At 71.7% G+C, this 57,671-nt stretch carries 43 protein-coding genes and 1 riboswitch (1 of these 44 running past the window's edge); of the genes, 10 read left to right on the plus strand and 33 right to left on the minus strand.

The window, feature by feature from the left end; translation table 11 throughout:
- A partial coding sequence (locus AB0E14_RS24815; RefSeq protein ID WP_362422059.1) for a GNAT family N-acetyltransferase occupies positions 1-1,639 on the minus strand: 1,639 nt, incomplete at its 3' end.
- Between the two features lie 176 nt (positions 1,640-1,815).
- Here AB0E14_RS24815 and AB0E14_RS24820 point away from each other — a divergent pair.
- The gene (locus AB0E14_RS24820) at positions 1,816-2,097 is read left to right on the plus strand and encodes an HPr family phosphocarrier protein (protein WP_030118648.1); all 282 of its coding nucleotides are present in this window, start codon (positions 1,816-1,818) and stop codon (positions 2,095-2,097) included.
- 200 nt (positions 2,098-2,297) lie between these two features.
- Here the strand turns inward: AB0E14_RS24820 and AB0E14_RS24825 are convergent, their stop codons facing one another.
- The 4 genes from AB0E14_RS24825 to AB0E14_RS24840 form a co-directional block, all read right to left on the minus strand.
- Positions 2,298-2,990, minus strand: a complete 693-nt coding sequence (locus AB0E14_RS24825) for a GntR family transcriptional regulator (protein ID WP_362422063.1) — start codon at positions 2,988-2,990, stop codon at positions 2,298-2,300.
- Between the two features lie 175 nt (positions 2,991-3,165).
- Positions 3,166-3,951: a M23 family metallopeptidase gene (locus AB0E14_RS24830; RefSeq protein WP_362422066.1), complete on the minus strand. Its 786-nt coding sequence runs from the start codon at positions 3,949-3,951 to the stop codon at positions 3,166-3,168.
- Between the two features lie 12 nt (positions 3,952-3,963).
- A riboswitch (cyclic di-AMP (ydaO/yuaA leader) is annotated at positions 3,964-4,130 on the minus strand.
- Positions 4,131-4,379: 249 nt separating this feature from the next.
- Positions 4,380-5,747, minus strand: coding sequence for a pitrilysin family protein (locus AB0E14_RS24835; protein ID WP_362422191.1), 1,368 nt, complete (start codon positions 5,745-5,747; stop codon positions 4,380-4,382).
- A gap of 26 nt (positions 5,748-5,773) precedes the next feature.
- Positions 5,774-7,135, minus strand: a complete 1,362-nt coding sequence (locus tag AB0E14_RS24840; protein WP_362422069.1) for a pitrilysin family protein — start codon at positions 7,133-7,135, stop codon at positions 5,774-5,776.
- A gap of 294 nt (positions 7,136-7,429) precedes the next feature.
- Here AB0E14_RS24840 and AB0E14_RS24845 point away from each other — a divergent pair, with 294 nt between their 5' ends.
- Positions 7,430-9,889: a DNA topoisomerase IV subunit A gene (locus AB0E14_RS24845; RefSeq protein ID WP_362422071.1), complete on the plus strand. Its 2,460-nt coding sequence runs from the start codon at positions 7,430-7,432 to the stop codon at positions 9,887-9,889.
- Here AB0E14_RS24845 and AB0E14_RS24850 read toward each other — a convergent pair.
- Positions 9,886-10,950, minus strand: a complete 1,065-nt coding sequence (locus AB0E14_RS24850) for a GTP-binding protein (RefSeq protein ID WP_362422074.1) — start codon at positions 10,948-10,950, stop codon at positions 9,886-9,888. The two genes, AB0E14_RS24845 and AB0E14_RS24850, sit on opposite strands and share 4 nt — an antisense overlap.
- Positions 10,951-11,299: 349 nt before the next feature.
- Here AB0E14_RS24850 and AB0E14_RS24855 point away from each other — a divergent pair, with 349 nt between their 5' ends.
- Both AB0E14_RS24855 and AB0E14_RS24860 read left to right on the plus strand, forming a co-directional pair.
- A complete protein-coding gene (locus tag AB0E14_RS24855) occupies positions 11,300-13,030 on the plus strand; it encodes a sensor histidine kinase (protein WP_362422076.1) in 1,731 nt (576 codons plus the stop codon).
- Positions 13,027-13,710: a response regulator gene (locus AB0E14_RS24860; RefSeq protein WP_362422080.1), complete on the plus strand. Its 684-nt coding sequence runs from the start codon at positions 13,027-13,029 to the stop codon at positions 13,708-13,710. The genes AB0E14_RS24855 and AB0E14_RS24860 overlap by 4 nt, the downstream gene beginning before the upstream one ends.
- Positions 13,711-13,734: 24 nt before the next feature.
- On the opposite strand, the gene AB0E14_RS24865 is transcribed toward AB0E14_RS24860, so the two are convergent.
- From AB0E14_RS24865 to AB0E14_RS24885, 5 genes are all read right to left on the minus strand, one after another.
- On the minus strand, positions 13,735-15,333 hold the full coding sequence (locus AB0E14_RS24865) for a cation acetate symporter (RefSeq protein WP_362422083.1): 1,599 nt from the start codon (positions 15,331-15,333) through the stop codon (positions 13,735-13,737).
- On the minus strand, positions 15,330-15,992 hold the full coding sequence (locus AB0E14_RS24870) for a DUF485 domain-containing protein (RefSeq protein ID WP_362422086.1): 663 nt from the start codon (positions 15,990-15,992) through the stop codon (positions 15,330-15,332). The genes AB0E14_RS24865 and AB0E14_RS24870 overlap by 4 nt, the downstream gene beginning before the upstream one ends.
- 98 nt (positions 15,993-16,090) lie before the next feature.
- A complete protein-coding gene (locus AB0E14_RS24875; protein ID WP_362422089.1) occupies positions 16,091-16,834 on the minus strand; it encodes a response regulator transcription factor in 744 nt (247 codons plus the stop codon).
- Positions 16,831-17,940: a histidine kinase gene (locus AB0E14_RS24880; protein ID WP_362422092.1), complete on the minus strand. Its 1,110-nt coding sequence runs from the start codon at positions 17,938-17,940 to the stop codon at positions 16,831-16,833. The genes AB0E14_RS24875 and AB0E14_RS24880 overlap by 4 nt, the downstream gene beginning before the upstream one ends.
- 202 nt (positions 17,941-18,142) lie before the next feature.
- On the minus strand, positions 18,143-20,260 hold the full coding sequence (locus tag AB0E14_RS24885) for a DNA topoisomerase IV subunit B (protein WP_362422095.1): 2,118 nt from the start codon (positions 20,258-20,260) through the stop codon (positions 18,143-18,145).
- A 433-nt stretch (positions 20,261-20,693) separates the two neighbouring features.
- On the opposite strand from AB0E14_RS24885, the gene AB0E14_RS24890 reads away from it, so the two are divergent.
- Positions 20,694-20,924, plus strand: coding sequence for a hypothetical protein (locus tag AB0E14_RS24890; protein WP_137992866.1), 231 nt, complete (start codon positions 20,694-20,696; stop codon positions 20,922-20,924).
- A gap of 115 nt (positions 20,925-21,039) precedes the next feature.
- Here the strand turns inward: AB0E14_RS24890 and AB0E14_RS24895 are convergent, their stop codons facing one another.
- The 8 genes from AB0E14_RS24895 to AB0E14_RS24930 all read right to left on the minus strand — a co-directional run bounded on the left by AB0E14_RS24895 (position 21,040) and on the right by AB0E14_RS24930 (position 33,582).
- Positions 21,040-21,858: a serine protease gene (locus tag AB0E14_RS24895; protein ID WP_362422099.1), complete on the minus strand. Its 819-nt coding sequence runs from the start codon at positions 21,856-21,858 to the stop codon at positions 21,040-21,042.
- A gap of 152 nt (positions 21,859-22,010) precedes the next feature.
- The gene (locus AB0E14_RS24900) at positions 22,011-23,558 is read right to left on the minus strand and encodes an RNA polymerase sigma factor (RefSeq protein ID WP_362422102.1); all 1,548 of its coding nucleotides are present in this window, start codon (positions 23,556-23,558) and stop codon (positions 22,011-22,013) included.
- A gap of 374 nt (positions 23,559-23,932) precedes the next feature.
- Positions 23,933-24,820 carry a FadR/GntR family transcriptional regulator gene (locus tag AB0E14_RS24905; RefSeq protein ID WP_362422105.1) on the minus strand — a complete coding sequence of 296 codons (888 nt, stop codon included), beginning with the start codon at positions 24,818-24,820 and terminating at the stop codon, positions 23,933-23,935.
- A gap of 160 nt (positions 24,821-24,980) precedes the next feature.
- Entirely contained in the window at positions 24,981-26,732 is a 1,752-nt protein-coding gene (locus AB0E14_RS24910; RefSeq protein ID WP_362422108.1) for an ATP-binding cassette domain-containing protein, read from the minus strand.
- 119 nt (positions 26,733-26,851) lie between these two features.
- Complete coding sequence (locus tag AB0E14_RS24915; protein WP_362422111.1) at positions 26,852-27,616, minus strand: NUDIX domain-containing protein; 765 nt, start codon at positions 27,614-27,616, stop codon at positions 26,852-26,854.
- A 109-nt stretch (positions 27,617-27,725) separates the two neighbouring features.
- Entirely contained in the window at positions 27,726-29,780 is a 2,055-nt protein-coding gene (locus AB0E14_RS24920; protein WP_362422114.1) for a glycogen debranching N-terminal domain-containing protein, read from the minus strand.
- Between the two features lie 115 nt (positions 29,781-29,895).
- A complete protein-coding gene (locus tag AB0E14_RS24925; protein WP_362422117.1) occupies positions 29,896-31,263 on the minus strand; it encodes a DUF4192 domain-containing protein in 1,368 nt (455 codons plus the stop codon).
- Between the two features lie 159 nt (positions 31,264-31,422).
- Entirely contained in the window at positions 31,423-33,582 is a 2,160-nt protein-coding gene (locus tag AB0E14_RS24930) for a RecQ family ATP-dependent DNA helicase (protein WP_362422120.1), read from the minus strand.
- Positions 33,583-33,935: 353 nt separating this feature from the next.
- Between AB0E14_RS24930 and AB0E14_RS24935 the strand changes: the two genes are divergently transcribed.
- On the plus strand, positions 33,936-34,565 hold the full coding sequence (locus AB0E14_RS24935; RefSeq protein ID WP_362422123.1) for a hypothetical protein: 630 nt from the start codon (positions 33,936-33,938) through the stop codon (positions 34,563-34,565).
- Positions 34,566-34,709: 144 nt separating this feature from the next.
- On the opposite strand, the gene AB0E14_RS24940 is transcribed toward AB0E14_RS24935, so the two are convergent.
- From AB0E14_RS24940 to AB0E14_RS24965, 6 genes are all read right to left on the minus strand, one after another.
- Entirely contained in the window at positions 34,710-35,339 is a 630-nt protein-coding gene (locus AB0E14_RS24940; protein ID WP_362422125.1) for a hypothetical protein, read from the minus strand.
- A 91-nt stretch (positions 35,340-35,430) separates the two neighbouring features.
- Positions 35,431-36,141 carry a ribonuclease HII gene (locus AB0E14_RS24945; RefSeq protein WP_362422128.1) on the minus strand — a complete coding sequence of 237 codons (711 nt, stop codon included), beginning with the start codon at positions 36,139-36,141 and terminating at the stop codon, positions 35,431-35,433.
- Positions 36,142-36,366: 225 nt separating this feature from the next.
- Positions 36,367-38,007: a DUF4173 domain-containing protein gene (locus AB0E14_RS24950; RefSeq protein ID WP_362422131.1), complete on the minus strand. Its 1,641-nt coding sequence runs from the start codon at positions 38,005-38,007 to the stop codon at positions 36,367-36,369.
- A 559-nt stretch (positions 38,008-38,566) separates the two neighbouring features.
- On the minus strand, positions 38,567-39,478 hold the full coding sequence (locus AB0E14_RS24955) for an ADP-ribosylglycohydrolase family protein (RefSeq protein ID WP_362422134.1): 912 nt from the start codon (positions 39,476-39,478) through the stop codon (positions 38,567-38,569).
- A 12-nt stretch (positions 39,479-39,490) separates the two neighbouring features.
- Positions 39,491-40,150 carry a histidine phosphatase family protein gene (locus tag AB0E14_RS24960; RefSeq protein WP_362422137.1) on the minus strand — a complete coding sequence of 220 codons (660 nt, stop codon included), beginning with the start codon at positions 40,148-40,150 and terminating at the stop codon, positions 39,491-39,493.
- A gap of 33 nt (positions 40,151-40,183) precedes the next feature.
- On the minus strand, positions 40,184-41,794 hold the full coding sequence (locus AB0E14_RS24965) for an ABC-F family ATP-binding cassette domain-containing protein (protein ID WP_362422140.1): 1,611 nt from the start codon (positions 41,792-41,794) through the stop codon (positions 40,184-40,186).
- 120 nt (positions 41,795-41,914) lie between these two features.
- Here AB0E14_RS24965 and AB0E14_RS24970 point away from each other — a divergent pair, with 120 nt between their 5' ends.
- A complete protein-coding gene (locus AB0E14_RS24970; RefSeq protein ID WP_362422194.1) occupies positions 41,915-42,571 on the plus strand; it encodes a TetR/AcrR family transcriptional regulator in 657 nt (218 codons plus the stop codon).
- Here AB0E14_RS24970 and AB0E14_RS24975 read toward each other — a convergent pair whose 3' ends face one another.
- Positions 42,572-43,177, minus strand: coding sequence for a YdbC family protein (locus AB0E14_RS24975; RefSeq protein ID WP_362422143.1), 606 nt, complete (start codon positions 43,175-43,177; stop codon positions 42,572-42,574).
- 139 nt (positions 43,178-43,316) lie between these two features.
- Here AB0E14_RS24975 and AB0E14_RS24980 point away from each other — a divergent pair, with 139 nt between their 5' ends.
- Positions 43,317-43,847, plus strand: a complete 531-nt coding sequence (locus tag AB0E14_RS24980; protein ID WP_362422146.1) for a TerD family protein — start codon at positions 43,317-43,319, stop codon at positions 43,845-43,847.
- Between the two features lie 59 nt (positions 43,848-43,906).
- Here AB0E14_RS24980 and AB0E14_RS24985 read toward each other — a convergent pair whose 3' ends face one another.
- Both AB0E14_RS24985 and nrdR read right to left on the minus strand, forming a co-directional pair.
- Positions 43,907-46,795, minus strand: a complete 2,889-nt coding sequence (locus AB0E14_RS24985) for a vitamin B12-dependent ribonucleotide reductase (protein ID WP_362422149.1) — start codon at positions 46,793-46,795, stop codon at positions 43,907-43,909.
- A gap of 161 nt (positions 46,796-46,956) precedes the next feature.
- Positions 46,957-47,469, minus strand: a complete 513-nt coding sequence (gene nrdR / locus AB0E14_RS24990; protein WP_362422198.1) for a transcriptional regulator NrdR — start codon at positions 47,467-47,469, stop codon at positions 46,957-46,959.
- 478 nt (positions 47,470-47,947) lie between these two features.
- On the opposite strand from nrdR, the gene lexA reads away from it, so the two are divergent.
- A complete protein-coding gene (lexA, locus tag AB0E14_RS24995; RefSeq protein WP_362422152.1) occupies positions 47,948-48,739 on the plus strand; it encodes a transcriptional repressor LexA in 792 nt (263 codons plus the stop codon).
- 132 nt (positions 48,740-48,871) lie between these two features.
- Here lexA and AB0E14_RS25000 read toward each other — a convergent pair whose 3' ends face one another.
- From AB0E14_RS25000 to AB0E14_RS25020, 5 genes are all read right to left on the minus strand, one after another.
- Positions 48,872-50,845, minus strand: a complete 1,974-nt coding sequence (locus tag AB0E14_RS25000; RefSeq protein WP_362422155.1) for an ATP-dependent DNA helicase — start codon at positions 50,843-50,845, stop codon at positions 48,872-48,874.
- A gap of 37 nt (positions 50,846-50,882) precedes the next feature.
- Complete coding sequence (locus AB0E14_RS25005) at positions 50,883-52,781, minus strand: IucA/IucC family siderophore biosynthesis protein (protein ID WP_362422201.1); 1,899 nt, start codon at positions 52,779-52,781, stop codon at positions 50,883-50,885.
- Between the two features lie 67 nt (positions 52,782-52,848).
- On the minus strand, positions 52,849-53,541 hold the full coding sequence (locus AB0E14_RS25010; RefSeq protein WP_362422158.1) for a GNAT family N-acetyltransferase: 693 nt from the start codon (positions 53,539-53,541) through the stop codon (positions 52,849-52,851).
- A gap of 76 nt (positions 53,542-53,617) precedes the next feature.
- On the minus strand, positions 53,618-55,501 hold the full coding sequence (locus AB0E14_RS25015) for an IucA/IucC family protein (RefSeq protein ID WP_362422161.1): 1,884 nt from the start codon (positions 55,499-55,501) through the stop codon (positions 53,618-53,620).
- Between the two features lie 63 nt (positions 55,502-55,564).
- Positions 55,565-56,917 carry a diaminobutyrate--2-oxoglutarate transaminase family protein gene (locus tag AB0E14_RS25020; RefSeq protein WP_362422204.1) on the minus strand — a complete coding sequence of 451 codons (1,353 nt, stop codon included), beginning with the start codon at positions 56,915-56,917 and terminating at the stop codon, positions 55,565-55,567.
- A 413-nt stretch (positions 56,918-57,330) separates the two neighbouring features.
- On the opposite strand from AB0E14_RS25020, the gene AB0E14_RS25025 reads away from it, so the two are divergent.
- On the plus strand, positions 57,331-57,671 hold the start of the coding sequence (locus tag AB0E14_RS25025; RefSeq protein ID WP_362422164.1) for a hypothetical protein. It continues 835 nt past the right edge of the window; only the first 341 of its 1,176 coding nucleotides appear in the window; it begins with the start codon at positions 57,331-57,333; its stop codon lies beyond the right edge, outside the window.

Raw genomic sequence — 57,671 nt, forward strand, 5'->3', positions numbered from 1 at the left:
CGTACGCCGAGCTGAAGCGGCTCATGGTCGAGGGCGGCATACCCGCCGACAAGATCGCCTTCGTCCAGGACGCCAAGAAGTCCGGCAAGCCCGAGGCGACGCGCGGCCCGGCCGGCAGCGGCTGGCCCGCCAGGAGCAGCCCCGCGTCGACGAGCTCGGTGACCGTGTCGACGCGGATGACGCCGGCCTGCCGGAGCAGTTCGGAGACGGTGGCGTACGGGATCCGGGTGACCGGCACCCGGTGTCCCGGTGGGGCGCTCCCGCTGTGCCGCGCGCCCCTGACCACGACGACGGGCTTGACCGCGGCCGTGCGCCGGGCCAGCCGGGTGAACTTCCGCGGGTTCCCGATCGACTCCAGGTAGAGGAGGACGACGTCCGTCTCCGGGTCGTCGTACCAGTACTGAAGGAAGTCGTTTCCTGAGACGTCCGCGCGGTTGCCCGCCGAGATGAAGCTGGAGATCCCCGCGCCGTGCCGGTGCAGTCCGGCGAGGAGGGCGATCCCGATCGCGCCCGACTGAGTGAAGAGCCCGATCCGTCCGGCGGCCGGGAGCTGCGGTGCCAGCGAGGCGTTCAGCCGGACGTCGGCCGAGGTGGTGATGATCCCGAAGGCGTTGGGGCCGATGATCCGCATGCCGTACGAGCGGGCCTGCCGTACCAGTTCCCGCTGCCGGTCCCGGCCCTCGCCCGACCCGGTCTCCGCGTACCCGGCCGAGAGGACGACGAGGCCCCGCACCCCGTGCTCTCCGCAGTCGGCGACCGCTTCCGGCACCCGCTCGGCGGGGACGGCCAGGATCGCGAGGTCCACCGGTTCGCCGATGTCCCCGAGGGAACGGAAGGCCGGCACTCCGTCGATCGTGCCGGGCTCCTCGGTGAGCGCGCGGTTCACCGCGTACGTCCGTCCGGTGAAGCCGCCGTCGAGGAGGTTGCGCAGGACCGTCCGGCCGACCCCGCCGGGGGTGCGGCCGGCTCCGACGACGGCGACCGAGCCGGGGGTGAGGAGGCGCTGCACCGAGCGGGCCTCCGCCCGCTGTTCCCGCGCGCGCTGCACGGCGAGCGAGCGGTCGGTGGGTTCCAGGTCGAGGTGGAGCCGTACGGAACCGTCCTCGAAGCTCCGCTTCTGGGTGTAGCCGGCGTCCGTGAAGACTTTGATCATCTTGGTGTTGGCGGGCAGCACCTCGGCGGCGAACCGCCGGATGTCCCGCTCGCGCGCCACGGCCGCGATGTGTTCGAGCAGGGCGGAGGCCACGCCGCGACCCTGGTGGGCGTCCTGGACGAGGAAGGCGACCTCGGCCTCGTCGGCCGGCGCGGAGGCGGGCATGCCGCGGTCGTCGATCCGGTCGTACCGCACGGTGGCGATGAACTCGCCGCCGACCGTCGCCGCGAGGCCCACCCGGTCCACGAAGTCGTGGTGGGTGAAGCGGTGCACGTCCTTGGCGGAGAGCCTGGGGTAGGGCGCGAAGAAGCGGTAGTACTTCGACTCGTCCGAGACCTGCTCGTAGAAGCTGACCAGCCGGTCGGCGTCGTCGGCGGTGATGGGCCGGATGCGCGCCGTGCCGCCGTCGCGGAGGACCACGTCCGCTTCCCAGTGGTCGGGGTAGTCGTGTTCCGCTTGCTCCGGCCGTTCCGACGCGCTCTGCATGGGGCAAGCGTACGGCCGGGGTCCGACACGGGCACCGGTCGCGTGGCGCTTGTGCACCATGCAAGGTAGGGAGGACCGTACGGCCCCCCGACAGGGGTCGAAGGTCGGCGACGAGCATCCCGCAACCCGTGAGAGACTGGTCTAGACAACCCGCTTGAGACTTGAAGGGCAACACCATGGCTGAGCGCCGCGTCAACGTCGGTTGGGCCGAGGGCCTGCACGCCCGCCCCGCCTCCATCTTCGTCCGTGCCGCCACGGCCTCCGGCGTCCCCGTGACGATCGCCAAGGCCGATGGCAACCCGGTGAACGCCGCGTCGATGCTCGCGGTGCTCGGTCTGGGCGCGCAGGGCGGCGAGGAGATCGTGCTCGCTTCGGACGCCGACGGCGCCGAGGCCGCGCTCGACCGTCTGGCGAAGCTGGTTGCCGAGGGGCTCGAGGAGCTCCCCGAGACCGTCTGACGGATGCCCGGCCGGACCGAGGGTCCGGCCGCATTCACGGGAAGCCGCACACGCCGCGACGCCGGCGGGTGCGGCTTCTTTCATTCCCTTTTCTCCGGAGCGGCGGGCGAACGCCATCAAAATCCGCGCCGAATTCCGCCGTCTCCGGGCAGCACGAAAAAGCCCCTCGAATTCCCCTCTCTTTGTATACGGCCCGTTCGTTAATTCCGACCGCTCGCGGTGTTGACGACATGTTGCGAAGTCCTCACACGCCCGCGCGGGGGCCGGTCCGGGCGCTTCAGCCGGTGCAGCAGCAGGGAGCGCTCGGCGTGCAGCGCGGTCAGCGCCCGGGCCCGTTCGGCATCTCCGCGCGCCACCGCGTCCACGATCGCGCCGTGCTCCGCCCAGGCCTCGACCGGCTGGGCGGGGGCCTCGACGGCATACATCCAGGCGATCTTGTGGCGCAGCTGGGTGAGCAGGGCGGTGAGCGCGGGGCTGCCCGAGGCCTGGGCCAGGGTCTCGTGGAACCAGCCGCCGAGTGAGCGCAGGTCGTCCCCCTGGCCTCGCCTGGCCCGCTCCTGCCCCAGTCTGACCAGGCCCCGCAGCACCTTGAGGTGGGCCTCGGTGCGGCGCTGCGCGGCCCGGGCCGCGCCGAGCGGTTCGAGGAGCGAGCGCATGTCCAGGAGGTCGGCCGCCTCCTGCTCGGTGGGCTCGGCCACCTGGGCGCCCGCGTGTCGGCGGGTGATCACGAAGCCCTCGGACTCCAGGGTGCGCAGCGCCTCGCGGACCGGGACGCGGGAGACTCCGTACCGACGGGCCAGCTGCTCCTCGGTCAGCCGGCTGCCGCGCTCGAAGACGCCGGTGACGATGTCGTCCCGGATCGCCGTGCACACCGAGTGCGCGGGAATGCGCATGATCGACCTCCGCCTTAATACGCGCGAAACCGGTTGTCCGGCGACTCTATTGCAGCAGGGCGGTATTTCCGACGGCTCCTCGGGAATCATGGATATCTTTTGGTCAGCGAAAAGCCCCGGCTCAGTACGAGCCGGGGCTTTTCTGACGTGCGGTGCGGGTCGGGGGAACGTCCGGTCAGACGTTCACGCCGCGGGCGCGGAGGTACGCGACCGGGTTGATGTCCGAGCCGTACTCGGCGGTGGTGCGGGCCTCGAAGTGGAGGTGCGGACCGGTCGAGTTGCCGGTCGAGCCCGAGATGCCTATCTGCTGGCCCGGGGTGACGGACTGGCCGACGGAGACGCTGATGGCCGAGAGGTGCCCGTACTGGGTGTACGTGCCGTCGTTCATCCGGATCACGATGTTGTTGCCGTACGCGCCGCCCCAGCCGGCCTCGACGACGGTGCCGGAGCCGACGGAGACGACCTTGGTGCCGTACGCGGCGTGGAAGTCGACGCCGGAGTGGCTGCCGGAGGACCAGAGGGAGCCACCGGTCTTGTAGCCGGTCGAGACGTACGAACCGGCCACGGGGAGCTGGAAGGAGTTCAGGCGCTTGCGCTCGGCCTCGCGGGCGGCGCGCTCCTTGGCCTCGCGGATCTCCTTGGCGCGGGCCTCGGCCTTGCGCTTGGCCTCCGCCTTGGCGCGGGCCTCGGCGACGCGCTTGGCCTCGGCCTCGGCTGCCTCGCGCTCCTGCGCGGCGGCCTGGGCGTCGATCTTGTCGGCGAGGGCGTTGTCGGCGGCGACGACCTGGGTCAGGCCGGTGTCCTCAAGGGAGGGGGCTTCCGTGTCGGCGGCGAACGCCGGGGAGGCCAGGGTGCCGATGACACCGGCGGTCGCGAGGGTCGCGACTCCGGCGACGCCCGCGCGGCGGCGCGCCAGTCGGCTCGGACCACGATGCTTCCCGGTGGCACGGGTGAACGCCATGAAGTGGCTGATCCTTTCCTTCCTTCTCGCCTACCGGGTTAGCTGACGGGTTCGGAGCAGGAAGGTCTCCTACGGGCCCCTCCGCACGGATGCGAAGGCGTCCGATTCACCCCAGGGACTTCGTGTGGGTCCCCGGCTCCCCAGGCTCGCGCCTGACGGGGACTCGGCGATGACTGTCCGATGCCGCGGGCGCGGCGGGTGCAACTGGCGAACAGCCGGACCGACGCTATGCGGACCGTCTTTCAATCACCAAACAGACACGCCAGTTTGTAAGACATGCCACAGGACATACGAACACCCTCCCCACCAATACGGACATAGCGGAGGACCCCGACGTAACGTGACGTCGGGGCCCTCCGGTCGCTCCGTTCCGACGGCGGCGCGGAGCTGCCGAGGCGGGGCGTCGACAGCGGCGCACCGCCGCTCGATCAGCCGGTGACGACGGTGACTTCACCGATGCCGAGGGCCCGTACGGGCTCCTCGATCTCGGCCGCGTCGCCCACCAGGACGGTGACGAGCCGGTCCACCGGGAAGGCGTTGACGACGGCGGCCGTCGCCTCGACCGTGCCGGTCTCGGCCAGGCGCGCGTACAACTGCGCCTGGAAGTCGTCCGGGAGGTGCTGCTCGACCTGGTCGGCGAGGGTCGCCGCGACGGAGGCCGCGGTCTCGTACTTGAGCGGTGCCACGCCCACCAGGTTCTGCACGGCCACGTCGCGCTCGGCGTCCGTCAGACCCTCGGCGGCGAGGGTGCGCAGCACCTTCCACAGGTCGTCAAGTGCCGGGACGGTGTTGGGGGTGTCCACGGAGCCGCTGATGGCGAGCATCGAGGCGCCGTGGCCCGCGCCGTCGGAGCGCAGGACCTGACCGAAGGCGCGGACGCCGTAGGTGTAGCCCTTCTCCTCGCGCAGGACGCGGTCCAGGCGGGAGGTGAGCGTGCCGCCGAGGCAGTACGTGCCGAGGACCTGGGCCGGCCAGACGCGGTCGTGCCGGTCGGCGCCGACGCGGCCGATCAGGAGCTGCGTCTGGACGGCGCCCGGCCGGTCGACGATGACCACACGGCCGGTGTCGTCGGCCGTGATCGGCGGCATGGGCCGGGGCTCCGCGCTGTCCCCCGTCCAGGCGCCGAGCGACTCGGCGAGGACCTTGTCCAGGTCCACGTCGGTCAGGTCGCCGACGACCACGGCGGTGGCCGTGGAGGGCCGCAGGTGCTTCTGGAAGAAGGCACGGACGGCGGCGGCGTCGATGGCCGTCACCGTCTCCTCGGTGCCCTGGCGCGGCCGGGACATGCGGGACTCGGCCGGGAAGAGCTCCTTGGAGAGCTGCTTGGCCGCCCGGCGGGCCGGGTTGGCCGTCTCGTGCGGGATCTCGTCGAGCCTGTTGCGCACCAGGCGCTCGACCTCGGTCTCGAGGAACGCCGGCGCGATCAGGGCCTCGGAGAGCAGCCCGAGCGCCTTGGGGAGCCGGGAGACGGGAACCTCCAGGGAGACCCGTACGCCCGGGTGGTCCGCGTGCGCGTCGAGCGTGGCACCGCAGCGCTCCAGCTCGGCGGCGAACTCCTCGGCGGTGTGCTGGTCGGTGCCCTCGGAGAGGGCACGGGCCATGATCGTGGCGACGCCGTCGAGACCCGCGGGCTCGGCCTCCAGCGGGGCGTCGAAGAAGATCTCGACGGCCACGACCTGCTGGCCGGGGCGGTGGCAGCGCAGGACGGTCATGCCGTTGTCCAGCGCGCCGCGGTCGGGGGCGGGGAAGGCCCAGGGCTTGGCCGCGCCCGGCTGGGGCTGCGGATGGAACGTCATGCTCGTCAAAGACGCGGCAGCGTCGGTCACTGGTCCGCTCCCTCTTCCTCGTCGCTGTCGCTCTGCTCGTCGTCGCTCTGGTCGTCGCCGACGGGTTCGTAGACCAGCACCGCGCGGTTGTCCGGGCGCAGTCGGGCGGCGGCGACCTCCCGCACCTCCTCGGCGGTGACGTCCAGGACCCGGTTGACGGCCGTCAGGGCGAGCTGCGGGTCGCCGAACAGGACCGCGAAGCGGCACAGTTCGTCGGCGCGGCCCGCGACCGTGCCGAGCCGGTCCAGCCACTCGCGCTCCAACTGGGCCTGGGCGCGCTCCATCTCCTCGGGCGTCGGGCCCTCGGCGGCGAAGCGGGCCAGCTCCTCGTCGACGGCCGCCTCGATCTCGGGCACCTCGACGCCGCCGGAGGTCTTGACGTCCAGCCAGCCCAGCGAGGGCGCGCCGGCCAGGCGCAGCAGGCCGAAGCCCGCGGCCACGGCCGTGCGGTCGCGGCGCACAAGGCGGTTGTGGAGCCGTGAGGACTCGCCACCACCGAGGACGGTGAGGGCGAGGTCCGCGGCGTCGCACGCGCGCGTGCCGTCGTGCGGGAGGCGGTAGGCCGCCATCAGCGCACGGGCCGGGACCTCCTCCTCGACGACCTCGCGCAGCTGCTCCCCGATGGTGTCGGGCAGGGTGCCGTCGCGCGGGGGCAGCTTGCCGTCGTGGGACGGGATGGAGCCGAAGTACTTCTCGATCCAGGCCAGCGTCTGCGCCGGGTCGATGTCGCCGACGACCGACAGGACCGCGTTGTTCGGCGCGTAGTACGTACGGAAGAAGGTCCGCGCGTCCTCCAGCGTCGCCGCGTCCAGGTCGGCCATGGAGCCGATCGGGGTGTGGTGGTACGGGTGGCCGCCGGGGTAGGCGAGGGCGGTCAGCTTCTCGAAGGCCGTGCCGTAGGGCACGTTGTCGTACCGCTGACGGCGCTCGTTCTTGACGACGTCCCGCTGGTTCTCCATGGACTCGTCGTCCAGGGCGGCGAGCAGGGAGCCCATGCGGTCGGCCTCCAGCCAGAGCGCGAGCTCCAGCTGGTGCGTGGGCATGGTCTCGAAGTAGTTGGTGCGCTCGAAGCTCGTCGTGCCGTTGAGCGAGCCGCCGGCACCCTGCACCAGCTCGAAGTGGCCGTTGCCCTTGACCTGCTGGGAGCCCTGGAACATCAGGTGCTCGAAGAGGTGGGCGAGGCCGGTGCGGCCCGCGACCTCGTGGCGGGAGCCGACGTCGTACCAGAGGCACACCGCGGCGACCGGGGTCAGGTGGTCCTCGGAGAGCACCACACGCAGGCCGTTGGCCAGCCGGTGCTCGGTCGCTGTCAGGCCGCCGGAGCCGGCCTCTGCCGTGGCCGTGTGACCCATGGGCATGTACGTCCCTTCGATCGCGATATGGAAAAGTCCTGCCACCCTATGCAAGCGCACCGACACCTCGCGAAGTTCCCACAGCTTCCCCGCGTCCCTCTTCCGGGTCGCGGGGGCCTCGCGACGCCGGGTCGTGGGGGCTCGCGACGCCGGGTCGCGGGGGCCTCACGCTTCCGGGTCGCGGGGGCTCGCGGGCGGCCGACGGGCCGTCGTACCCGGGTCGCGGTCCACGTTGTCGGTGGGACGGTCCACAATGGTCCGCGTCAGATCAACCTTGTTGGTGAAGGAGCCGCAGCCGCGATGGCCCGCCGCAGCACGAAGACACCGCCGCCGGACGACGCGTTCGAGGAGAGGATCCTCGACATCGACGTCGTCGACGAGATGCAGGGCTCCTTCCTCGAGTACGCGTACTCGGTGATCTACTCCCGCGCGCTGCCGGACGCCCGCGACGGCATGAAGCCGGTGCAGCGCCGCATCGTGTACCAGATGAACGAGATGGGGCTCCGCCCCGAGCGCGGCTATGTGAAGTGCGCCCGTGTCGTCGGCGAGGTCATGGGCAAGCTGCACCCGCACGGCGACGCGTCGATCTACGACGCGATGGTGCGCATGGCCCAGCCGTTCTCCATGCGCCTCCCGCTGGTCGACGGCCACGGCAACTTCGGCTCGCTCGGCAACGACGACCCGCCGGCCGCCATGCGGTACACCGAGTCGAAGATGGCCGCCGCCGCGCTGATGATGACGGAGTCCATCGACGAGGACACCGTCGACTTCACCCCGAACTACGACGGCCAGGAGCAGGAGCCGGTCGCGCTGCCCGCCGCGTACCCGAACCTGCTGGTCAACGGCGCCTCCGGGATCGCCGTCGGCATGGCGACGAACATGCCCCCGCACAATCTGGGCGAGGTCATCGCGGCCGCCCGGCACCTGATCCGCCATCCGAACGCGGACCTCGAGGCGCTCATGCGCTTCGTGCCCGGCCCCGACCTGCCCACCGGCGGCCGGATCGTCGGCCTGTCCGGCATCAAGGACGCGTACGAGAACGGCCGCGGCACGTTCAAGATCCGCGCCACCACGACCGTGGAGAACGTGACGGCGCGACGGAAGGGCATCGTCGTCACCGAGCTGCCCTTCACGGTCGGCCCCGAGAAGGTCATCTCCAAGATCAAGGACCTGGTCGGCTCCAAGAAGCTCCAGGGCATCGCCGACGTCAAGGACCTCACCGACCGCAGCCACGGCCTGCGCCTGGTCATCGAGGTCAAGAACGGCTTCGTGCCGGAGGCGGTCCTGGAGCAGCTCTACAAGCTGACGCCGATGGAGGAGTCCTTCGGCATCAACAACGTGGCGCTGGTCGACGGCCAGCCGCTCACGCTGGGCCTCAAGGAGCTCCTGGAGGTCTACCTCGACCACCGCTTCAACGTCGTGCGCCGGCGCTCCGAGTTCCGCCGGGGCAAGAAGCGCGACCGGCTGCACCTGGTCGAGGGCCTGCTCGTCGCGCTGCTCGACATCGACGAGGTCATCCGCCTCATCCGCTCCAGCGAGAACTCGGCGCAGGCGAAGGAGCGGCTGATCGAGCGCTTCTCGCTGAGCGAGGTCCAGACGCAGTACATCCTCGACACCCCGCTGCGCCGGCTGACCAAGTTCGACCGGATCGAGCTGGAGACCGAGCGCGACCGGCTCAACGGCGAGATCGACGAGCTGACCGGGATCCTGGAGTCCGACAACGAGCTGCGCAAGCTGGTCTCCGCCGAACTGGCGGCGGTGGCGAAGAAGTTCGGCACCGACCGGCGGACGGTCCTGCTGGAGTCGGCGGGCGCCCCGGTCGCGGCCGTGTCCCTGCAGGTCGCCGACGACCCCTGCCGGGTGCTGCTGTCCTCCACGGGCCTGCTGGCGCGTACGGCGACGGCGGAGGTTCCGGCTCCCGGCGAGGACGCCAAGCGGGCGAAGCACGACGTGATCGTCTCGGCGGTCCCGGCGACACAGCGCGGCGACGTCGGCGCGGTGACCTCGGCCGGCCGGCTGCTGCGGCTCGCCGTGATCGACCTGCCCCAGCTGCCGGACACGGCCGCCGCGCCGAACCTGGCGGGCGGGGCGCCCCTGGCCGAGTTCCTGACCCTGGAGGACGACGAGACGGTGGTCTGCCTGACCACGCTCGACGAGTCCTCGCCGGGCCTGGCGCTCGGCACGCTGCAGGGCGTGGTCAAGCGCGTGGTCCCGGACTATCCGGCGAACAAGGACGAGCTCGAGGTCATCACCCTCAAGGAGGGTGACCGGATCGTCGGCGCGACCGAGCTGCGGACGGGCGAGGAGGACCTGGTCTTCGTCACCTCGGACGCCCAGCTGCTGCGCTACCAGGCCTCGCAGGTACGGCCCCAGGGCCGGCCGGCGGGCGGCATGGCGGGCATCAAGCTGGCGGACGGCGCCGAGGTGCTCTCGTTCACGGCGGTGGACCCGGCCGTGGACGCGGTGGTCTTCACGGTCGCGGGCTCCACGGGCACGCTGGACTCCGGTGCCGGTACGTCGGCGAAGCTGACCCCGTTCGACCAGTACCCCCGCAAGGGCAGGGCGACCGGTGGTGTGCGCTGCCAGCGGTTCCTGAAGGGCGAGGACGTGCTGATCCTGGCCTGGGCGGGCGCGACCCCGGCCTACGCCGCACAGGACAACGGCATGCCGGTGGAGCTGCCCGAGGTCGACCCGCGCCGCGACGGCTCGGGCACCCCGCTGCCGAAGCCGGTCACGGTGGTGGCGGGCCCGGCGAGCTAGAGGGCCTGGGCCGCGTCGCCCGGCTCGTCCGGATCGTTCTCCTGTACGTACCGCAGGACGCCCCACATGCTGTGCTCGTCGGGGGCGTCCTGCGGGCCGTTCACACGGCAGCCGTCGAGGGCCTTGCGCAGAGCGCCGGCGTCGATGCCGGAGCCGATGAGGACGAGTTCGGTGAGCCGCTCCTGCCCGGCCGTCCACGGCTCGGGGTAGAAGCGCAGGAACCTGCCGACGGCGTGCACGGCGTAGCGGTTGGCGGGGTCGGCGGCGCCGAAGTCGAGGAAGCCCTTGATGCGGTAGAGGCCCTCGGGCCGCGAGTCGAGGAACTCCATGAGCCGGCGCGGGTGGAGCGCGGTGCCGGAGGACAGGGAAAGGGTCTCGTAGGCGGCGTGCGGATGGTCGTGCGCGTCGTCGTCCCCGTACAGCAGGTCCTCGATCGACATCTGGCCCTCGATCTCGCCCTCGGGCACGACCCGGTCGAAGAGGAGTTCCGGGTCGACCCGGCCGTGCGCGGCGCGGACCACGGCCGCGCGCCCGGCGAGCCCGGCGACGGCCTCGTGCACGGAGGCGAGTTCCGCCTCGCTCACCCGGTCGGCCTTGTTGACGACGACGAGGTCGGCGAGGGCCAGGTGCCGGTCGGTCTCGGGGTGCGTGGCCCGCGTCCGCGCGAACTCGGCGGCGTCGACGACCTGCACGAGCCCGCCGTACACGACCCGCTCGTTCTCGCTGGCGAGCACCATCCGCACCAGCTCCTGGGGCTCGGCAAGACCGCTCGCCTCGATGACGATCACGTCGAGACGGGTCTCGGGGCGGGTGAGCACCTCCAGGTACTCGTCCAGTTCGCTGGCGTCGACGGCACAGCACAGGCAGCCGTTGCCGAGGGAGACCGTGGAGCCGACCTGACCGGCCACGGTCATGGCGTCGATCCCGATGTCCCCGAAGTCGTTGACCATTACACCGATCCGGGTCCCCCGGGCGCTGCGCAGCAGATGGTTGAGCAGCGTCGTCTTGCCCGACCCGAGGAACCCGGAGAGAACGACGACGGGAATCTGCTGGCTGGTCAAGGGAACCCCTCCGGCGAAACACGACACACCAAAGCCCCCAGAATAGGCATGCGCCTGCCTTGTCGGCTCACTCCGCATCAGCCCGTGGCGGGGAGCCGCCGCGGCCCGGAGCCCGCAGCCGCCGACGGAGCCCTACGCCCGGCGGGCCGACCCGCACCTCTGCCATCCGAGTCGCACGGGTGGTGCGGGTGGGAACCCCAGCCCGGCCGAAGGCCGGGCGCACCCCCACCGGCCCACGGCCGTACCCCGGGCCCGCACCCGCACTCACACCACCCACACCGCACCCGCCGCCCGCCCCAGGGCCCCGCACATTTCCGGTCCCCGCCCCCACCCCCGTACCGTTCCTGCCATGACCCCCGCACGGACCACCCCCGCGCCTCACCCCGCGCCGCGCCCCGCGCGACGCAGGCGTCTCGGCTGGCCGCGGCGGGTCTTCGCCCAGGTCCTGCTGATGCAGCTGGCCATCGCCACCGGCGTCACCGTGCTCGCCACCGGCCTCTTCCTCGCGCCGCTGAGCGACCAGCTCGACGACCAGGCCATGCGGCGCGCCCTCGCCATCGCCGAGACCACCGCCTCCCCCGAGGTCGCGACCGCCCTACGAACCACCGCCCCCTCCACCGCGGGCCCGGTGCAGCGCGAGGCCGAGCGGATCCGGCAGGCCACGGGGGCCGAGTACGTCGTGATCATGGACACCCGAGGCGTGCGCTGGTCCCACACCGACCCCACCCAGATCGGCAAGGTCGTCTCCACGGACCCCAGCGCCGCGCTCGCGGGGCGCGAGGTCATGGAGATCGACAACGGCACCCTGGGCCGCTCCGCGCGCGGCAAGGCTCCTCTCCGGGACACGAACGGCGCCATCGTCGGTGCCGTCTCCGTCGGCATCGAGTACGACAGCGTCCACGACCGGCTCCTCGGGGCGATCCCCGGACTCCTCGCGTACGCGGGCGGAGCCCTGGCGGCCGGTGCCCTGGCCGCGTACCTGATCTCCCGCAGGCTCCAGCGGCAGACCCACGACCTGGCGTTCTCGGACATCTCCGCGCTCCTCGCCGAGCGTGAGGCCATGCTGCACGGCATCCGCGAGGGTGTTGTCGCGCTCGACCGCACCGGGCGCGTCCGGCTCCTGAACGACGAGGCCCAGCGGCTGCTCGGCATAGGCCCCGAAGCGACCGGGCGTCCCCTGGAGGAGGCGCTCGGTCCGGGCCGAACGGCCGACGTTCTGGCCGGCCGGGTCACCGGCGAGGACCTGGTGACCGTCCGAGGCCACCGTGTGCTGATCGCCAACCGGATGCCGACGGACGACGGTGGCGCCGTCGCGACCCTCCGCGACCGCACCGAGCTGGAGCGCCTCGGCCGGGAGCTGGACTCCACCCGGGGCCTGATCGACGCTCTGCGCGCCCAGGACCACGAGCACGCCAACCGGCTGCACACCCTCCTCGGCCTGCTGGAGCTGGAGATGCACGACGAGGCGGTCGAGTTCGTCACCGAGGTCGTCGGCGTCCACCGGGCCACCGCCGAGCAGGTCACGGAGAAGGTGCACGACCCGCTCCTCGCCGCGCTCCTGGTGGGCAAGGCCACCGTCGCCGCCGAGCGGGGCGTCTCGCTGCGGATCTCGGCCGACTCGCTCCTCCCCGACCGGCTGGTCGACCCCCGTGAGCTGGTCACGGTCGTCGGCAATCTCGTCGACAACGCCCTGGACGCCGCCGCGGGCACCGCCCACGCGCGCGTGGAGATCGCGCTGCGGGCCGAGGGCCGTACGGCCGTCCTGCGGGTCACCGACAGCGGGCCCGGTGTGCCGGACGACCGGCGCGAGCTGATCTTCACGGAGGGCTGGACCACCAAGGAGCTGCCCTCCCACGGCAAGCGGGGCCTGGGCCTCGCCCTGGTGCGCCGGCTCGCCGAGCGCCGGGGCGGCAGCGCCCGGGTCGGCACGGGCCCGGACGGCGGCGGCGCCGAGTTCACGGTCGTCCTCCCGGAGGCCCTGAGCGACGAGGAGCCCACGGAGTCGGTGGCAGGGACGGAGCCGGCTCCGGCAGACCCGGCCGACCCGACAGACCGTGCCGCCGTGGGAGAGCCCCGATGATCGACGTACTGGTCGTGGACGACGACACTCGCGTGGCGCGGATCAACGCGGCGTACGTGGCGAAGGTGCCCGGCTTCCGGGTCGTCGCCAGCGCCCACTCCACGGCCGAGGCGCTCGCCCGGCTGAGCGAGGTCCCGGTCGACCTGATCCTGCTCGACCACTATCTGCCGGACGAGAACGGGCTCGCGGTCGTACGGGAGCTGCGCCGCCTCGGCCACCAGACCGACGTGATCATGGTCACGGCCGCACGTGACGTGGCGACCGTCCAGGCGGCGATGCGCCACGGCGCGCTGCAGTACCTGGTCAAGCCCTTCTCCTTCGCCGGGCTGCGTACCAAGCTGGAGGCGTACGCGACCCTCCGCGACACCCTCGAACGCGGCGGCGAGGCCGAACAGGCCGAGGTCGACCGGATCTTCGGCACGCTCTCGGCGGGCACGGTGGAGCCGGACCTGCCCAAGGGCCACTCCCCCACCACGGCGGAGTTGGTGCGCCAGGTGCTGCTGGCCGCCGACGGGGCCCTGTCCGCGCAGGAGATCGCCGAGCGGGCGGGGGTGAGCCGGCAGACCGCCCAGCGCTATCTCAAGCTGCTCGAACGGGCGGACCGGGTGCGGCTCTCGCTGAAGTACGGCGAGACGGGCCGCCCCGAGCACCGGTACGTGTGGGTGAAGGCGACGGGCTGAGCCCGGCGCACCGCCCCGCGCGTCTCAGACCGCCCCCGCGCCGGTGAGCGCCCTGACCTCGGTCTCCGCGTGCTTGGCCGCGTCCGGCGGTTCGGTGGAGGTGACGGTGCCGATCCAGCCCGCCAGGAAGCCGAGCGGGATGGAGACCAGGCCCGGGTTCTGGAGCGGGAAGAGCTGGAAGTCCACGCCGGGGAAGAGCGCCTCCGGGCTGCCGGAGACGACCGGGGAGAGGAGCACGAGCAGCATCGCCGGAACGAGCCCTCCGTACACCGACCAGACGGCGCCCCGCGTGGTGAAGTTCCGCCAGAACAGCGAGTAGAGCAGCACCGGCAGGTTGGCCGAGGCGGCGACCGCGAAGGCGAGACCGACCAGGAAGGCCACGTTGAGGTCGCGGGCGAGCAGGCCGAGCCCGATCGCTGCCGCGCCGATCCCGGCCGCGGCCATCCGCGCCACGGTCACCTCGCTGTACCGTTTCGCCCGCGCGCGTCTGCGGCGCAGCGTCGCGTACAGGTCGTGGGCGACGGAGGCGGACGAGGCGAGCGTGATGCCGGCGACGACGGCCAGGATGGTGGCGAAGGCGATGGCGGCGACGATCGCGAACAGCACCGTGCCCCCGGTCGATCCGGCTCCTCCGCCGAGGTCGAGGGCGAGCAGCGGTACGGCCGTGTTACCTGCGGCGTTGGAGGCGCGGACGGCGTCAGGCCCGATGATCGCGGCGGCGCCGAATCCAAGGACGATCGTCATGAGGTAGAAGCCACCGATGAGTCCGATGGCCCAGACGACCGAACGGCGGGCGGCCCGCGCGGTCGGCACGGTGTAGAACCGGGACAGGATGTGCGGCAGACCGGCGGTGCCCAGGACGAGGGCGAGTCCGAGGCTGATGAAGTCCAGCCGGGCGGTCCATTCGCCGCCGTAGCGCAGGCCCGGCGCGAGGAAGTCCCGTCCGTGTCCGCTGCGTTCGGCGGCGGTGGCGAGCAGCTGGTTGAAGTCGCCGTGGAAGCGGAGCAGTACCAGCACGGTCAGGGCGATGGTGCCGGCGATGAGCAGGACGGCCTTGACGATCTGGATCCAGGTGGTGGCCCGCATGCCGCCGAGCGACACGTAGATCACCATGAGCGCGCCGACGCCGATGACGGTCCAGGAGCGGGCGGCCTCGCTGGTGCCGCCGAGGAGGAGGGCGACCAGGCTGCCCGCCCCGACCATCTGGGCCACCAGATAGAGCACGGAGACCGTGACGGAGGACGTTCCGGCGGCGATCCGGACGGGGCGCTCCGCCATCCGGGCCGCGACCACGTCGGCGAGCGTGAACCGTCCGCAGTTGCGCACCAGTTCGGCCACCAGGAGGAGCACGACCAGCCAGGCGACGAGGAATCCGACGGAGTACAGCATGCCGTCGTACCCGAAGAGCGCGATCAGGCCCGAGATGCCGAGGAAGGAGGCGGCGGACATGTAGTCGCCGGCGATGGCGAAACCGTTCTCCATGGGCGAGAAGAGCCGCCCCCCGGCGTAGAACTCCTCGGCGGAACCATGCCGGTTCCGGCTCACCCAGGTCGTGATCCCGAGGGTCACGGCGACGAACGCGCTGAACAGCAGCAGCGCGAGCATCTGATGGTCGTTGGTCACCCCTGCACTCCCCGCGTCTCGTCGAACACCGTCCAGCGCAGCTCCAGGGCGGCCCGGTCCCGCCGCAGCCGGGCGTGCCGGGCGTAGGCCCAGGTCAGTAGGAAGGTGGTGAGGAACTGCCCGAGCCCGGCGAGCATGGCCACGTTGACCATCCCGATCACGGGCCGGGCCATCAGCCCGGGCGCCGCCGTCGCCGCCACGACATAGGCGAGGTACCAGAGGAGAAAGGCGAGCGCCGCCGGGATCACGAACCGCCGGTATCGGCTGCGCACTTCCTGGAATGCCGGACTGCGCTGGACCTCCAGATAGATGGCGGCCGTGCGCCGGTCGGAGCTGCGCGCCTCCCCGTGCCCGGAGCCACGCGCCGCCCCGTGCTCGGCCCCGCGCGTCGTCCGGTGATCGGACCCAGGTGTCGGACCATGCGCGGAGCCATGCAGCGAGCCGTGCGCGGAGCCTGCCCCCGAACCGTGGGTGATGTCCCACCCCGAACCGTGCTCCGCCTGCTGTCGCGGTACGGCCCCGGCCGCCGGATCGGCGGTCGCGTCCTCGCCGGCCGCCGCCTCCGCGCCGGCCGACTCGCCCCAGCCGGAGGCGAGTGCGTCGTACCAGGGGTCGTCGATCCGCACCGCCGGCACGCCCGGCCCTTCGTCCTTCTCCACCGCTGAACTCTCCTTGTCAGCGAACCGTTTCGGCCGCGTGCCCAAGGATGGACAGAGCGGGAAGATCCAGGACTCTTCTCCCTCCTCTCTTCACCCCATCAGGTGATGGATTCTCCTGGTGGTGCGACGAGCCCGTGCCGATATGCGTACCGGACCGCCTGCACTCGGTCGCGGACTCCGGTCTTGGCGAAGAGGTTGTTGATATGGGTCTTCACCGTGGCGGTGGAGATGTTCAGCCGCGCACCGATCTCCTGGTTGGAGAGGCCGTCAGCGACCAGGACGAGCACCTCCGCCTCGCGGTCGGTGAGCCCGTCGGGCAAGGCGGCCGCTTGCCGCCTCGGCCGGCCTCGCGGTGGGTCGCCGACGGGCCTGCGACGCCGATCGGGCTCGACCATCAGCTCTTCCAGGAGCCGCCGTTGGACGGCGGGAGCCAGTCCGGCGCGCCCGTCGAGCACATCGTGCACCGCGCGCACGATCTCCTCCCCTCCGGCGTCCTTGGTGAGGTAGCCCCGCGCGCCGGCCCTGAGCGCCGGGAAGAGGGAGTCGTCGTCGGCGTACGTGGTGAGGACCACCACCTCGGTGCCAGGGTGCTCGGCGCGAATCCTCCGGGTCGCCTCGACGCCGTCGCAGCGCGGCATCCGGAGGTCCATCAGCACCACGTCGGGGGCCAGTTCGGCGGTCAGCGCGACGGCCTCCTCGCCGTCCTTGGCCGCTCCGACCACCTCGATGCCGGGCAACAGCCCCAGCACGAGCACGATGCCCTCCCTGACCATGGACTGGTCGTCGGCGACGATCACCCGAGCGACCCCACGGCCCTCGGACCGGTTCCCGAGCCCGCTCATGCCGGCACCCTCAGCCGCACCGCGAAACCGTCGCCCTCGGGTCCCGCGTCCAGCGACCCGCCGAGGAGTTCGGCGCGCTCCCGCATGCCCAGCAGCCCATAGCCGGACCCCGAGGCGCTCAGTCCCGCTCCCTCGACCACACCGGGCGCTCCGGCCACTCCGGCTGCGCCCAGCGACCCGCCGGCCGCGCCCGAGTCCCGTATCTCCAGGGCCACTTCACCCGTCTCGTAGGCCAGGAGCAGGCGAGTCCTGGCCCCCGGAGCGTGCTTGCGGACGTTGGTGAGAGCTTCCTGCGCCACTCTCCGTACGGCCTGGGAGGCTTCCGCGGGCAACTGCCGACGGGCACCGGTCACGTGCACCTCGGCCCGGTCCTCCCGCGCGAGCTCCCGCAGATAGTCCTCGACGGGCACCATGTCGCCGCGGAGCGCGGAGAGGGCCTGCCGGGTCTCGGCGAGTCCCTCCCGGGCCATGGAGCGGGCCGCGACCACCCGCTCCAGGATCGTCTCGCGCTCGGCCCCGGCCTCGATCTGGAGTCGGGCGGCCTCCAGGTGCACCATCTGCGCGGAGAGGCTGTGCGCCAGGACGTCATGGATCTCGCGCGCGATCCTGGCCCGCTCGGCCAGGGCAGCGGAGGCCGCCTCTGCCTCGCGTGCGACGCGCTCCTGGGCGAGCAGTCGGAACCCGGCGCCCCGCGCCTCGGCATCCAGGCGGACGGTGTACCCGGTGAGCAGGACGGCGGCGGTCGTGACCGCGGCGCCGACGATCCCGGTCTCGTCGGCGTCGACGAACCCCCCGGAGAGCAGCAGCACGGTGGCCAGGGCCACGGGCATCGGCAGTCGCTGCATGGCGGCGATGGACACGACGATCCAGAGCAGGGTCGCGGGGACGTGCGCTCCCGCGAGGTGCGCCGCGAGGCCGAGGCCGGCGACGGCCCCGAGCAGGCCGACGGAGGGCAGGAGCCGGTTGGCGAGGGTCGTCCGGTGGTAGCCGCAGAGCGCGGCCACCGCAAGGCCGAGGCCCAGCGGTGGGAGGATCCCGTACCCACCGGGGAAGACGCCCGAGAGATAGGCGCTGACCACGGTCCACCCACTGACCGCGGTGAACATGATTCCGTCGATCACAAGGCGGCCGCGTGGCACACCCACCCGAGTCAGCGCCTCGGGCACGGGCCACACGAGCCATCGCCCGGTCGACTTGTCGCTCTTCACATCCGTCCCCCTCCGTCACTTCGATGTTACGGAGCGGAGGCGGGGCTGTGATCGGCTCAGGGGTGGAGCTTTGCAGCTCCACCCCTGGGTGGACGGCCGACTACGCGTCGATGCGCGAACGGTCGAGCGTCGCCGCCGAGCTGGTGATGAACTCCTTGCGGGGCGCCACGTCATTGCCCATGAGGAGGTCGAAGACCTGCTCGGCCGAGTCCAGGTCGCCGATGTTGATCCGGCGCAGGGTCCGGTGGCGCGGATCCATGGTGGTCTCCGCCAGCTGGTCGGCGTCCATCTCGCCGAGGCCCTTGTAGCGCTGGATGGCGTCCTTGAAGCGGACCCCCTTGCGCTGGAACTCGAGCAGGGTCTGGCGCAGCTCGTTGTCCGAATAGGTGTAGACGTACTTGTCCTGGCCCTTCTTGGGCTGGACGAGCTCGATCCGGTGCAGCGGCGGAACGGCGGCGAAGACGCGGCCCGCCTCGACCATCGGCCGCATGTAGCGCTGGAAGAGGGTCAGCAGCAGGCACCGGATGTGCGCGCCGTCGACGTCGGCGTCGACGAGGAGCACGATCTTGCCGTACCGGGCCGCGTCGATGTCGAAGGTGCGGCCCGAGCCGGCTCCTATGACCTGGATGATCGCCCCGCACTCGGCGTTCTTGAGCATGTCCGAGACGGAGGACTTCTGGACGTTGAGGATCTTGCCGCGGATCGGCAGCAGGGCCTGGAACTCACTGTTCCGCGCGAGCTTGGCGGTGCCGAGCGCGGAGTCTCCCTCGACGATGAAGAGCTCGCTGCGCTCGACGTCGTCGCTGCGGCAGTCGGCGAGCTTCGCCGGCAGGGAGGAGGATTCCAGCGCGGTCTTCCTGCGCTGCGCCTCCTTGTGCTGGCGGGCCGCGATCCGGGTCCTGGCGGCCGCTACGGCCTTCTCCAGGACGGCCCGGGCCTGGGCCTTGTCGTCACGCTTGGTGGACGTGAGGAAGGCCTTGAGCTCCTTGGCGACCACGTTGGCGACGATCCGGCGGGCCGCCGAGGTGCCGAGCACCTCCTTGGTCTGGCCCTCGAACTGCGGCTCGGCCAGCCGGACGGTCACGACGGCCGTGAGGCCCTCGAGGGCGTCGTCCTTGACGATGTCGTCCTCGGCGACGCGCAGCATCTTCGCGGAGCGCAGGACCTCGTTGACGGTTTTGGTGACGGCCTGGTCGAAGCCCGAGACATGGGTGCCGCCCTTGGGGGTGGCGATGATGTTCACGAACGACCGGACGGTGCTGTCGTAGCCGGTGCCCCAGCGCAGGGCGACATCGACGCCCAGCTCGCGGGTGACCTCGGTCGGCGTCATGTGGCCGCGGTCGTCGAGGACCGGGACGGTCTCCTTGAAGGTGCCCTGGCCGGTCAGCCGGAGCACGTCGCAGACGGCCTTGTCCTGGGCGAGGAACTCGCAGAACTCGCTGATGCCGCCGTCGAAGCGGAACGTCTCCTCGCTCTTGCCCACACCCTCCAGGTCGCGCTCGTCGCGGACGACGATGGTCAGACCGGGGACCAGGAAGGCGGTCTGCCGGGCGCGCTGGTGCAGGTGCTCCAGGGAGAGCTTGGCGTCCTTGAGGAAGATCTGGCGGTCCGCCCAGTACCGGATGCGGGTGCCGGTGCGGGTCTTGGGGACGCGCTTGCCCTTGAGGAGGCCGTTGGACGGGTCGAAGGGGCTGTCGGGGCCCTGCTCGGTGAAGATGCCGGGGACCCCCCGGCGGAAGCTGATCGCGTGCGTCGCGCTGCTCCGGTCGACCTCGACGTCGAGCCGGGCCGAGAGCGCGTTCACCACGGACGCGCCGACGCCGTGCAGACCGCCGGAGGCCGCGTACGAGCCACCGCCGAACTTTCCGCCGGCGTGGAGCTTCGTCATGACGACCTCGACGCCGGAGAGCCCGGTCTTCGGCTCGATGTCGACCGGGATGCCCCGGCCGTTGTCGCGCACCTCGACGGAGCCGTCGTCGTGGAGGATCACGTCGATGTGGTCGCAGTAGCCGCCGAGGGCTTCGTCGACCGAGTTGTCGATGATCTCCCAGAGGCAGTGCATCAGGCCGCGGCTGTCGGTGGACCCGATGTACATACCGGGGCGCTTGCGGACGGCTTCGAGCCCTTCGAGTACGAGCAGGTGCCGAGCGGTGTAGTTGGAACCGTCACGGTCTGCGGTCAGCAGCGCACTGGACGGCACGGACGTCTCGGCGGTCACGCGGTTCGCTCCTCGCTGAATTTGAAAACTGGCCCGGTGGGGTAAGGCCCGGCGTCATTCACCGGTCAGAGGGTACCGATGCCTGGTAGAGCCGTTGTCACGCCACCCTCCTGATTTCTCATGCTAGTGCAGAGTCGCATGGGTGTTCGATCCCTCGAAGGGGTGACGCGAACATCACGTTCCCTTCCAGGCATGAACCATTTAGGCTCCGGGCACGTCCTCATGAACAACCGGCAACCCAGCCGGGAGGACGAAACCGAGACAAGCAATGCGAAATCCGTAGAGCGAAGCAATACGGCTCATTCGCCGCCAACCGGCAGCAGACAGCCACCTCGGGAAGAAGTTTCGAGGAAAAGCCACGAGCGGGAACGTTTTCGGCCTGGTTGGATGTTGACCCTGGTACGACAGCTCGTCGAGCTAGAGAAGAGGCGACGTGACTACTGTTCTGACCCCCGCGAGCCCCCTGACGGCCGCTGACCGCTGCGACCGCTGCGGCGCCCAGGCGTACCTGCGCGTCGTCCTGACAAGCGGCGGTGACTTGCTCTTCTGCGCCCACCACGGTCGCAAGTTCGAGCCGGAACTCAAGAAGATCGCCGCGGAAATACAGGATGAGACCGACCGGCTCACCGATGTGCCGGCCAAGGCAGTAGACGAGGACCGCTGACGCCTCGCATCCACGACGAGCCATGGGCCGGTCTCCGACCGGCCGACGGGCGGCCACCCCCGCACCCAGGGGGGTGGCCGCCCGTTCTGGCGTCCAGGGCCCTGACGCCCGAGACTCAGAAGTTCTCCGGCAGCACCGTCGAGACGCGCGTGTAGACGCCCGGGTTCTCGGGCTGCCCGCAGCCGCTCCCCCAGGACACAAGACCGATGAGCCGCCCCGCGGCCACGAGCGGCCCGCCGCTGTCCCCCTGGCAGGCGTCCCGGCCCCCCTGAGGATCACCGGCGCACAGCATCGTGCCGGGCCGGTACGCGGCCCCGAAGCCGCCCGGGTAGGCCCGCTCGCACGACGCGTCGGGCAGCACCTGGACGCGCGCGGAGCGCAGGGCTGAGGCGTAGGTCCCGTTTCCCGTGGTGTCCCCCCAGCCGTACACGTCCGCCGCCGTGCCGGGCCTCTCGGCCGCGTCCCCGGGGACGGCGGTCCTGATCACGTACGACTGCGGCAGCGCGGTCGCCAGCGTCAGGACGGCGAGATCGTTGGTGTTGGCCGTCGGGTCGTAGTCCGGACTGATCCAGGTACCGGAGACACGGATCTCGTGGCCACCCTGGCCGTACAGGGCGCTCCGGCCCGCGATCACCTTGAAGTCGGGCAGCTGCGACGGCTCCCCTCCCAGGACGTCCCTGCCCAGGCAGTGGGCCGCGGTCAGCACCTTGGTCGGCGCCACGACCACTCCCCCGCAGAACTGCCCCGCCCGCATACCCCCGAACCGGTCACGGCTGGAGAGCGCCACGGCCCACGGAGCGTCCGCAGCCTCGGCGGGCTGTCCGCCCACCACGACGCTGTCGGCGGCTGCGGGGGCGACGGCGGCGAACGGACCGGCCGCAGTCGAGATCAGGCCCAGGGCAGCGGTCACTGCTCGGGCGATGGGGCGACGCATAGAGCCTCCTGACTCTCCGGTGATGTCGGTTCACCCAGCGTCGTTCAGGCTTTCCCGCCGTGCACCCGCGCAATGCCGAAGGGCCCGGCCCCCTTTCGGGGAACCGGGCCCTCCAGTTCGAACGTTCGCCGACCGGTCGACCGGGTCGCGGACTAGTCGAGGTAGTCGCGCAGCACCTGGGAACGGGACGGGTGGCGCAGCTTCGACATGGTCTTCGACTCGATCTGGCGGATGCGCTCACGCGTCACGCCGTAGACCTTGCCGATCTCGTCCAGCGTCTTCGGCTGGCCGTCGGTGAGACCGAAGCGCATGGAGACCACGCCGGCCTCACGCTCGGAGAGCGTGTCGAGGACGGAGTGCAGCTGCTCCTGGAGGAGCGTGAAGCTGACCGCGTCGGCCGGGACGACCGCCTCGGAGTCCTCGATCAGGTCGCCGAACTCGCTGTCGCCGTCCTCACCCAGCGGCGTGTGGAGGGAGATCGGCTCGCGACCGTACTTCTGGACCTCGATGACCTTCTCCGGGGTCATGTCGAGCTCCTTGGCCAGCTCCTCCGGGGTGGGCTCGCGGCCCAGGTCCTGGAGCATCTGGCGCTGGACGCGCGCGAGCTTGTTGATGACCTCGACCATGTGCACCGGGATACGGATGGTGCGGGCCTGGTCGGCCATGGCGCGGGTGATCGCCTGACGGATCCACCAGGTGGCGTACGTGGAGAACTTGTAGCCCTTGGTGTAGTCGAACTTCTCGACGGCGCGGATCAGACCCAGGTTGCCCTCCTGGATCAGGTCCAGGAAGAGCATGCCGCGGCCGGTGTAGCGCTTGGCCAGCGAGACCACCAGGCGGAGGTTGGCCTCCAGGAGGTGGTTCTTGGCGCGGCGGCCGTCCTCGGCGATGATCTCCAGCTCACGCTTGAGCTTGGGCGCCAGCTTGTCGGAGTTGGCCAGCTTGTCCTCGGCGAACAGACCGGCCTCGATGCGCTTGGCGAGTTCGACCTCCTGCTCGGCGTTGAGCAGCGGGACCTTGCCGATCTGCTTGAGGTAGTCCTTGACCGGGTCGGCGGTGGCACCCGCGACGGCGACCTGCTGCGCCGGAGCGTCGTCCTCGTCCTCGTCGGACAGGACGAAGCCCTTGTTCTCGCCCTCGGCCTCTTCGTCCTCGCCCTTGCCGGGCGCGACGTCGTCGAGCAGCTCCTCGCCCTCGATGGCCTCGTCGGCGTCCTTCTTGGCGGCGGTCTTCTTGGCCGTCGTCTTCTTGGCGACGGTCTTCTTCGCCACCGTCTTCTTGGCGGCGGTCTTCTTGGCGGCCGCCTTCTTGGCCGGCGCTCCGGCCTCGTCGGCCGGGTCTGCGCCCTCTGCCGCCGGGGCCGCCGACGCGGCCGCGACGGGCTTCGTCACGGTCGTCTTGGCGGTGACGGTCTTGGTGGCGGTGCGCTTGGCCGGGCTCTTCGCTGCGACGCTCTTGCGGGCGCGCTTCGGCGACTCCGCTGCACTGACCATCAGCGTCACACCCTCTTCCTCGAGGATCTGGTTGAGGCTGCGCAGAACATTCTTCCACTGGGTTGGCGGAATCTGGTCAGCCTCGAAGGCCCGACGCACGTCATCGCCGGCGATCTGCCCATCAGCCTTTCCCCGCTCGATGAGCGCCATCACAGACTCGGACTCGGCGATCTCCGGCGGGAGCGTACGGGATGTGCTGGCCGACACGAACAACCTCTCGGAACGATGGAAAACGGCTTCCGGCTCCGCCCGGGATCGGGCCGGAGCCGACGACCGTCGACGGGGAATGTGCCGACGGCGCGGGCTGGACCGGGGAACTGCACAGCGCCTGAGACGGCTGCTGTATTCCTTCCTCGGCTGTCACCTCTTAGGTCATCGCACGGCTTCGAGGAGTGTTACGCCCAATCCGCGTGGCCCGAGTCACACCCCATGTGCGACGAAAGCGGCCAGAACGGACGTTCGTCGCACATTCGCGCCACCGGAGCCCCCGCGGCCCCGGATCTCACCATGATCCCCGGGTTCCGCACGGCTCCGGTGGCACGCGGTGCGTACGCCTCGCGCGCCAGGCCGCGGCCCGCTGGTCAGTGCTCGCGCGGAGCCGGCACGACGCGCTCCACCTCGGGGTGGACCGTGAGCAGCTGGCGCATGGCCGCCTCGGCCCCCTGGGCGTCGCCGGTGGCGAGGCAGTCGACGATACGGGCGTGGTGCGTCAGGCAGGACTCACCGGGGCGGTCACAGCCGGTGACCGGACCGCCGGAGACCTGGAGGGCGGCGGCGACGATGCCGGAGAGGTGCTCCAGCATGCGGTTCCCGGCGAGCTGGATGAGCAGGGAGTGGAACTCGGCGTCGGCCCGGGAGAAGGTGATGCCGTCCCCCTGCGCGTAGGCGTGGCTCATGATCTCGACCATGTCGGAGAGCCGCTGCTGGACGTCCTCACGGCCATGACCTGCGGCGAGGCGTGCGGCGAGGGGTTCGATCGTCCAGCGCAGCTCGTTCAGCTCGCGACGCTGGTCGTCGCGCTGCGGGCCGAAGGCGCGCCACTCGATGATGTCGGGGTCCAGCAGGTTCCAGTCGCTGACGGGCCTGACCCGGGTGCCGACGTTGGGGCGGGCGCTGACCAGGCCCTTGGCCTCCAGCACGCGCAGCGATTCCCGTACGACCGTGCGGGAGACCTCGAAGCGCTGGCCGATCTCCTCCGGAACGAGCGGGCGGTCCGCGCCGAGGTCGCCGGAGACGATCATCTGGCCCAGCTGCTGGACGAGCTGGCCGTGGAGTCCACGCCCACGGCTGCCGGCGCTGCGACGACCGACCCGGCCGAGGTCCGTCTCCACCCCTTCCCAGGAGGGCGGACCCCCGCGCTCGGCGACGGGCGCCTCCGCGTACGGGTATCGATCGAGATCGCCCGGGGCGCCGAGGCCGGAGTCGACGGGACGGGCGGCGGTCATCATGGTGTGCGCAAGGGTACTCACGCATCCTTTGTCGGCGTTGCCCTCGTGACCCTTGAGGTCTTTGGTGAAAAGCACACGAAAGGGTGATCGGCACCCCCTACACAATTGACGATTATTCGGACATAGCCGGGCATTTCTAAGTGAGTTGCCAGGGAAACGGAATCATTCGATCCGCACGTGATCACCAACGCGCCTTGCGGTGAAGGCCGGTGATCACGTACGCGCAGAGCAGTGCGGTCAACGCCAACGCGAGCGCCACCCCCACGGGCTGCGCGACCACCCGCAGCGCGCCGAGCAGCCAGCGGTCGGCCGCCACCGGCCACTCCATGCTGACGAATTCCCTCAGCCGCCCCGGGAGTCCGGCGATCGACCGGCCCGCACGGCCCGAGGTCGTCCGGCTCAGCAGCGGGGCCACCACGACAGGCACTGCGAGCACCGCGGCCACTCCCGCCGCCGCCACCCTGAAGACCCCGGCACCGAGCACCCCCGCCCAGGCGCAGCCGACGAGGAGACCGAGCCAACTCGCACACAGAGTCGGCCAGTTTTTCGGTACGGGAATCAACTCACCGCCGTAGACGAGGCGCAGCGCCTCCAGGTCGGCCACCACGACCAGGACCGCGAGGACCAGGGCGGTGGCCGCCGCGACCGCGAGCTTCGCGAGGAGCAGCCCCAGCCTGCGCGGAACGACTCCCCGGCCGGTCGTGAGCGCCGGGTAGCGGTATTCGTCACCGAACGAGAAGGCGCCGAGCAGCCCCGCCCCGAGGGCGGCGGGGGGCAGCGGCGAGAGGGCGGGCCAGCCGGCGAGCACGGTCGGCATGGGTGTCCGGCCACTGCGCGCGAGGAGCAGCGAGATCACCACGGAGGCGACCAGGACCGCCGCCACGACGAGGGGTGTCGCCGGAACGCCGAGCAGTCTGCGGATCTCGTACCGCAGCGGACGCAACGGCGAACGGGCCGGCCGCCGGCGCTCCGCCGGCCGCGGGTCCGCCGAGCCGGGGTCCGGCTGCCGCGACTCCGCCGCGTCGGTGTCGCCGGGCTGATCGTGGCCGACGTCGACAGGGGCCGTGTCGCCCACCTCGTCGGTCAGCCGGTGGATGAGGACGCCGTGCCGGAAGGCGGTCTCACCGACGGCGGCGCAGTCACTGCCGTAGACGGACAGGTGGTTGCCCCGCTCGGCGATCACTTCGACCGTACGGCGCGCTGCCCGTGCCTCCTGGGTGACAGCTGCCGCGAGACGCGCGGCGTGCGGCGTGCGTACCGCCACGCGCGGCCGGAGCCGGGTGTGCGCGAAGTCCGCGGCGGCCTGGGCCGCGACGAGCCGCCCCTTGTCGAGGGTCACGATCCGGTCGGCATGGCGGGCCGCGTCCTTGGGGTCCTCCGTCGTGTAGAGGACGGTGCCGCCCTCGGCGGTGTGGGCGCGCAGCAGTTCGTGCAGCCAGGCTCGTTCGCGTACGGAGAGCCCCGCACCGGGCTCGTCGAGCAGCAGCGTGTGCGGGTCGCCCAACAGGGCCGAGGCGAGGCCGAGTCGGCGGTCCATGCCCCGGGAGAGCCGTCCGATGCGCTGGTCGCGCAGGCCCGCGAGTCCCACGTACTCCAGCATCTCGTCGGCTCTGGACGCGGGGACCCCCGCCGCGGCGCTCAGTATCCGCAACTGGCTGCGCAGAGTCCGCGAGGGATGTCCGGGAACGTCGCCGAACAGCACCCCCACCTCGCCCGCGGGGTGGGCGATGCGCTGCAGCGGGCGGCCGCGGAAGTAGGTGACCCCTCGGCCGGGCTCGAGTTCGAGCATCAGCCGAAGCGCGGTGGTCTTCCCGGCTCCGGCGGGGCCGACAAGGGCGGTGACCTGACCGGGTGGTGCGTCGAAGGTGAGATCGTCGACGGCGGGCGGGCGGTCGCGGCGGGGGCTGCTGGTGAGTCCGATGGCCTGGAGCATCGCTTCTCTCGCGGTAGGTGAGACCGCTCCGCGGCTGGGCGGCTACCGAAGCAAGATAACGCTATATTTCGGACTTTTGGCGCAGGGTTGGGGCCACGGGTCGCCCAGGAGCGAGGTGCTCAGACCTCGGGGCGGAGCATCGGCGGGTTGAGCAGAGTCGCCCCGCCGGCCCTGAACAGCTGTGCGGGACGCCCGCCCTGACGGGTCGTGGTGCCGCCCGCCGGAACCAGGAAGCCGGGCGTACCGGTCACCTTGCGATGGAAGTTGCGCGGGTCGAGCGAGACGCCCCACACGGCCTCGTACACGCGGCGGAGCTCACCGACGGTGAACTCCGGCGGGCAGAAGGCTGTCGCCAGCGAGGAGTACTCGATCTTCGAGCGGGCGCGCTCCACGCCGTCACCGAGGATCCGCGCGTGATCGAAGGCGAGCGGCTCGGCCTGCCCGTCGTCCACAGATCCGTCCTTGCCGAGCAGCTCCTCCACCGGGGCCCAGCGCGCGCTGTTCGCGTCGCCGCCCGCGCGCGGGGCGGGAAGATCCGGGGAGAGCGCCAGGTGCGCGACGCTGACCACCCGCATCCGGGGGTCGCGCTCCGGGTCGCCGTAGGTGGCCAGCTGCTCCAGGTGGGCGCCGTTGGCCGGCATGGGCGCCGGGGCGCCGGGGTCGTGGACACAGAGGCCGGTCTCCTCCACCAGCTCCCGCGCCGCGGCGGCGCCCAGGTCCTCGTCGGCCCGGACGAATCCGCCGGGCAGGGCCCACCTGCCCTGGAACGGCGGCTCTCCCCGCCGTACCACCAGGGCGCACAGGGCATGGCGCCGCACGGTGAGCACGACCAGATCGACAGTGACGGCGAAGGGCGGAAAGGCCGACGGGTCGTAGGGAGGCATGCCGTGATCATAGTCGTCTTCCTGACGATAAACACGCCCCTCCCGCGCATCGCCGTCGACTTCTTCTCGCTCCCCCGGGACCACGCCGGTGCTGTGGGGCGGCATCAGGTCAGCCCCCCAGCTGGAGGCCCTCGGAGGCCTCCTCGACCATGCCGAGGCCCAGCCGGCTCACTCTCGCGGCGAAGGGCTCCCCGGCCACCCGTAGGCCTGACAGCCGTACGGCTCCGAGTGGAGCCGACCGTACGGGGTGCAGGGCGACGGTCCCTCCGAGGGCGTCCGGACGGATCCCCACGAGGGCCGTCACGAGGTGGACCGCGCCGGCCGCCGCGACCGCCGCCGGCCGGCAGGCCGTCGGATGGGGAACGGGCATCGCCCCGGTCGTCCGCACACCGCCGCCGTACATCTCGGGCAGCCGGTAGCCGAACGCCTCCGCCGCGTCGACCGCGCCCTTCAGCAGGGAACCCGCCTCTCGCTCGTACCCCGCTGCAGCAAGACCCGCGACGGCCACCGCCGTCTCGTGGACCCGCACGGCTCCGGCCCGGTGCCCGAGGGGATTGTGGCCGGGCTCCTTGGCCCCCAGGCTCCGCAGCCCCCAGCCGGAGTCGAGCGCGGGCGTGCCGAGCAGCCGGGCCAGCTGCTCGGTGGCGGCCTTGTCCAGCAGACCCGGAGCGAACCGGCCACCGCCCAGGAGTCCGGTGTCGAGGAGGTGCGCCGCCCAGCCGCCCAGCTGGGTCCACGGCCGGCCGCCCGGCACCAAGGCCGCGGCGGGCCTGCCGCCGGACCTGTCGTCGAGCCAGAACGCCGCCCGGAACCGCTCGCGCAGGACACGAGCCCACTCCCGCCAGTCATCACCCCCGGGGCGGCCGCAGCCGTCGAGCAGGTCGGCGCCCAGCACGGCGGCGCGGTGGGCGTGTGCCTGGGTCTCGGCCCGCCACGGCCCGGCGGGCCCCGGGTCCGGCACGAAGCCGTGCGGGTCGGCCGCGGCGCGGAGCCATTGAAGGCATCGTTCCGCCGCGGGGAGGAGCTCCATGAGGTCCTGCTCGGGCAGCCCCCACCGCCTCGCCTCGGCGAGGACCGCGGGAAAGGCGAGCGTGGCCTCGATGCCCGTGCAACGCGGGGGGAGGAAGGGGCCCGCGTCCCTGAGCGGGCCCTGGATACGGCCACTCCCCTGCCCGGGCCCGTCGAGCAGGCCGCGGGCCAGGGTGCGGAGTGTGGTGACGGCGAGCCGGGTGCCGAGCGGGAGGGCCATCCTCGCCGCCCAGAGCGCCTCGGCGGTGGCGGGTCCGCAGCGCCAGGGCACTCCGGCGGCGAGGTGTACGTCGCTCGAGTGCAGTGGGTCTCGTTGCAGGAGCGCCCGCAGGTCGTCGACGGCCACCCGCAGCAGTTCGCCGATCCGGGGGTCGTCGCCCTCGGCGCGCGCTTCCGCGAGGACGACCCCGCTGGGTCGTCCCGTCCCGACGCCGACTGCTCCCGAGGGGCGGGGCGCACGGTCCGCCCGCACCCTGAGCTCGATGGTCCGGGTGGCTCCGGGAGCCAGGTCGATCTCCCAGCGGAGGAGTCCCGCAGCGGCGAGCGCGTCCGTCGGCGGTGGGTCGGCGCTGACGGAGGCGTACCGTCCGTCCCCCGCTGTCCAGCGCATCCCCGTGCCGTGAACGCTCGCGGCGATCTCGGGTCCCGGACGCCCCGCCGCCACGGCGCCCAGGTCCGCGAGATCCGTGCCCAGAGCGATTTCCACCGGGAGCCTGAGGGGTCGTCCGGCGGAGCTGCGCAGAGTGATCCGCTCGGTCCCGTCGGCGTCGCGTGAGCGCTCGACCGTGAGACCGGGGTCGGGTCCGATGTCTCCTGCCGTACGGACGGCCGCGAGGAAGACCACGCGGTCCGCCGAGGCCTGGCGCCCCTGCAGCGCGAGTGGTTCGCGGCCTGCCACTCGCAGCACGGAGCGGGCGAGGAGACGGCGTCCCGAGACGTAGACGCCTTCGAGGCCGTTACCGGTGAGCTGGCCGTGGTCGGGAGAGATCGCGAGGGCGGGCAGGGCCACGCAGAGGAGCGCGTGGTGCACCGAGGGCGGCTCCCCCGGTCGGGCCACGGCAGGAGGCGTCGGACCGGCGGACGGTGCCTGTCCGGCGGCCGGGAGTCCGGGGGCTGGGGCGGGACGGGAGGCCATGGGTGGTGTGCGGTGCTCTCTGTGCGATCCGTACTGCCGGGTAAGGGTCGGCGGCACGGGTCGTCGGGCTCCGCCACAGAGGTGAACGCCGCCGTGGGCGGCCTGGTCACGGGCGTCATCGTCCGCTCCTCGTCCCGCGCTGCCCGCCGCGCGGTCCGCCCGGCCGGGTCGCGGCAGCCCGTGCTTGCCGGCCGGAGCCCTTGCCGGGTCGCGTCCCCGCGCTCGGCGCCCCCTTCCTCGGGGCCCTCCCGGCCTTCACCGCTTTCCCCGCCTTCACGGGGCGGAGCGCGGCGGGCTGCTCCGGAGCCGCCGTCCTCGACCCACGCTCCTGCCGCAGGCAACTGCGCAGGGATTCGGGGTCGAGGCCCTCGTTGCAGGCCTGGTGCAGCAGACGAGCGAAGACGTAGTCGGGGTCGGCGGCCAGAGCGAGCCCGAGGGCGACACGCGCGGCCGGCTCGTCCCCGGTCGACCAGGCCACCCAGCCGGCGAGCGTGAGCGGGGCGGCGGCGTGCTCGCCGAACGGCGCGACGCAGCGCCGGGCCAGCACGCGCCACAGCCGCAGGGCCGACGCGCCCTCACTGCCCTCCATCCACTCGGCGGCCTGGTCCCGCGTCTCCCGGTCCTGGAGCCCCAGGATCAGCGCGGCGGCCTCGTCGGCGTCGATCGCCGCGTCGTCGGCCGCGTCCTGTTCCGCCGTCGCAGGGCCACGCCCGTCGGTCGGCAGGGGTGTCGCGGCCGGAGCGTCCAAGCGCCGGAGGACTTCGCGGGCGAGGCCGAGCGTCGTCTTCCTGACGTCGGCGCGGCCCGCTCCCGGCGGACCGTCGAAGATCTTGGGGACGATCACAGCGGCGGCCTCGTTGAGGGCTTTGCGCTGCCGTTCGTCCTCCGCCGAGGGCGAGATACGGGGTGTGAGCCGGGCCTCCATGTCCCGCAGGGATCCCCGGACCTGGATACCGGCGTAGGCGGCGGAGGCGGCCATGACCGACGTGCCGGTCAGGGCCAGGGGTGTCCCGTCGGGCGGGCAGCAGCGGATGTCGGGGCAGCAGTAGGAGAAGTACAGCCCGTCGGAGATGCAGAGCGCTTCGTGGACGGGAATGTCGAGCGCACCGCAGGCGGTGCGCAGGCGCTGGGCGAACGGGCTCAGCCGCTCCATCACATGACGGCCCGTCTCACCGGGCGCGGGGTCCTGGCAGAGGAAGACGACGATGCCGTCCGGCCGGGTGCCGCGCCGGACGCAGCCGTCGACGAGGCACTCGGCGAGGTGTTCCGCCGTCGACGGCCATTCGTTCGCGGACCGCGGGATGCCGAGCCTGACCCGGCCGCCGAACCGTCCGTGCTCGCCGTGGAGGGCGACGAGGACGACGGAGTCGGTCGGGTGGAAGCCGAGCATGAACGGGAGCGCGTCGGCCAGTTCAGCGGGGCCGCGCAGCGTGATCTGCTGACTTTCGGGCGTTCCACGGAATTCGTGCGGGTTCGTGTTCATGGTCACGACGGTCTCGCGCCGACCGCCGACTCCGAAAGCCCTGTGGATAACTCCCCTGACGGACCGTCCGCTGGTTGTCCACAGCTCCGGCTGCGCGGTGGCGCGATGTCCGAGGCATCGGCTTGCATAGGGGCATGACAGGTGACGGAGTGCCCGCACTCACCCCGAAGCCGCGAGAACCAGCGGAAGGACAGGCCCGCTGCCGGCGCGGCGGAGCTGCCGGGTCGCGACGGCGAGAGTCCAGCCGGAGTCGGTGCAGTCGTCCACCAGCAGGACGGGGCCGGCGGCTTCCGCCACGGCGGCGGCCAGCTCGTCCGAGACCGTGAAGGCACCGAACAGGCCCTTGAGGCGCTGCGCGGAGTTGCTCCGGCGTGCCGCTTCAGCGCCGTGCGCTCCGGTGTACGTCAAGCTGCCGAGGTAAGGGAGGCGACCGATGGACGCGATCCCTTGCGCGAGGGATCCGACGAGCTGCGGTCGGCGCAGCGACGGTACGGCGACCACGCCCACCGGCCGGGCCGTGGCGTCCGCGACGTTCGGCGCCCACCCGCCCGGAGAGCGTGCCCAGTCGGCGAGGACGGCCACCGCCGCCTTCAGGACGTCGTCGGGGACCGAACCGTCCGGTGCGTTCTCGGCCAGCAGGGGGCGCAGCCGGTTGCCCCAGCCGATGTCCGAGAGCCGGCCGAGGGCGCGCCCGGTGGAGCCCTGCTCACCAGCGGGGATGCGCCCCTTGAGATCGATACCCAGGGCCGGCATGCCGGTCGGCCACATCCGGCGCGGCTCGACCTCCACACCCGGACGGTCCAGCTCGCGTGCGGCGCCCGTCAGCGCCTCGGACGAGACGGACGAGCCGATCCAGGCACCCGCGCAGTTGTCGCACCGGCCGCACGGCTCCGCGCCCTCGTCGTCCAGCTGGCGGCGGAGGAACTCCATCCGGCACTGCGTCGTGCTCACGTAGTCCCGCATGGCCTGCTGCTCGGCCTTGCGCTGCCGCGCCACCCACGCGTACCGCTCCGTGTCGTACGCCCACGGCTGCCCCGTGCTCTCCCAGCCGCCCTTCACCCGCTTCACGGCCCCGTCCACGTCGAGGACCTTGAGCATCGTCTCCAGCCGGGTGCGCCGCAGATCGACCGCCGCCTCCAGCGCCGGCACGGACAGCGGCCGTCCCGCGTCCGCGAGGGCCGTGAGCGTCTGACGCACCTGGGCCTCGGGCGGGAACGCGGTGTCGGCGAAGTAGCGCCAGATCGCCTCGTCCTCCTTGCCCGGCAGCATCAGCACCTCCGCGTGCTCCACGCCGCGCCCGGCACGGCCCACCTGCTGGTAGTAGGCGATCGGCGAGGAGGGCGAGCCGAGGTGGATGACGAAACCGAGATCGGGCTTGTCGAAGCCCATGCCCAGCGCCGAGGTCGCCACCAGCGCCTTCACACGGTTCTGCTGCAGATCGGCCTCGGCCTGCAGCCGGTCGGCGTTCTCCGTGCGGCCCGTGTAGGAGTCCACCGTGAAGCCGCGCTGCCGCAGAAAGGCCGTGGCTTCCTCGGCCGCGGCCACGGTCAGGGTGTAGATGATCCCGGAACCCGGCAGCTCGTCGAGGTGCTCGGCGAGCCAGGCCAGGCGATGGGCGGCGTCCGGCAACGGGACGACTCCGAGCCGCAGGCTCTCCCGCTCCAGCGTGCCACGCAGCACCAGGGCCTCACCGGCGCCCGTACCCAGCTGCTCGGCCACGTCGGCGGTGACCCGCGCGTTGGCCGTCGCCGTGGTGGCCAGTACCGGCACTCCCGGGGAGAGCTCGCCGAGCATGGCCCGAAGCCGGCGGTAGTCCGGGCGGAAGTCGTGTCCCCAGTCGGAGATGCAGTGCGCCTCGTCGACGACCAGCAGACCGGTCGTGGCGGCGAGCTTCGGCAGCACCTGCTCGCGGAAGTCGACGGAGTTGAGCCGCTCCGGACTCACGAGGAGGACATCGGTCTCGCCCCGCTCCACCTCCCCGTAGATGGCGTCCCACTCCTCCGGGTTGGCCGAGTTGATGGTGTGCGCCCGGATCCCCGCCCGCTCCGCCGCCTCGACCTGGTTGCGCATCAGCGCGAGCAGCGGCGAGATGATCACCGTCGGACCGGCCCCGCGGCGGCGCAGCAGGGCGGTGGCGACGAAGTACACCGCCGACTTGCCCCAGCCCGTGCGCTGCACCACCAGCGCACGGCGACGCTCCTCCACCAGGGCCGCCACCGCCTGCCACTGGTCCTCCCGCAGCCGAGCGGAGCCTCGGGGAGCGCCCACCAGCTCGGCGAGGATGATGTCGGCTTCGGCACGGAGTTCCAGGTTGTCCATGACTCCATGCAACCGGATGGCACCGACAATCGGCCAATTCACCCAGAGCGACACCTCGCCCGCGAACAGTTCTCGGCCCGTACGTCAGCGAGGCCTCACCGGCGCGTTCCGCCTGATGTCTGACGTCCGGAGGTGAAACGGCGAGTGAACAGTGGGTGTCGGGGCAGGGATATGAGTGGCATACCGCCCCATTCCAGTCAGCGGCGTCAATTGCTCGTTGCCGCTCGCGCACGGGCCAGCAAGAATTGGGAACCCGCCCGGCATGGCCCCGTACGCGGTCCGGAAGGACTGTGCCGTGGTGCGCCCTCACTCGACCCTGCCCGCCCAGCGGGCGCGTATCCGAAGGGAGGACCGTGACCTTCGGATTCGCTCCGTCCGCAGCCAGTTCGATCACCTCGTCGACCGAGTCCGCCAGCCGCCTCGCTCGGATGCTGGAGCCGGCGGAGTGGGCGGCGGCCGAGATCCCGCTGCTCCGCAACCCCCGTGAGGTCGTCAGCGGCCTGCACAGCCGCCACCGTCCGACACCGGCGACGGCGGTCGTCGCCGTGCTCGACCACGAGGAACGGCTCGCCGCCAGCGCCTCGTTCACCCGCCGTCCGGTACCGGCGGACGGCTGGGAGTTCCGCAACGTGCTCCTCGCCCATCTGCGCCGCGTCATCCCGCACGACCTGCGCCGCCGGACACCCGTACGGACAGCGGTGCTGCTCTACTGCCGAGACGGCGACGAGCGGTGGACGGAGGAGGACGGCGCCTGGATGTGGGGCCTGCGGGACGCCTGCACGCTCCACGGGCTGCGCTGTGGCGCGTACATCACCCTGACGCGCACCGGCTGGCAGGTACAGGGCGAAGGGCGTGGCGGCCGGTACCCCGGCTCGGGTTCGCGCCCCGCGCCGCTCGGCGATGTCACGTCCGAGATCGGTCTTCTGACTCCCCGTACGGCCGGAGGTGCGGCCGAACCGCTGCGCAGGACTGCGGCCCGCTGAGGCGGACCACTGCGACCACCTCGAGCGCTCCGACCGTTGCGGCCGCTCCGAGGCGGAGCACACCGGCCGCCGGGGCGTGGCCGCGGCCCGGCCGCCCCGAAGGGCAGCCGGGTCGGGACCACGGGAAGCGGTCCCGAGCAGACGTCAGACGCCCGCGCCGAGCACGGCGTTGATGCGCTGCGGGTCGCCGCAGACGATGAGCAGCGCGCTCGCGCGCCCCATCGCCAGGGGCAGCGCCTTGGCGACTGCCTCCTCGGTTCCGCCGTTGAGCGCCACCACGACCACGGGCCGGGCGGCTGCCCGCTCCACGGCGTCGGCGTCGGCGAAGAACACGTCGTCGCCGGCGTCCTGCTGGGCCCAGTAGGCGGTCTCCCCGAAGGACAGCTCGTGCGCTGCCCACGGGTGCTGCTCGCCGGTGGTGAGAACAAGGACGTCGCCGGGGGCGCGGCCGGTCTCGAGGAGCAGATCGACGGCCTCTTCGGCGGCGTCGATCGCGCCGTCGACCGGGGCCGGGATCAGCTGGATCTGCGGGCCGCTCCGCTGCTCGGAACGATTCTCTGGGCGAGCCGACGGCGACTGCGCGGCCGCGGCGTGCGGGCGGGGCACCGGCGGTCCGGGCCTGGCCGGTCCGGGGCCGGGACGCCCGGGACGCGGCGAGGCCGCGGAACGCGGACCGGGTACGGGACGGGGGGTCGGCGCGGGGTGGCCTGCGGCCGTGCCGCGGGGACCCTGGGCACTCTCGTGAATCTGAGGCTCCTCGGGGATGAGAGGCATGGGTGGATGTCTATCAAACGCCGGTGCGCGGGGCTCCGGCGGGTGGGCACAATCGTGCGACCCGGCTGTCGGCCGTAGCCTGCCGGGAAGTTCAGAAATCGAAGCCGAGCTGGCCCCCGCTCTCCAGTGCGACCGCCTCGGCGGAGATGCGGACCTTCTTGAGATGCCGCCACTGGGGCAGCGCGTCGAGATACGACCAGGAAAGCCGGTGGAAGGGCGTCGGTCCGCGTTCTTCCAGGGCGGCCTTGTGGACCGGCGAGGGGTAGCCGGCGTTGGCGCCGAAGCCGTACCCCGCGCACCCCTCCGACTCGCCCTCCAGCTCGGCCATCATCGCGTCACGCCGGACCTTGGCGATGACCGAGGCCGCGGCCACGGCGATACAGGACTGGTCGCCCTTGATCACCGTGCGAACCTTCCAGGGGCTGCCGAGGTAGTCGTGCTTCCCGTCGAGTATCACCGCGTCGGGGCGGACGGGCAGGCCCTCCAGCGCGCGCACGGCGGCCAGCCGCAGGGCGGCGGTCATGCCCAGCTCGTCGATCTCCTCGGGGGAGGCATGGCCGAGGGCGTAGGAAGTGACCCACTTCTCGAGTTCCGCGGCCAGGGCGGTACGACGCTTGGGCGTGATCAGTTTGGAGTCGGTCAGGCCCTCGGGGGGCCGACGCAGACCGGTCACGGCCGCGCAGACCGTGACGGGACCGGCCCATGCCCCGCGTCCGACCTCGTCTACCCCTGCGACGATCTTGGCGCCGGTGGTGGCTCGGAGCGAGCGCTCGACGGTGTGAGTAGGTGGTTCATAGGGCATGGCGCCAGACAGGTTACGCCGGTGGACCCCGCCCGCGATACCCGGATTCCCCTCCGATGTCCGAACGGGCCATCCGAAGCCGGTCTGAGACGGCTTGATCTGATCGATCACGGGGGACGGGAACGCAGGCACCCCGGCCCCCTGCCGCCCGAAAGCGGGGCAGGAACCGGGGTGCGCGGCACAGCGCCGAGGTGCGGGTGTCGTCCGTCCGGAAGGCTCCGAACGTCAGGGGGCGCCGTACGGGTCGCCGGTCCCCTCGCCTCTTTCGTAGGGGTCGTAGTCGTCCGCTCCGGTCAACGCTCCGCACTCGGCCGGGGTCCGCTCGATGCCCCGCTCCGCAAGGAGCGTGCGTGCCCTCGCCTCCGACCAGCTGGTGGCGTACCAGCCTCCGTCGTCGTCCCGCAGCCGCGCCTCGATGTCCAGGAGGGCGCAGGAGCGCTGTGGCTCGGGGAGCCGGTCGAGGGCGGGTACGGCGTCCGCCGACAGTCCGGCGAGGTAGGAAATGTCGATCTTCTCGGAGCTGCTGAACCGCTCGACGTTCCGCTCGGCGACCAAGGCGTCGGGAGAGGCCAGGCCGAAGGCGAGAACACCCGCGGCCGCGCTGACGGCCACGGCACGGGGCAGCAGCCGGGCGCCGAAGATCCCCGCCGCCATGATCAGCAGGATGACCAGACCCAGCCAGATCTCCATGGCGGTCACGGAGATGCGCAGCCGCGTGAGCCCGTACGCGTCCACGTACAGATCCATTCTGCGCAGTGCCGAGGCGACCACGACCAGCGTCAGGACGCACAGGGTGCCGAGGACGGCTCGGACGAGCGTGCGGTCGCGCGCGTCCGCCCGCGGTGCCCAGCGCAGGGCGAGACCGATCACCACGAGGGTGAGCAGGGTGGCCATCAGAAGCTGCCAGAAGCCCTGACGGGCGTACTCGGAGTAGGTCAGGTCGGTCTCTTCGAGGACCTTGTCGTACCCGCCGAAGAGGACCGCGAGTTGGACCGCGTTGAAGGCGGCGAAGAGCAGGTTGAGCACGATGAGCGGAAGAGCCCACTCCAGTCGTGCGCGGGCGCGGCCCGGGCGGATCGTCAGCCTGTCCCAGCGCAGTGGCGCGGCGGCGGTACGGGCGAGGGCGACGGCGCCGAAGAGGCCGAGCAGGAAGAGGGAGAGCCGCCAGGGCGCCTGCTCCAGCGAGATGTCGGGCATCAGGGAACCGAGCAGGTCCGCGAAGGCCGCGTCGGCGCCGGCGAACAGCGCGCCGAAGACCACGAGCAGGGCGACGGCCGCTCCGACGGTCCGCACGACGGGGCCCCACCGTCCTCGGGAGCCCTCCGCCCGGTCCCGTACACCGCGCCAGATCCAGCCGGTTCCGGAGCCGAGGGAGTCGAACAGACCGAGCGGCGCGAGGAGAACACTCGGCCAGCCCCGGCCGCCGTGCAGGGCGAGTGCCGTCACGCCGAGGGCGGTGACGATCGCGAGGAAGGTCGGCCACCCGGCGTCGCGCAGGGCCGGTACGGCGAGGAGTGCGCCGCCGCCGATCGCCCAGACCAGTGTCCAGGGGCGGAGCCGACGGCCTGCCGCCCGCGCGGCGAAGGCTGCGGCGAGGACCGCGGGGGCGGCCACGATCATCAGGTTCAGGCCGATTCCCTCGCCCAGGAGCAGGGCGCTCAGCACGGCGGTGGCCAGGACGGCGCAGAGCGTCGCGGCGGTGACCTGGGCAGGCGCGGCGGGGCGCAGCCGGGTGAGCCAGTTGTCGCCCGGGGGCGCGGGCGGCGCCCAGGGATGCGGAGGCCGGCCACCCGGCCACGCCGTGGCCGCCATGGCCCGCTGGTGCGGCGGCGGGTACGCCCCGGGCGGTACGGGACCGGTGGCCATATACCCGACAGGACCAGGCGGCACGGGCGCAACGTGGCCAGGGGGCACGGGCGCAATGTGGCCAGGAGGCACAGGCGCTACGTGGCCAGGAGGCACAGTCGCTACGTGGCCAGGGGGAACGGGCGGCGCGGAGCCGGTCGCTACGGGTGGCGCGGAGCCGACGGGCAGGGCCGGACCGGTTTCCGGCCCCGGCCCGGGCCCGGACGGCGTCTGTGCCTTCGGCTCGGCAGCGAGCCCCGCCGTGGAGCCGGCAGCGGTCGCCTCGGGCGCGGGCTCGCTGATGGGCTGAGCTCCGTCCTTCGGCGGTGGATCGGACGGTATCTCGTTCACGGGACCCCCTCCCGACCCGGCTCGCATCCAGTGCCTCGATGGCGGAGGGCTGCGGTCCGGGTGTCGCGTCGACGCGCTCTCGTCATGATCAGCGCTGCGGAGTGGCCGACTCTAACGGCGCTCCGGCCGTTCGGACCCGGCCGAGCGACGCTGTGTCAGGACCGTGACACTCGTCGGCCGGTTTCGGGGGTACAGCGCGCACCGTTCCGGACTGCGGGAAGGGGTCGGTTCAGGGGCGGGCGGCGGACGGCACCCAGTCCGGCAGCTCTTCCGTGCGCTCCAGCCAGGACGCGGGCGGCGCACCGGCCACGCCGGAGGCCACGACACCGCCGGCGATCGCGCAGGTGGTGTCGACGTCACCGCCGACCTGGGCGGTCGTCCAGAACACCTGCTCGTAGTCACCGAGGGCGCGGGCAGCCGACCAGAGCGCGAACGGCACGGTGTCGTGGGCGCTGGTGCGGCGCCCACTGCCCAGGACCGCCGCGACCGTTCCGGCGTCGCCGTAGTCGAGCATGTCGCGGGCCCGGCGCAGCCCCGCCCCGACCGCGCTGCGCGGGACGAGGGCGATCACTCCGTCCAAGAGGTCCGTGGGCGTGGGCGGGCCCGCCGGATCCGCGGCGAGTGCCGCCGCCGCGGCCACGGCCATGGCGCCGACGACGGCCTCACGGTGCTGGTGCGTGGTGTACGCCGAGATCTCGGCCTGGTGGGTCGCCTGCTCCGGGTCGTCCGCGTACCAGGCGCCGAGCGGCGCGATCCGCATCGCCGCACCGTTGCCCCACGAGCCCTGTCCGTTGAAGAGCGCGGCGGCGAGCTCACGCCAGTCGCCGCCCTCCCTGATGAGCCGGAGCATTCTGTTGACGGCCGGGCCGTAGCCCCGGTCGAAGTCGTGGCGCTCGGCCAACGACTGCGCGAGCGCGTCCTGGTCGATCCGCCCGTGCCGGACGAGCACGGCCAGGACGGAGCCGGCCATCTCGGTGTCGTCGGTCCACTGCCAGGTGCCCTCGGGCAGCTCGCGTCGTTTGAGCAGCGGATAGTTGACGGGAACGAAGAACTGGGAGCCCAGGGCGTCTCCCACGGCCAGTCCTCGAAGGCTGGCCAGGGCGCGTTCGAAGCGCCGGTCGAGAGTGGAGTCAGCGGTCATCGCTTCACCACTCTATCCGGTGTGGCCGTACGGTTCCGGAGTACGCCAGTGCTCGAACGGCCGGTCCAGGACGTACCTGCCGTCCGCGCCGAGCAGCAGTGTCCGGGTCTCGCCGTTGCCCGGGTTGGAGAGCGACTCGAACTCGGCGACGCTCCAGTGGAACCACCGCATGCAGAACAGCCGCATGGTCAGCCCGTGGGTCACCAGCAGGACGTTCGGCGGATGGTCGGGCGCCTCGAAGCTGCGGTACAGGCTCTCCAGGAACGCCCCGACCCTGTCGTACACGTCGGCCCCCGACTCGCCCTGTGCGAAGCGGTAGAAGAAGTGCCCGTACGCGTCCCGGTACGCCTTCTGCAGGCGTACGTCCTCCCTGTCCTGCCAGTTCCCCCAGTCCTGCTCCCGCAGGCGCGGCTCCTCCCGCACCCGGACCCGCTCGGGGTCGAGCCGGAATTCCCGCAACGTCTCGTGCGTGCGGCGGTACGGGGAGACGTACACGCTGACCTGCTCCTCCCCGAAGAGGTCCCGCAGCCGCTCCCCTGTCTCCCTGGCCTGCCGCAGCCCGGTCTCGGTGAGCCTGAGCGCGTGATCGGGCTCGCGCTCGTACACCGTGTCGTCGGCGTTGCCTTCGGACTCTCCGTGCCGTACGAGGACGATGCGTCGCGGTCGTGCCATGCCACGACCCTAGATCGCCCCGTGCGCGCGGGCTCAGTCGGGTAGGCGCCCGGCGTCCATCCGGCGTATGCGGCCGGTGAAGCGCCGGCGCAGCTGTCGGTCGTGGGAGACCACGACCAGGGCTCCGTCCCACTGGTCGAGGGCCGCCTCCAACTCCTCGACGAGACCGAGGGCCAGATGGTTGGCGGGTTCGTCGAGCAGCAACAGGTCGACCGGCCTGGCCAGCAGGCGGGCGAGCGCGAGCCTGCGGCGCTGCCCGGCGGAGAGGCTGCCGACGGGCACCTGGAGGTCGCTCGGCCGGAACATTCCGTACGACAGGAGGAGTTCGGCCTGCTCGTCCTCGGTGAGTGCCAGTCCCCGGCCGAAGGCGGCAAGGAGTCGCTCCGCGGGGCGGTGTGCGGGTATCTCCTGGGCGAGGAAGCCGATCCGTCCACGGCGGCGGACCTCCCCCGTGTCCGGTTCGGTCAGCCCGGCCATGACACGGAGCAGCGTGGACTTGCCCGCGCCGTTGTCTCCGTGGATGAGGAGCTTCTCCCCCGCTGCGACCGTCAGCCGGTCGACGGCCAGCCGGTCCGCTACGCGCACTCCGGCCAGGCTCACCAGCTCGCCTTCCGCACCCCCGGCGACGGGTCGCGCGGCGAAGGCGAGCGGCAGGGGCGGCTTGGCGACCGGGTCTGCCCGGAGCCGGCGCAGTCGCTCCTGGGCGTTGCGGACACGACCGGAGACGGAGGCCTGGACGCGGCCGCCCGCGCGGTCGTACGCCATCTTGTTGTTGTCCTTGATCGAGCGCCCCATCGCGACTCCGTGCGCGGTGGTCGTGGCGTAGGCCTCCAGCCGGGAGGTCTCTTCGCGCCAGTCCTCGTGCGCCTGCTCCCAGCGGCGGCGGGCGGCGGCCTGCTCGGCCCGGAAGCCCGCGTAGCCGTCGCCGTACCGGACGATCGTGCGGCGGTCGGCGTCGACCTCCAGGACGGAGGTGGCGACCCGCTCCAGGAAGACCCGGTCGTGGGAGACGGCCACGACCGTGCCCCGGTGCGCGAGCAAGGCCTCCTCCAGCCAGTCCAGGGCCCGTTCGTCGAGGTGGTTGGTCGGTTCGTCCAGCAGCAGCACCTCGGGCGCGGCGGCGACCGCGCAGGCGATGCCGAGCCGGGCCTGTTCGCCGCCGGACAGGCTGCCGAGCGTGCGCTCACGCTCCACTGACGCGAGTCCGAGTCCGTGCATGGCCTTGTCCACACGGGCGTCCGCTTCGTATCCGCCGCGCAGTTCGTAGGCCGTGAGCAGCTCTCCGTACGCGTCCAGCTCCGCCGCTCCGGCCGTGGCCAGCGTGGCCTCGCTCGACCGCAACCGCCGCGCCATGTCTCTGAGCTCGGCCAGCGAGTCGTCGATCGCGTCGGCCACGGTGTGGTCGGCCGACAGGCTCGGGGTCTGCGCGAGCACGCCCGTGCCGCCTTCGGTGAAGGTCACCGCCTCCCCCTCGTCGGGGGCGTCGAGTCCGGCGAGCAGGCGGAGCAGGGTGGACTTTCCCGCCCCGTTCTCACCCACGATCCCGATGCGCTCACCGGGGCGCACGGTGAGCGAGATCCGGTCGAGCAGCAGCCGGTCACCACGGGAAACGGTCACGTCATGGAGAGAGATCTGTGTAGGCAAGGGCGCCTCCAAGGGGGGTCGGGCCGGCAGGACCACCGCTAAATGCAACCGCAGTGGCGTTACGAAGACTATGACAGACTCGACCGACTAACGCAACGGGAGTAGCAATTGAACAACTCGATGGAAGACGACCAGCCGCCACCGCCCGGCAGCCGCCGCCCCGGCGGCCGTACCGCACGCACCCGAGCCGCCGTGCGCGACGCCGTTCTCACGGGCCTGGCCGAGCAGGGCTACCCGGCCCTGACCGTGGAGTACGTGGCCGAGCACTCCGGCGTCCACAAGACGACGCTCTACCGGCGCTGGGGCAGCCTCGAAGGGCTCGTCGCGGACGCGCTGGACCTGGCCGGCGAGGACGCCTGGACCGCTCCGGACACCGGCAGTCTGGACGGCGACCTGCGGGCACTGGCCCGTGAGGTGGTCGACTCGTTCTCCGACCCCGCGCTCTCGGCGGCGCCGACCGCCTTCGTCGGAGCGGCCTTCCAGTCGGAGCGCGCCGCGGAGGCGCTGCGCGCCTTCTACACCGAGCGCTTCAGCCGCTGCGAGGCGGTCGTCGACCGGGCCCTCGCGCGGGGCGAGGCGCCCGAAGGCACCGACGCGGGCGCGGTCGTGCGCGCCGTCTCCGCCCCCCTGTTCCTGCGCCTGTTCGTCACGCGCGAGCCGCTCGACACCGAGCTGGCCGACCAGTCGGCCCGTGCGACGCTGGCCGCGGTCGCGGCCGGGGCGTTCGTACCTCCGTCGGTCCTCCCGGGCAGCGGAGCCGAGCCCGACAAGGGGTGATCAGACCGTCCAGGACGGCTCGAGCTGCACCACGTCCCCGCTCAGCGCCGCGACGTCGGCCTCCGTCTGGGCCCGCAGCCCGAGCCGCTCGATGCGCTCCACGCGGTACTTGCCGTGCTCCGCGGCGGACTTCCACATCGAGAGCACCACGAACTCGTTGCCCGGCGCCTCGCCGAACACCCCCCGGAGCATCCCGGGAGAACCGGCCATCGCCGGGTTCCACACCTTCTCCTGCATCAGCGCGAAGTGCTCGACCCGGTCCTCGTGGACCCGGCAGTGCGCCACCCGCGCCACGTCGGCATCCGTGAACCTGGGCTCGAAGCCGGTCTTCACGTCGAAGCGGTGGTCGAAGAGTTTGACCTGGAGGTCCTTGAACGAACCCGACTGCGCGGCCGCGAGCCGGTCGTGCGATCGCGCCATGAACGAGTCGTAGAAGGCGCGGCTCTCCCAGAACGAGAAGACATGGGCGACACCGGGCCGTGCCCGGCTCCATCCTCCGCCCTGGCCCCGGAATCCCGGCTCACCCAGCAGCCCCGCCCATTTCCGCTGCCCCCGTTCGAACCCGCGACGGTCCACCACGGTGCAGCGAATCCACTTGACCAGCACGGCGCCATGGTACGGGGCATTCACCCTCCGCCACCCGGTTCTCGCGGTGAGTGCGCATGACACCATGAACAACCGGTCGGAGACCATGGGCAGTTGACCGGGCCCGCGGTACCAGTCGTACGCAGAGAGGGAATTCACGGTGAGCGGACTCAACAAGGGGGTCGGCAAGGTCGAGGTGACGCTCAAGTGGGACCCCAGTCCGATCGGCGCCTCGGCGCACGATCTGGACATCATCGCCGGGGTCTACACGGCGGACGATCCGTACGGTGCGCCCGCCTACCTGGTGCACTTCGACAGCCGCTCCCCCGACGGCACGATCACACTGAGCAGGGACAGCCGTACCGGCCAGGGCTTCGGTTACGACGAGGCCATGACCCTGGAGCTCAACCGGCTCGCGCCGCACTACGCGCGCGTGGTGGTGGGAGTGGCCATACAGCAGGGTTCCGGAAGGCTGACGTTCGGCGATGTCGTCAACACCGGAGTACGGGTCGCCGAGGGCTACACGGAGCTCGCCGTCCACGGCTTCGAGGACGTCGCCGGAGCCACGGCGGCGACGGTCGTGGAGTTCACACGCGACGGATCCGAGGGCTGGTCCTACCGCTCCGCGCTCCGCGGGTTCGACACGGACCCGCGGGCCTTCACCGCGGTGATGGGCGCCAAGAACGCCTGAACGAGAAAGGGGACCGGCCCCAGGCCGGTCCCCTTCTCAGTCACCGCTCAGCCGACGGCTCAGCTGCAGCCGCTCGTCGAGCCGCAGCCCTCGCAGATGTAGCAGGAGCCCGCCCGCTGCATCTTCGTGCCGCACGAGAAGCAGAGCGGGGCGTCCGCGCTGATCCCCAGCTGCATCTCGACGAGTTCCGCCGAGGTGTGCGCCTGCTTCGGGGCCGGCACCTCCACCTTCGGCGGGGTCGAGACGGCCTTCAGGGTCTCCGTCTGGCGCGGGGCGGACTGGGCCAGGCCCTCGACGTCCACCTCGTCGTCGGCGGGCTCGTAGGAGCCCGTCTCCAGGTGCCGCTGACGCTCCTCGGCCGAGTGGATGCCGAGCGCGGAGCGGGTCTCGAAGGGCAGGAAGTCCAGCGCCAGGCGGCGGAAGATGTAGTCGACGATCGACTGCGCCATCCGCACGTCCGGGTCGTCCGTCATGCCGGCCGGCTCGAAGCGCATGTTGGTGAACTTCGAGACGTACGTCTCGAGCGGAACGCCGTACTGCAGACCGACGGAGACGGCGATGGAGAAGGCGTCCATCATGCCGGCGAGCGTCGAACCCTGCTTCGACATCTTCAGGAACACCTCACCGAGACCGTCGTCCGGGTAGGAGTTGGCGGTCATGTAGCCCTCGGCGCCACCGACGGTGAACGAGGTGGTGATCCCCGGGCGGCCCTTGGGCAGCCGCTTGCGGACCGGGCGGTACTCCACGACCTTCTCGACGGCCTCGCGGATCGTCGCCTCGGACTTCGCGGTGACCTCGGCCTTCTCCGCCTCCTTCTTCTTGGCGGAGAGGGGCTGGCCGACCTTGCAGTTGTCGCGGTAGATCGCGAGCGCCTTGACGCCCATCTTCCAGGCCTCGAAGTAGACCTCCTCGACGTCCTCGACCGTGGCCGTCTCCGGCAGGTTCACGGTCTTGGAGAGGGCGCCGGAGATCCACGGCTGGATGGCCGCCATCATGCGGACGTGGCCCATCGCGGAGATGGAACGCTCGCCCATGGCGCAGTCGAAGACCTCGTAGTGCTCGGTCTTCAGACCGGGGGCGTCGATCACGTTCCCGTTCTCGGCGATGTGGGCGACGATCGCCTCGATCTGCTCCTCCTGGTAACCCAGGCGGCGCAGGGCCTGCGGGACCGTGCCGTTCACGATCTGCATCGAGCCGCCGCCGACCAGCTTCTTGAACTTGACCAGGGCGAGGTCGGGCTCGAGACCGGTGGTGTCGCAGGACATCGCGAGGCCGATGGTGCCGGTCGGGGCGATGACCGACGCCTGGGCGTTGCGGAAGCCGTTCTTGGCGCCGAGGCGGAGCACGTCCTGCCAGGCCTCCGTGGCGGCGGCCCAGATCGGCGAGTCGAGGTCGTCCATGCGGACGGCCGAGGTGTTGGCGTCGGCGTGCTGCTTCATGACGCGCTGGTGCGGCTCGGCGTTGCGGGCGTAGCCGTCGTACGCGCCGACGACCGCGGCGAGCTCGGCCGAGCGCTTGTACGAGGTTCCGGTCATCAGCGAGGTGATGGCACCGGCAAGGGCGCGGCCGCCGTCGGAGTCGTACGCGTGGCCGGTGGCCATGAGCAGGGCGCCGAGGTTGGCGTAGCCGATGCCCAGCTGGCGGAAGGCGCGGGTGTTCTCACCGATCTTCTGGGTGGGGAAGTCGGCGAAGCAGATGGAGATGTCCATCGCGGTGATGACGAGCTCGACGACCTTGGCGAAACGCTCGACGTCGAACGACTGGTTGCCCTTGCCGTCGTCCTTGAGGAACTTCATCAGGTTCAGCGAGGCGAGGTTGCAGGACGTGTTGTCCAGGTGCATGTACTCGCTGCACGGGTTCGAGCCGTTGATCCGGCCGGACTCGGGGCAGGTGTGCCAGCGGTTGATGGTGTCGTCGTACTGGATGCCCGGGTCGGCACAGGCCCACGCGGCCTCGGCCATCTTGCGGAACAGCGACTTGGCGTCGACCTCCTCGATGACCTCACCGGTCATGCGGGCACGCAGGCCGAACTTCCCGCCGTTCTCGACGGCCTTCATGAACTCGTCGTTCACACGGACCGAGTTGTTGGCGTTCTGGTACTGGACGGACGTGATGTCGTCGCCGCCCAGGTCCATGTCGAAGCCCGCGTCACGGAGGGCGCGGATCTTCTCCTCCTCCTTGACCTTGGTCTCGATGAAGTCTTCGATGTCGGGGTGGTCGACGTCGAGAATGACCATCTTGGCCGCGCGGCGGGTGGCGCCACCCGACTTGATCGTTCCTGCGGAGGCGTCGGCGCCCCGCATGAAGGAGACCGGGCCGGAGGCGTTGCCGCCGGAGGAGAGGAGCTCCTTGGAGGAGCGGATGCGGGAGAGGTTCAGGCCGGCGCCGGAGCCGCCCTTGAAGATCATGCCCTCTTCCTTGTACCAGTCGAGGATCGACTCCATGGAGTCGTCGACGGCCAGGATGAAGCAGGCGGAGACCTGCTGGGGCTGCGGCGTACCGACGTTGAACCACACCGGGGAGTTGAAGCTGAAGATCTGGTGCAGGAGGGCGTAGGCCAGCTCGTGCTCGAAGATCTCCGCGTCGGCGGGCGAGGCGAAGTAGCCGTACTCCTCGCCGGCCTTCGTGTAGGTCTTCACGATCCGGTCGATGAGCTGCTTGAGACCGGTCTCGCGCTGCGGGGTGCCGACGGCCCCGCGGAAGTACTTGCTGGTGACGATGTTGACCGCGTTCACCGACCAGAAGTCGGGGAACTCGACGCCACGCTGCTCGAAGTTGACCGAGCCGTCGCGCCAGTTGGTCATGACGACGTCACGACGCTCCCAGACCACCTCGTCGTACGGATGCACGCCCGGGGTGGTGTGGATGCGCTCGATGCGCAGGCCCTTGGTCGCCTTGGCTCCCTTGGCGCGGGAACCTCGTGCCGGACCGCTCGCCGTCTCTGTCATGCCGCCTCCCATATACGGGCAAAACACCCTTAAGTGCCCAGATAATCCCAGGGCACTGTCTTCTTTGTCTGCTGCCGCGAGCGCCGCTCGGAGCGCTCGTGACACGTCTTTTCGGCCGCGACGCGGCCGGTCGCGACCGGGCTCTCGGCCCGGTCGGCCGGTCAGTCGGCGGCGGTGGCGGGAACGGGGACCCCGGGGGTCGCTCCGCTCTCGCCGTCCTCTGCGGATGGCCGTCGATCGCGGAGTTCCGCGACGGCGGCCTCGAAGTCGTCGAGGCTGTCGAAAGCCTTGTAGACGGATGCGAAGCGCAGGTACGCGACGAGGTCGAGCTCCTGCAGCGGGCCGAGGATGGCCAGACCCACGTCATGGGTGGTCAGCTCGGCGCTCCCGGTGGCGCGCACCGCCTCCTCGACCCGCTGGCCGAGCTTGGCGAGGGCGTCCTCGGTCACGGGCCGCCCCTGGCACGCCTTGCGCACGCCGGAGATGACCTTGGTGCGGCTGAAGGGTTCGGTCACGCCCGAGCGCTTCACCACCATGAGCGAGCACGTCTCGACCGTCGTGAAACGACGGGAGCAGTCGGGGCACTGGCGGCGGCGTCGGATCGACGTCCCGTCGTCGGTGGTGCGACTGTCGACGACGCGGCTGTCGGGGTGCCTGCAGAAGGGGCAGTGCATGGTGTTCCGACCCTCCCTCATGGCACGACTGTATGGCCTCGCCAGGCCCGTCAAGGCCCTCGAAGCGACCACCAGCATAGGCGATGCGGGCACCCGCGACAGACCGGGGACCACTACTTCTGGGTGGCTGATGCAATCCAACCACTAGATCTGGTGTTGGGCGCGTTTCCGGCACTTCGCGCGTGTCGCGCGAGGACGGACGCCCGACCGGCCACGAGGGTACGGGAAGCGCGCGGCGCCGCCGATCCGGGCCCACGGGATGCGAGACTGGAACAGCACCCCCACCCGCGTCCGGCCCGGCACGGAACGGTACCGTAATGACCGAATTGCCACCGGCGCCTGGACCCGCATATACACCCAGCCGCGTACACACGTAAGGCAATCTGCGTTTTTTCACTCGAACGTGTGTTTGGCGCAACCTTTCGAAAGCCACTACCGTTGTGCCAGCCAGGGAGACCATTCGAGAGGGGCCGCCGACGTGACCACCACCGCAGACAGTGCCACCATCACTGCCCAGGACCGCTCCCAGGGCCGACTCGAGGCGGTGCATGCCATGAATGACGCAGCCATGAACGGGGATGGGGAGCCGGGCCGGCCTGCGCGCTCGTTGCCCGGACGACCTCCTGGCATCAGGGCCGACAGCTCCGGCCTCACCGACCGGCAGCGCCGGGTGATCGAGGTCATCCGGGACTCGGTCCAGCGGCGTGGCTACCCGCCGTCGATGCGCGAGATCGGGCAGGCGGTGGGCCTCTCCAGCACGTCCTCCGTGGCGCACCAGCTGATGGCGCTGGAGCGCAAGGGCTTCCTGCGCCGAGACCCGCACCGCCCCCGGGCGTACGAGGTACGTGGGTCCGACCAGCCGAGCACCCAGCCGACGGACACCTCCGGCAAGCCCGCCGCGTCGTACGTGCCCCTCGTCGGCCGGATCGCCGCAGGTGGCCCGATCCTCGCCGAGGAGTCGGTCGAGGACGTCTTCCCGCTCCCCCGGCAGCTGGTGGGTGACGGCGAGCTCTTCGTCCTGAAGGTGGTCGGCGACTCGATGATCGAGGCTGCGATCTGCGACGGGGACTGGGTCACCGTCCGCCGCCAGCCGGTCGCGGAGAACGGGGACATCGTCGCCGCCATGCTCGACGGCGAAGCCACGGTCAAGCGCTTCAAGCGCGAGGACGGCCACGTCTGGCTGCTGCCGCACAACGCGGCGTACCAGCCGATCCCTGGTGACGAGGCCACCATCCTCGGCAAGGTCGTCGCGGTTCTGCGGCGGGTGTGACACCACCTCGCCGGCTCTGACCGGGCCCCGGGACCCACTGCGCCGGTCCCGGGGCCCTGCTCTGTCCCCTCCCGGGTCCTGCCGTTCCACACGGCGGGACCCGGTCCGTGTCTCCGGCCGTCTCGCCTGCCCTCAGACTCCTGCTGCCTTCGACGCCGCATCGATCGCGGACAGCGACTTCCTCACCTGGTTACGGTCCGTCGTGTACCAGAAGTCGGGCAGCGAAGCCTTCAGATAGCTGCCGTAACGGGCCGTGGCGAGCCTCGGATCGAGCACGGCGACCACGCCGCGGTCTCCGGTGGCCCGCACGAGCCGCCCAGCACCCTGGGCCATCAGCAGGGCCGCGTGCGTGGCGGCCACGGCCATGAAGCCGTTGCCCCCCGCGTCCTCCACCGCCTTCTGGCGGGCGCTCATCAGCGGATCGTCGGGGCGCGGGAAGGGGATCTTGTCCATGACGACCAGCTGGCAGCTGGCCCCCGGGACATCCACTCCCTGCCAGAGGGAGAGCGTGCCGAAGAGGCACGTCTGCGGATCGGCGGAGAAGTTCTTGATCAGCTCACCGAGGGTGTCCTCGCCCTGGAGGAGGATCGGGAACTCCGGGATCCGGGTGCGCAGCTCCTCGGCGGCGAGCTGGGCCGCCCGCATCGACGAGAACAGGCCGAGCGTCCGGCCGCCCGCCGCCTGCATCAGCTCGGTCAGCTCGTCGAGCATGTCCGTCCGGTCGCCGTCGCGCGCGGGGCGGGCCAGGTGCTTGGCGACGTACAGGATCCCCTGCTTGGGGTAGTCGAACGGCGAGCCGACGTCGATGCCCTTCCACTCCGGGATGTCGTCGCCCTTGGTGCCCTCGGGAGCAAGACCCAGGGAGGCGCCGACCCCGTTGAAGTCACCGCCCAGCTTCAGAGTGGCCGAGGTGAGGACCACGGAACGGTCGGCGAAGAGCTTCTCCCGGAGCAGCCCCGACACGGAGAGCGGGGCGACCCTGAGGGAGGCGCCGAAACGGTCGTGGCGTTCGTACCAGACGACGTCCCATTCGGAGCCCAGGGTGATGCGCTCGGCGACGGCGTGGACGCTCTCCACGGAGGCGAGGGCCTGCTTGCGCACGGCGTCCTCGTCCTGGACGGACTTGTCCCGGGTGGTACCGAGCGCCGAGATCACCGTGCGCGCGGCGTCCCGCAGGGCCATCAGCGCGTACCCGAGGTCTTCGGGGATCTCCTCCAGCCGGCCGGGCAGGGCCAGCTCCATGAGCCGCTCGAAACCCTCGGCGGCGGTCTGGAGCTGGTCGGCGACCTTCTCGTCGACGAGCTTGGCCGCCCGGCGGACGGCGCGGTTGACCTGGCCGGGGGTGAGCTCGCCGGTGGCGACCCCGGTGACCCGGGAGACCAGCTCATGGGCTTCGTCCACGATCAGCACCTCGTGCTGCGGCAGCACCGGAGCGCCCTCGATCGCGTCGATGGCGAGCAGAGCGTGGTTGGTGACGACGACCTCCGCCAGCTTCGCCCGCTCCCGTGCGGCCTCGGCGAAGCACTCTGCGCCGTACGCGCACTTGGACGCGCCCAGGCACTCACGGGAGGAGACCGACACCTGGGCCCAGGCACGGTCCGAGACACCGGGGGTCAGATCGTCCCGGTCGCCCGTCTCCGTCTCGTCCGACCAGTCGCGGAGCCGCATCAGGTCCTGGCCCAGCTTGCTGGTCGGGGCTGCCGCCTCGAAGGGATCGAAGAGGCCCTCCTCCTCGTCCTGGGGCACGCCTTCGTGGAGGCGGTGGAGGCAGAGGTAGTTCGATCGTCCCTTGAGCATCGCGAACTCCGGACGGCGGCGCAGCTGCGGGTGCAGGGCCTCGACCGTGCGCGGAAGATCGCGCTCGACCAGCTGGCGCTGGAGCGCCAGTGTGGCCGTGGCGACCACCACGCGCTCACCGTGCGCAAGCGCCGGCACCAGGTAGCCGAGGGACTTTCCGGTGCCGGTGCCGGCCTGGACCAGCAGGTGGGAGCTGTCGTCGATGGCCTCGGCAACGGCTTCGGCCATGGTGACCTGGCCGGGCCGCTCCACGCCGCCGACGGCGGAGACGGCGGCGTGCAGGAGATCGGGGAGGGATGGCTTCGTCATAGCGCGTCCACCCTACGGCGCGGCACTGACAGTCGGATCACGCGAGCGGATTCGGCACCGTTCCGTGGACGGCGGCGTGCGGTCGCTGGGGGCGGTCGCGGTAGCCGTCCAGATGCAGGCGGTTCCGGTTGAGACAGAGACGCTCGATCCGGGGCACGAGGAGATCGAAGAGTTCGAACCGTTCCTTCAGTTCCGGGAACCGTGCCTGGTGCCGCACGATCTCGGCCCGGACGAGAGCCCAGAAATCGGCCTCCGGTACGGCGAGTTGCTCCTCGCAGAGCGGCGCCAGGTAGCGGAAGACGCCGACGAACAGCCCTGAATGGATGAACTGCGTGAGGAAGTCGGGTTCCTCGGTCAGCAGCACCGCCCGGACGTCGTCGGGCATGGCGTCGTGCTCGGGCAGCGGGTGGGCGCTGATGTTGACGTCGTCGACGAAGTCCTTGATCGCCAGGCGTACGGGCACATCGTGGTCGTCGAAGACGACGACGGCGTTCTCGCCGTGCGGGGAGAAAACGGTTCCGTACTGGTAGAGGAAGTGCAGCAGCGGCGGGAGCAGCGCGGCGAAGAGCCGCTGCAGCCACGCTGTGGGGGCGAGGCCGGACCGCTCGACGAGTTCGGCGACGAAGGCGCGGCCGTTCGGGTCCGTGTGCAGCAGGGCGGCCAGGGTCCGGGCGCGTTCGCCGGGTGGCAGCCTGAGAGGTTCGCGCCAGATCGTGCCGAGGAGTTCCTTGTACTGGTACGGGACCTCGGGGAGCCGGTCGTAGAGGGGGTGCTCGACGCTGACGGAGGCGACTTCGCCGAGCAGGATCACCCCGCACTCGTCGCGGAGGAAGGGGTCGGCGTCGCGGAGCCCGTGGACCCAGGCGGTGACGGCGGGGGCGGCGAGGGTCCGCTCCGTGGGGAGCCCGCGCCACACGAGGGTGTTCAGCACGGAGAGCGGCAGCTTCACGGTGTGCCGGTCGGGCCTGCTCGTGTTGAGGAACGTACGGATGGACTGCTGCGGCAGGCGCAGGTCCCCGTCGGCGGGCAGCGGGACGATCGCGCCGGCCGCGACGGCGGGGGCGTAGAGCGGCAGGATGATCTCGTCCCACTGCCAGGGGTGGACCGGCAGGAGAAGGTACCGGTCGGGGTCGAGGCCTCGGGCGCGCAGGGTGGCGCGGTAGGTCTCGCGGACGTCGGGGTCGAGTTCGCGGTCGTAGAGCCGGTCGGGGGTGTCGAGGCCGGGGACCCCGCGATAGGACGCGAGGTCGGTGCTGACGGCGATCCAGGGCAGGCGCGCGGGGCGGCGGGCTTCGGGGGCCCAGTGGGCGGCGTCGGAGGCGGAGAACCCGATCCGGCCCTTGTTGAGGACGAGCCAGGGGTGACCGGTCTGGTGGCCTTCCAGCTCGGCGTATCCGAGGTCCGCGAGCCGGTCGGCCGTGAGCGCGGTCCGGTCGAGGCGGGCGTCGGCGGCGAGGGTGGTGGTGAGCTCGCGGATCAGGTGGCCGAGGGTGGCGCCGTCGAGGTTCAGGAGGCGGCGTGCGCGGACCAGGAAGTCGAGGGGGTCGGTCAGCGGTCGTCCGTCGAGCAGGAGCGAGTCCTGGGTGATGCGCCAGCTTCCGTAGGCGCCTCGGGCGGCCGTGAAGGTCAGGGCCGAGCCGTCGTCGAGGTGCAGGAGGTAAGGGCTTGCACCTCCGCGGGGGCCGGGGCCGTCGGGGGACCCGGCCTGCGTGGTGCCGACGGAGGCGGTTTCGGCCGAGGCGGTTTCGGATGAGGCGGCGCCGGCCTTCGAGGTCTCATCCGCCGCGGTCTCGGCCAGCGGGACCGGTTCGATGATCTCTTCGTAAGCGAACTCGGCGATGGTCTTGGTGAGCAGACGGGCGGCGGCTCGCTGCCATGCCTCGGGGGTCAGCTCGGGCGGTGCGAGCAGTACGGAGTCATGGGTGGCAGGTGACATCGGCACGAGGACTCCTCGGGGTGGGAACCGCTGTGGGTCGAGCGGTGTAAGTAAGGCAGGGAGGCGTTCACAGGACGTGACGAAGGGCGCGGTCGCGGACCATGAGGGCGGCTCGCTTGTCGGGGAGGTCGACTTCCGCGGAGAGGCGGAAGCCGGCGGTCAGGAAGGCCGAGACGGAGGGGGTGTTGCGCAGGTCGGGTTCGGCGATGACGCGGGTGCACCGGGGACGGTGATCGAGCGCGAGATCGGCGACGGCACGGAGCAGTGCGCTGCCGAGACCTCGCCCTCGGTCGGCGACGCAACCGAGGAGGAGGTGGACGCCGGTGTCGTGCGGGCGAGCGGGATAGTGCCGGGCGATCGGGTCGAGATCGGCCCGGTAGATCTCGAAGTAGCTCATGGGCGTGGAGTCGAGGACTCCGAGACAGGGCACGCTGCGTCCGTCGCCGTCGAGTTGGGCGCGTATGTGGGCGGCCGTGACGGTCTCGGGGCCGGCGAGCTCCCAGAAGGCGGCGACGGCCGGGTCGTTCATCCACCGGGCGATGAGGCTCAGGTCGCGTTCGAGGTGGACGGGTACGAGTTGGAACGAGCCGACGGGGGTGGTGACCGGGCCCCAGGAGGCGACCGCGTCGAGGAGGTCGCCGTCCGGGGGCGCGGGGTTCTCCCCGGCGGAGATGAGTGCGACGAGTTCGTCCGAGAGGTGCAGGTCCAGGGTGTCGTCGCCGCCCGGGTCGGCGGCGGGGCGCGCATCGGTGGGAGGCACGGTGGGGCTCTCCTCTCGGCGGTTCGGTCGGATGGCGGTCCCCCGACCACGTGGGCGGGGGTGAGCTGCGGCAGCCTCAGGAACGGAGGGGGTTGGTGATGGTGACGTAGACGGACTGGGTGTCGACGGGACCGACGAGTTCGTCGAGGCCGTGCAGCCGCGTCAGGAGGTTGGCCTTGCAGCGCAGGGTGGCGGCTTCCAGGAGCCGGTGCGGCAGCGGTGACCCGAGGCTGATGGAGGAGGTGAGGAACTGGCGGAACCCGGCGAGCAGGACGCGTTCGTCGGCGAGGCGCTGGGCGCCGAAGGCGCCGATGAGTCCGAGGACGTTGTTGATGCCGAGGTAGTAGGCGAAGCGCTCGTCGGTGACCTGGTCGGAGACGAACGTGTCGCTGGTGGCTCCGATGCCGGGGAGGCGGCCGTCCAGCTCCTCGCGGCGGGACTCTCGGAAGTAGTAGCCCTGGTTGTCACGGTAGCGGCCGCCGATGGGCCAGCCGTCCGGGTCGAGGAGCACCAGGGTGTTCTGCTGGTGGGCCTCCAGGGCGACTCCGGCCACTCCGTCCAGCCAGAGGACGGGACGGACGACCTGGTCGAGGTAGCGCAGGAACCACTCGGCGGCGACGGCGGTCGTCGGGCGGCCCGTGCGGGCGGCGAGGCGGGTGACGATGTCGGTGAGCCGGGAGCGCATCCGTGTGGTGCCGGGCCACGGGCGGGGGGCAGTGAGGGCGGCGATGCAGACGGCGTCGTCGCCGGTGGTGAAGGGGTTGTGCCGGATCATCACGTCGAGACCGGGGACGGGCGCTCCGTCCGGGGTGTCGACGGCGAGCCAGGCGGGGTCGCGGACGATGTCGAAGCCGGGGTGAGCGGCCTGCCACTGGTCGACCAGGCCCGTACGGAGAAGGCGGTGGACCTCGACTCCGCGGTGGAGTTCCTTGCGGAGGTTCTCACGGCGGGAGTTGGTGATGCGCACTCCGAGGGAGAGCTTGAGCATCGTGCGGGCGCCGGGCCGGTGGACGGTGCGGACGGAGGAGGTGGGGTGCCAGGCGGCGCCGGCGGGACCGAGGTCGTGGAGGAGGCCGGCGTCGAAGAGGGAGGCGACGGCGGGGCGGTGGGCCAGTTCGCGGGCCTGCCAGGGGTGCAGCGGCAAAGGGACGGTCCCCGAGGGCAGTTCGAGTCCTTCGGCGAGACCGAGGGCGAGCTGGGCGGCGCTGACCGGGCGGCCCTGTTCCGTCCAGGCCGAGTCCGCGGCGAGGACCGAGGGGGCGACGGCCATCCAGTGCAGCGGGAAGGAGCCGTACAGCTCGGGCGAGTAGAGCCGGGCTTCGGCTTCGGAGAGTCCCTCGCGGCTCTTGGGGGTCGGGTGGAGCGGGTGGCCGAGGAGCAGCGACTGCTCGGCGGTGAGGAACAGGTCGGCGTCCGGTCCGGGGGTGGGGCGGCTGCGGCGTTCGGCGATGAAGTCGGCGGTGCGGCGGGCCGAGTCGGCGACGCGGCCGACGAGTTCGGTGCCTTCGGGGCGGCCGGTCTCGCGGCTGATCAGGGCGGCGACGGTGACCGCGTCGACCTTCGGGGCGGTGGGGTGGAGGCCTTCGAGAGCCGGGGGGCCGAAGCGGTGCCATCCCGTGGGCGACCAGTAGAGGACGGGGACCAGGAGGGCGGTGCCGCTGGCTTCGAGAGGGATGCGCAGGGTCGCCGAGCCGGGCGTGGGCAGGTTCTTCTCGCGTACCCAGCAGCGGAGCAGGTTCTCGATGGTCGCCGCGTCGGCGGCGCGCTGCGGATCCGGGTCGTCGAGGTGGTCGGGCCGGGTGGCGGTGGCGCCGGTGGCGTTCGCGACCGTTCGCGCGGGCGTGGGCTGGGTGTCGTACGGGCCGGAGTGCTGGCGCGGGACGGTGGCCTGCTCGACGGTGAGCGGGCCGTGCGCGGCGCTGCCGGTGTCGGACGCTTCGGAGGCGGGGCTGGCGTTCACGGGGGCTTCCTTGGGAGGGGGACCGGGGGGCGGGCCGGGGGCGGGCCGGGATGAGGGGGACGGTCAGGCCGGTCCGGCCGGTCCGGGGGTCTTCAGGAGCCGCGCGTCCTGAGCGGGCGGGCGGTGGGTGCGTTCGGCGGCGGCGAGGGCGTCGGCGAAGCGGTCGAGGACGGCTTCGGCCTGCTCGTCGGTGAGGGTCAGCGGGGGCAGGAGCCTCACGACGCCCGAGTGGCGGCCGCCGAGTTCGACGATGAGCCCTCGATCCAGACACTCCTGCTGGACGGCGGCGGCGAGTGCCGGGTCGACCGGCGGGACGGCGGAGTCGGCACTCTCGGCGGCCGGATCGACCAGTTCGACGCCGATCATGAGGCCCCGGCCGCGCACGTCGCCGATGCAGGGGTGGACGGCGGCCAGACCTTGGAGCCGGGCGAGCATGCGGGCGCCCAGCGTCGCGGCGCGGTCGGCGAGCCGGTTCTCCCGTACGTAGGCGAGGGTGGCGGCCCCGGCTGCCATGGCGAGCTGGTTGCCCCGGAAGGTGCCCGCGTGGGCGCCGGGCTCCCAGGCGTCGAGCTCGGCGCGGTAGACGACGACCGCCAGCGGGAGGGAGCCGCCGATGGCCTTCGAGAGGACCATGACGTCGGGGACGACGCCGCTGTGCTCGACGGCCCAGAAGGCACCGGTGCGGCCGACGCCCGTCTGGACCTCGTCGGCGATGAGCGGGATGGACCGCGCCGCGGTGAGCTCCCGCATGCGCCGCATCCAGTCGTCGGGCGCGGGGATGACCCCGCCCTCCCCCTGTACCGGTTCGAGGATCATCGCCGCGGGCGTCATCACCCCGCTCTTCGGGTCGTCGAGGAGGTTCTCCGTCCAGCGCGCGGCCAGTTCGGCCCCGCGCGGCCCGCCGACGCCGAAGGGGCAGCGGTAGTTCTGCGGGTAGGGCAGCCGCGTGACCCGTACGTCCGTCGCGCCACCGGAGGCGTTCAGCGCGCCGGCCGTCATGCCGTGGTAGGCGCCGGTGAAGCTGAGCAGCCCGCTGCGGCCGGTGGCCGTGCGGACGAGTTTCAGGGCGGCCTCGACCGCGTCCGTCCCGGCCGGTCCGCAGAACTGGATGCGCGCGTTCTCGGCGAGCCCGGCGGGCAGCGTGGCGAACAGCTCAGTGGTGAAGGCGTCCTTGACCGGCGTCGCGAGGTCGAGGACGTGGAGGGGTGCGCCGGAGTCGAGCACCTTCCTGATGGCTTCGAGGACCACCGGGTGGTTGTGCCCGAGCGCCAGGGTCCCCGCGCCGGAGAGGCAGTCCAGATAGCGCCGCCCGTCCGCGCCCTCGATGGTCAGGCCCCGGGCCCGGACGGGCACGATCGGCAGCGAGCGCGCGTAGGTGCGCGCGGCGGACTCGCGCAACGACTGGCGGCGCAGGATGCCTTCGTGAGCGGCTCCTTCGCCTGCTCTCCGCTCCCCCTGGTACGCGTGCGCGGCCGACGGTACGGCCGGAGCTGGTTCGGTCACGGCCACGGCTCGGTGTCCTCCCGCGGTAACAGTTGCGTTGCACATCGGTACGTTGCTGCACACCGCGAACGGTGGTCTTGAACGCTGCCTCGGTGTCCCCCGTACGTACCAACGACGAGACGCGCCAAGGATCACGGGAGAATCTCAAGATCCTTGGCGTGGTGGGGATCACGACCCGGCAACGGCTCCACGAGGGGCGGAACCGTGGACCTGGCGCGTACCGTCCCCTCCGGCACCGGCATAGTGGGGGCCGCACTTCGGCGCCTGTCGGGCGCCATCACAGTTCACTCATGCACAAGTTGACGTAGTCCCAGGGGGATCACGAGATGCGATCGATTCGTCCGCTGCTGGCCGCGGCGGCAGCCGTCGCGGCGCTGACGCTGACGGCGACGGCCTGCGGCCCGAGCGAGGAGAACGCGGGAGACAAGCCCGCCACGCCCGCCAGCCCGTCCACCGGCGACAAGATCACGATTCCGGACGATCTGAAGGACCGGCTCAAGGAGCACGGGATCGATCTGGACAAGTGGCGGAACGGCGAGTGGAAGAACTGGGACCGCGACAAGTGGCTGCGTGAGGCGAAGGACTACGTCAACCCGATCATCGAGGACCTCTGGGACCCGGACCGGATGAGGGACGCCCAGCGCCCGGACAAGCCGGTCGAGGAGGA

Source organism: Streptomyces sp. NPDC047981, from assembly GCF_040653315.1.
Lineage (GTDB): Bacteria > Actinomycetota > Actinomycetes > Streptomycetales > Streptomycetaceae > Streptomyces.

What these genes read in the sequence shown, in the direction of transcription:
- AB0E14_RS24970 (WP_362422194.1), top strand. Translation starts at nt 41,915, where the DNA reads ATGGAAGACGACCAGCCGCCACCGCCCGGCAGCCGCCGCCCCGGCGGC.
- AB0E14_RS24860 (WP_362422080.1), top strand. Translation starts at nt 13,027, where the DNA reads ATGATCGACGTACTGGTCGTGGACGACGACACTCGCGTGGCGCGGATC.
- nrdR (WP_362422198.1), bottom strand. Translation starts at nt 47,469, where the DNA reads ATGCACTGCCCCTTCTGCAGGCACCCCGACAGCCGCGTCGTCGACAGT.
- AB0E14_RS24930 (WP_362422120.1), bottom strand. Translation starts at nt 33,582, where the DNA reads ATGGACAACCTGGAACTCCGTGCCGAAGCCGACATCATCCTCGCCGAG.
- AB0E14_RS25005 (WP_362422201.1), bottom strand. Translation starts at nt 52,781, where the DNA reads ATGTCACCTGCCACCCATGACTCCGTACTGCTCGCACCGCCCGAGCTG.
- AB0E14_RS24845 (WP_362422071.1), top strand. Translation starts at nt 7,430, where the DNA reads ATGGCCCGCCGCAGCACGAAGACACCGCCGCCGGACGACGCGTTCGAG.
- AB0E14_RS24830 (WP_362422066.1), bottom strand. Translation starts at nt 3,951, where the DNA reads ATGGCGTTCACCCGTGCCACCGGGAAGCATCGTGGTCCGAGCCGACTG.
- AB0E14_RS24820 (WP_030118648.1), top strand. Translation starts at nt 1,816, where the DNA reads ATGGCTGAGCGCCGCGTCAACGTCGGTTGGGCCGAGGGCCTGCACGCC.
- AB0E14_RS24925 (WP_362422117.1), bottom strand. Translation starts at nt 31,263, where the DNA reads ATGAACACGAACCCGCACGAATTCCGTGGAACGCCCGAAAGTCAGCAG.
- AB0E14_RS24955 (WP_362422134.1), bottom strand. Translation starts at nt 39,478, where the DNA reads ATGACCGCTGACTCCACTCTCGACCGGCGCTTCGAACGCGCCCTGGCC.
- AB0E14_RS24945 (WP_362422128.1), bottom strand. Translation starts at nt 36,141, where the DNA reads ATGCCCTATGAACCACCTACTCACACCGTCGAGCGCTCGCTCCGAGCC.
- AB0E14_RS24855 (WP_362422076.1), top strand. Translation starts at nt 11,300, where the DNA reads ATGACCCCCGCACGGACCACCCCCGCGCCTCACCCCGCGCCGCGCCCC.
- AB0E14_RS24840 (WP_362422069.1), bottom strand. Translation starts at nt 7,135, where the DNA reads ATGCCCATGGGTCACACGGCCACGGCAGAGGCCGGCTCCGGCGGCCTG.
- AB0E14_RS24960 (WP_362422137.1), bottom strand. Translation starts at nt 40,150, where the DNA reads ATGGCACGACCGCGACGCATCGTCCTCGTACGGCACGGAGAGTCCGAA.
- AB0E14_RS24920 (WP_362422114.1), bottom strand. Translation starts at nt 29,780, where the DNA reads ATGGCCTCCCGTCCCGCCCCAGCCCCCGGACTCCCGGCCGCCGGACAG.
- AB0E14_RS24940 (WP_362422125.1), bottom strand. Translation starts at nt 35,339, where the DNA reads ATGCCTCTCATCCCCGAGGAGCCTCAGATTCACGAGAGTGCCCAGGGT.
- AB0E14_RS24985 (WP_362422149.1), bottom strand. Translation starts at nt 46,795, where the DNA reads ATGACAGAGACGGCGAGCGGTCCGGCACGAGGTTCCCGCGCCAAGGGA.
- AB0E14_RS24835 (WP_362422191.1), bottom strand. Translation starts at nt 5,747, where the DNA reads ATGACGTTCCATCCGCAGCCCCAGCCGGGCGCGGCCAAGCCCTGGGCC.
- AB0E14_RS24915 (WP_362422111.1), bottom strand. Translation starts at nt 27,616, where the DNA reads ATGCCTCCCTACGACCCGTCGGCCTTTCCGCCCTTCGCCGTCACTGTC.
- AB0E14_RS24950 (WP_362422131.1), bottom strand. Translation starts at nt 38,007, where the DNA reads ATGGCCACCGGTCCCGTACCGCCCGGGGCGTACCCGCCGCCGCACCAG.
- AB0E14_RS24880 (WP_362422092.1), bottom strand. Translation starts at nt 17,940, where the DNA reads ATGTTCACCGCGGTCAGTGGGTGGACCGTGGTCAGCGCCTATCTCTCG.
- AB0E14_RS25000 (WP_362422155.1), bottom strand. Translation starts at nt 50,845, where the DNA reads ATGACGAAGCCATCCCTCCCCGATCTCCTGCACGCCGCCGTCTCCGCC.
- AB0E14_RS24825 (WP_362422063.1), bottom strand. Translation starts at nt 2,990, where the DNA reads ATGCGCATTCCCGCGCACTCGGTGTGCACGGCGATCCGGGACGACATC.
- AB0E14_RS24910 (WP_362422108.1), bottom strand. Translation starts at nt 26,732, where the DNA reads ATGCTCCAGGCCATCGGACTCACCAGCAGCCCCCGCCGCGACCGCCCG.
- AB0E14_RS24895 (WP_362422099.1), bottom strand. Translation starts at nt 21,858, where the DNA reads ATGCGTCGCCCCATCGCCCGAGCAGTGACCGCTGCCCTGGGCCTGATC.
- AB0E14_RS24875 (WP_362422089.1), bottom strand. Translation starts at nt 16,834, where the DNA reads ATGAGCGGGCTCGGGAACCGGTCCGAGGGCCGTGGGGTCGCTCGGGTG.